General features: G+C 66.9%; 45 protein-coding genes, 5 tRNA genes and 2 pseudogenes. 27 read left to right on the top strand and 25 right to left on the bottom strand.

All coding sequences use genetic code 11. The features are described 5' to 3' along the window. Positions 1 to 156, bottom strand: a pseudogene (locus tag ASD34_RS27425) (ABC transporter permease); the annotation flags it as partial. Between the two features lie 145 nt (positions 157 to 301). On the opposite strand from ASD34_RS27425, the gene ASD34_RS04645 reads away from it, so the two are divergent. Next, positions 302 to 604: a YfhL family 4Fe-4S dicluster ferredoxin gene (locus tag ASD34_RS04645; protein ID WP_056573415.1), complete on the top strand. Its 303-nt coding sequence runs from the start codon at positions 302 to 304 to the stop codon at positions 602 to 604. Positions 605 to 613: 9 nt separating this feature from the next. On the opposite strand, the gene ASD34_RS27420 is transcribed toward ASD34_RS04645, so the two are convergent. The 8 genes from ASD34_RS27420 to ASD34_RS04605 all read right to left on the bottom strand — a co-directional run bounded on the left by ASD34_RS27420 (position 614) and on the right by ASD34_RS04605 (position 7,148). Next, a complete protein-coding gene (locus ASD34_RS27420; protein WP_157609627.1) occupies positions 614 to 1,111 on the bottom strand; it encodes a hypothetical protein in 498 nt (165 codons plus the stop codon). 37 nt (positions 1,112 to 1,148) lie between these two features. Next, a complete protein-coding gene (gene pth, locus ASD34_RS04635; protein ID WP_056573407.1) occupies positions 1,149 to 1,784 on the bottom strand; it encodes an aminoacyl-tRNA hydrolase in 636 nt (211 codons plus the stop codon). Between the two features lie 81 nt (positions 1,785 to 1,865). Further along, positions 1,866 to 2,519: a 50S ribosomal protein L25/general stress protein Ctc gene (locus ASD34_RS04630; protein ID WP_056573405.1), complete on the bottom strand. Its 654-nt coding sequence runs from the start codon at positions 2,517 to 2,519 to the stop codon at positions 1,866 to 1,868. 86 nt (positions 2,520 to 2,605) lie between these two features. After that, on the bottom strand, positions 2,606 to 3,580 hold the full coding sequence (locus ASD34_RS04625) for a ribose-phosphate pyrophosphokinase (RefSeq protein WP_056573402.1): 975 nt from the start codon (positions 3,578 to 3,580) through the stop codon (positions 2,606 to 2,608). A gap of 142 nt (positions 3,581 to 3,722) precedes the next feature. Continuing rightward, positions 3,723 to 3,799, bottom strand: a tRNA-Gln gene (locus ASD34_RS04620). 71 nt (positions 3,800 to 3,870) lie between these two features. Then, entirely contained in the window at positions 3,871 to 4,752 is an 882-nt protein-coding gene (gene ispE / locus ASD34_RS04615; RefSeq protein WP_056573398.1) for a 4-(cytidine 5'-diphospho)-2-C-methyl-D-erythritol kinase, read from the bottom strand. Next, positions 4,749 to 5,291 carry a lipoprotein insertase outer membrane protein LolB gene (locus tag ASD34_RS04610; RefSeq protein ID WP_056573395.1) on the bottom strand — a complete coding sequence of 181 codons (543 nt, stop codon included), beginning with the start codon at positions 5,289 to 5,291 and terminating at the stop codon, positions 4,749 to 4,751. Before ASD34_RS04610 ends, ispE begins: the two co-directional genes overlap by 4 nt. Beyond that, on the bottom strand, positions 5,292 to 7,148 hold the full coding sequence (locus ASD34_RS04605) for a tetratricopeptide repeat protein (RefSeq protein ID WP_056573392.1): 1,857 nt from the start codon (positions 7,146 to 7,148) through the stop codon (positions 5,292 to 5,294). 71 nt (positions 7,149 to 7,219) lie between these two features. On the opposite strand from ASD34_RS04605, the gene mutM reads away from it, so the two are divergent. The 3 genes from mutM to mutY all read left to right on the top strand — a co-directional run bounded on the left by mutM (position 7,220) and on the right by mutY (position 11,187). Next, entirely contained in the window at positions 7,220 to 8,035 is an 816-nt protein-coding gene (gene mutM / locus ASD34_RS04600; protein ID WP_056573389.1) for a bifunctional DNA-formamidopyrimidine glycosylase/DNA-(apurinic or apyrimidinic site) lyase, read from the top strand. Between the two features lie 103 nt (positions 8,036 to 8,138). Next, positions 8,139 to 10,112 (top strand): dynamin family protein, encoded by a 1,974-nt coding sequence (locus tag ASD34_RS04595; RefSeq protein ID WP_056573385.1) that lies wholly within the window; start codon positions 8,139 to 8,141, stop codon positions 10,110 to 10,112. 40 nt (positions 10,113 to 10,152) lie between these two features. Next, entirely contained in the window at positions 10,153 to 11,187 is a 1,035-nt protein-coding gene (gene mutY / locus ASD34_RS04590) for an A/G-specific adenine glycosylase (RefSeq protein WP_200937523.1), read from the top strand. Between the two features lie 15 nt (positions 11,188 to 11,202). Here the strand turns inward: mutY and rapZ are convergent, their stop codons facing one another. Genes rapZ through ASD34_RS04575 form a run of 3 tightly spaced genes read right to left on the bottom strand, consistent with a single transcriptional unit; the run spans position 11,203 to position 14,702 of the window. Further along, the gene (gene rapZ, locus ASD34_RS04585; protein ID WP_056573382.1) at positions 11,203 to 12,075 is read right to left on the bottom strand and encodes an RNase adapter RapZ; all 873 of its coding nucleotides are present in this window, start codon (positions 12,073 to 12,075) and stop codon (positions 11,203 to 11,205) included. A 2-nt stretch (positions 12,076 to 12,077) separates the two neighbouring features. Next, positions 12,078 to 13,760 carry a DNA repair protein RecN gene (gene recN, locus ASD34_RS04580; protein ID WP_056573380.1) on the bottom strand — a complete coding sequence of 561 codons (1,683 nt, stop codon included), beginning with the start codon at positions 13,758 to 13,760 and terminating at the stop codon, positions 12,078 to 12,080. Positions 13,761 to 13,796: 36 nt separating this feature from the next. After that, positions 13,797 to 14,702, bottom strand: coding sequence for an NAD kinase (locus ASD34_RS04575; protein ID WP_056573377.1), 906 nt, complete (start codon positions 14,700 to 14,702; stop codon positions 13,797 to 13,799). Between the two features lie 31 nt (positions 14,703 to 14,733). Here ASD34_RS04575 and hrcA point away from each other — a divergent pair, with 31 nt between their 5' ends. Together hrcA and ASD34_RS04565 are read left to right on the top strand one after the other, a co-directional pair. Further along, positions 14,734 to 15,741 (top strand): heat-inducible transcriptional repressor HrcA, encoded by a 1,008-nt coding sequence (hrcA, locus tag ASD34_RS04570; RefSeq protein WP_056573374.1) that lies wholly within the window; start codon positions 14,734 to 14,736, stop codon positions 15,739 to 15,741. A 35-nt stretch (positions 15,742 to 15,776) separates the two neighbouring features. Then, a tRNA-Ile gene (locus tag ASD34_RS04565) sits at positions 15,777 to 15,853 on the top strand. 70 nt (positions 15,854 to 15,923) lie between these two features. Here ASD34_RS04565 and ASD34_RS04560 read toward each other — a convergent pair. After that, positions 15,924 to 16,835 (bottom strand): LysR family transcriptional regulator, encoded by a 912-nt coding sequence (locus tag ASD34_RS04560; RefSeq protein WP_056573370.1) that lies wholly within the window; start codon positions 16,833 to 16,835, stop codon positions 15,924 to 15,926. Positions 16,836 to 16,924: 89 nt separating this feature from the next. Here ASD34_RS04560 and ASD34_RS04555 point away from each other — a divergent pair, with 89 nt between their 5' ends. The 4 genes from ASD34_RS04555 (at position 16,925) to ASD34_RS27415 (ending at position 19,959) form a co-directional block, all read left to right on the top strand. Further along, positions 16,925 to 18,325: an acyclic terpene utilization AtuA family protein gene (locus ASD34_RS04555; RefSeq protein WP_056573367.1), complete on the top strand. Its 1,401-nt coding sequence runs from the start codon at positions 16,925 to 16,927 to the stop codon at positions 18,323 to 18,325. After that, positions 18,322 to 18,687 (top strand): hypothetical protein, encoded by a 366-nt coding sequence (locus ASD34_RS04550; RefSeq protein WP_056573364.1) that lies wholly within the window; start codon positions 18,322 to 18,324, stop codon positions 18,685 to 18,687. The genes ASD34_RS04555 and ASD34_RS04550 overlap by 4 nt, the downstream gene beginning before the upstream one ends. A gap of 47 nt (positions 18,688 to 18,734) precedes the next feature. Continuing rightward, positions 18,735 to 19,700 (top strand): Bug family tripartite tricarboxylate transporter substrate binding protein, encoded by a 966-nt coding sequence (locus ASD34_RS04545; RefSeq protein WP_056573361.1) that lies wholly within the window; start codon positions 18,735 to 18,737, stop codon positions 19,698 to 19,700. Positions 19,701 to 19,788: 88 nt separating this feature from the next. Further along, positions 19,789 to 19,959, top strand: coding sequence for a hypothetical protein (locus tag ASD34_RS27415; RefSeq protein ID WP_157609626.1), 171 nt, complete (start codon positions 19,789 to 19,791; stop codon positions 19,957 to 19,959). Positions 19,960 to 20,099: 140 nt separating this feature from the next. Here the strand turns inward: ASD34_RS27415 and ASD34_RS04540 are convergent, their stop codons facing one another. Next, entirely contained in the window at positions 20,100 to 20,921 is an 822-nt protein-coding gene (locus ASD34_RS04540) for a hypothetical protein (protein WP_056573357.1), read from the bottom strand. Further along, positions 20,918 to 21,322, bottom strand: coding sequence for a carboxymuconolactone decarboxylase family protein (locus ASD34_RS04535; RefSeq protein WP_235509974.1), 405 nt, complete (start codon positions 21,320 to 21,322; stop codon positions 20,918 to 20,920). Before ASD34_RS04535 ends, ASD34_RS04540 begins: the two co-directional genes overlap by 4 nt. A 62-nt stretch (positions 21,323 to 21,384) precedes the next feature. Here ASD34_RS04535 and ASD34_RS04530 point away from each other — a divergent pair, with 62 nt between their 5' ends. The 3 genes from ASD34_RS04530 to ASD34_RS04520 all read left to right on the top strand — a co-directional run bounded on the left by ASD34_RS04530 (position 21,385) and on the right by ASD34_RS04520 (position 23,497). Next, a complete protein-coding gene (locus ASD34_RS04530; protein ID WP_056573351.1) occupies positions 21,385 to 22,311 on the top strand; it encodes a LysR family transcriptional regulator in 927 nt (308 codons plus the stop codon). A 67-nt stretch (positions 22,312 to 22,378) separates the two neighbouring features. Continuing rightward, on the top strand, positions 22,379 to 23,251 hold the full coding sequence (locus tag ASD34_RS04525) for a hypothetical protein (RefSeq protein ID WP_157609625.1): 873 nt from the start codon (positions 22,379 to 22,381) through the stop codon (positions 23,249 to 23,251). Positions 23,252 to 23,420: 169 nt separating this feature from the next. Next, positions 23,421 to 23,497, top strand: a tRNA-Arg gene (locus ASD34_RS04520). Between the two features lie 183 nt (positions 23,498 to 23,680). On the opposite strand, the gene ASD34_RS04515 is transcribed toward ASD34_RS04520, so the two are convergent. After that, entirely contained in the window at positions 23,681 to 24,088 is a 408-nt protein-coding gene (locus ASD34_RS04515) for an HU family DNA-binding protein (RefSeq protein WP_056573344.1), read from the bottom strand. Between the two features lie 216 nt (positions 24,089 to 24,304). On the opposite strand from ASD34_RS04515, the gene ASD34_RS04510 reads away from it, so the two are divergent. Beyond that, positions 24,305 to 24,381, top strand: a tRNA-Arg gene (locus ASD34_RS04510). A 70-nt stretch (positions 24,382 to 24,451) separates the two neighbouring features. Here ASD34_RS04510 and ASD34_RS04505 read toward each other — a convergent pair. Further along, positions 24,452 to 25,012, bottom strand: coding sequence for a thermonuclease family protein (locus ASD34_RS04505; RefSeq protein WP_235509973.1), 561 nt, complete (start codon positions 25,010 to 25,012; stop codon positions 24,452 to 24,454). Positions 25,013 to 25,110: 98 nt separating this feature from the next. Between ASD34_RS04505 and greB the strand changes: the two genes are divergently transcribed. After that, the gene (greB, locus tag ASD34_RS04500) at positions 25,111 to 25,692 is read left to right on the top strand and encodes a transcription elongation factor GreB (protein WP_056573341.1); all 582 of its coding nucleotides are present in this window, start codon (positions 25,111 to 25,113) and stop codon (positions 25,690 to 25,692) included. Positions 25,693 to 25,701: 9 nt separating this feature from the next. Here the strand turns inward: greB and ASD34_RS04495 are convergent, their stop codons facing one another. The 4 genes from ASD34_RS04495 to ASD34_RS04480 form a co-directional block, all read right to left on the bottom strand. Further along, positions 25,702 to 27,945 carry a RelA/SpoT family protein gene (locus ASD34_RS04495; protein WP_056573338.1) on the bottom strand — a complete coding sequence of 748 codons (2,244 nt, stop codon included), beginning with the start codon at positions 27,943 to 27,945 and terminating at the stop codon, positions 25,702 to 25,704. A gap of 93 nt (positions 27,946 to 28,038) precedes the next feature. After that, the gene (gene rpoZ, locus ASD34_RS04490) at positions 28,039 to 28,242 is read right to left on the bottom strand and encodes a DNA-directed RNA polymerase subunit omega (protein WP_013543330.1); all 204 of its coding nucleotides are present in this window, start codon (positions 28,240 to 28,242) and stop codon (positions 28,039 to 28,041) included. Between the two features lie 31 nt (positions 28,243 to 28,273). Beyond that, positions 28,274 to 28,894, bottom strand: coding sequence for a guanylate kinase (gmk, locus tag ASD34_RS04485; protein WP_056573336.1), 621 nt, complete (start codon positions 28,892 to 28,894; stop codon positions 28,274 to 28,276). Between the two features lie 17 nt (positions 28,895 to 28,911). Further along, positions 28,912 to 29,835, bottom strand: coding sequence for a YicC/YloC family endoribonuclease (locus ASD34_RS04480; RefSeq protein ID WP_056573333.1), 924 nt, complete (start codon positions 29,833 to 29,835; stop codon positions 28,912 to 28,914). Between the two features lie 91 nt (positions 29,836 to 29,926). Between ASD34_RS04480 and ASD34_RS04475 the strand changes: the two genes are divergently transcribed. From ASD34_RS04475 to ASD34_RS04420, 12 genes are all read left to right on the top strand, one after another. Further along, the gene (locus ASD34_RS04475) at positions 29,927 to 30,934 is read left to right on the top strand and encodes a serine/threonine protein kinase (protein ID WP_056573330.1); all 1,008 of its coding nucleotides are present in this window, start codon (positions 29,927 to 29,929) and stop codon (positions 30,932 to 30,934) included. A gap of 5 nt (positions 30,935 to 30,939) precedes the next feature. Next, a complete protein-coding gene (locus tag ASD34_RS04470) occupies positions 30,940 to 31,848 on the top strand; it encodes a PP2C family protein-serine/threonine phosphatase (protein ID WP_056573328.1) in 909 nt (302 codons plus the stop codon). 45 nt (positions 31,849 to 31,893) lie between these two features. After that, complete coding sequence (gene rph, locus ASD34_RS04465) at positions 31,894 to 32,625, top strand: ribonuclease PH (protein WP_056573325.1); 732 nt, start codon at positions 31,894 to 31,896, stop codon at positions 32,623 to 32,625. A gap of 67 nt (positions 32,626 to 32,692) precedes the next feature. After that, positions 32,693 to 33,292 (top strand): non-canonical purine NTP pyrophosphatase, encoded by a 600-nt coding sequence (locus ASD34_RS04460; RefSeq protein WP_056573323.1) that lies wholly within the window; start codon positions 32,693 to 32,695, stop codon positions 33,290 to 33,292. Between the two features lie 2 nt (positions 33,293 to 33,294). After that, a complete protein-coding gene (gene hemW, locus ASD34_RS04455; protein WP_056573320.1) occupies positions 33,295 to 34,557 on the top strand; it encodes a radical SAM family heme chaperone HemW in 1,263 nt (420 codons plus the stop codon). Positions 34,558 to 34,589: 32 nt separating this feature from the next. Then, positions 34,590 to 34,677: transfer RNA gene (locus ASD34_RS04450), tRNA-Ser, on the top strand. Between the two features lie 1,251 nt (positions 34,678 to 35,928). Then, the gene (locus tag ASD34_RS04445) at positions 35,929 to 36,504 is read left to right on the top strand and encodes a DUF11 domain-containing protein (RefSeq protein WP_082548502.1); all 576 of its coding nucleotides are present in this window, start codon (positions 35,929 to 35,931) and stop codon (positions 36,502 to 36,504) included. Positions 36,505 to 36,725: 221 nt separating this feature from the next. Continuing rightward, on the top strand, positions 36,726 to 39,566 hold the full coding sequence (locus tag ASD34_RS04440) for a beta strand repeat-containing protein (protein ID WP_235509972.1): 2,841 nt from the start codon (positions 36,726 to 36,728) through the stop codon (positions 39,564 to 39,566). A gap of 265 nt (positions 39,567 to 39,831) precedes the next feature. After that, entirely contained in the window at positions 39,832 to 47,031 is a 7,200-nt protein-coding gene (locus ASD34_RS04435) for a DUF11 domain-containing protein (protein ID WP_056573315.1), read from the top strand. Between the two features lie 26 nt (positions 47,032 to 47,057). Then, the gene (locus ASD34_RS04430) at positions 47,058 to 50,027 is read left to right on the top strand and encodes a DUF11 domain-containing protein (RefSeq protein WP_157609624.1); all 2,970 of its coding nucleotides are present in this window, start codon (positions 47,058 to 47,060) and stop codon (positions 50,025 to 50,027) included. Positions 50,028 to 50,107: 80 nt separating this feature from the next. After that, entirely contained in the window at positions 50,108 to 50,326 is a 219-nt protein-coding gene (locus ASD34_RS04425) for a hypothetical protein (protein WP_056573310.1), read from the top strand. A 120-nt stretch (positions 50,327 to 50,446) separates the two neighbouring features. Then, positions 50,447 to 51,121 (top strand): peptidoglycan DD-metalloendopeptidase family protein, encoded by a 675-nt coding sequence (locus ASD34_RS04420; RefSeq protein ID WP_235509975.1) that lies wholly within the window; start codon positions 50,447 to 50,449, stop codon positions 51,119 to 51,121. A gap of 38 nt (positions 51,122 to 51,159) precedes the next feature. Here ASD34_RS04420 and ASD34_RS04415 read toward each other — a convergent pair whose 3' ends face one another. The 4 genes and pseudogenes from ASD34_RS04415 to ASD34_RS27410 all read right to left on the bottom strand — a co-directional run. Continuing rightward, a complete protein-coding gene (locus ASD34_RS04415) occupies positions 51,160 to 52,356 on the bottom strand; it encodes a PrsW family intramembrane metalloprotease (protein ID WP_056573304.1) in 1,197 nt (398 codons plus the stop codon). Next, on the bottom strand, positions 52,353 to 52,913 hold the full coding sequence (locus tag ASD34_RS04410; RefSeq protein ID WP_056573301.1) for a hypothetical protein: 561 nt from the start codon (positions 52,911 to 52,913) through the stop codon (positions 52,353 to 52,355). The genes ASD34_RS04415 and ASD34_RS04410 overlap by 4 nt, the downstream gene beginning before the upstream one ends. Positions 52,914 to 52,972: 59 nt before the next feature. After that, complete coding sequence (locus ASD34_RS04405) at positions 52,973 to 54,211, bottom strand: porin (protein WP_056573298.1); 1,239 nt, start codon at positions 54,209 to 54,211, stop codon at positions 52,973 to 52,975. 38 nt (positions 54,212 to 54,249) lie between these two features. Then, positions 54,250 to 54,381 (bottom strand): annotated as a pseudogene (locus ASD34_RS27410) (quinone oxidoreductase); the annotation flags it as partial.

The following is a 54,381-nucleotide window of genomic DNA, read 5'->3' as shown; positions in this document are numbered from 1 at the left end:
GGCCAGGGCGGCCACGGCATCGGGCGAGGCGTCCGGGCCCATGAGCATCTGCGCGGCATTGCCGGGCAGGATCTCCAGGACCAGGAAAACAATGACCGAGGCGCCGATCAGGGTGCCGAGGAGCGTGGCGATGCGCTTGAATAGAAACAGACTCATGGGGCGGGCCGCAGCATAACTGACTGCTGCAACAACCGTGCCTCGGCTGTGAACTTTGTGGCTCCTCGCCGGACCGCCCTGACGCCGGCGGGGGCTCCGCGCGGCGCGCGGCGGGTGTTCGCCCCGCTGCGCCGATAATCGGGGGATGGCGCTCATGATCACCGACGAATGCATCAACTGCGATGTCTGCGAGCCCGAGTGCCCGAACGATGCGATCTACATGGGCGCCGAGTTCTACGAGATCGACCCACACAAGTGCACCGAGTGCGTCGGCCATTTCGACGAGCCGCAGTGCGTGCAGATCTGCCCGGTGGCCTGCATCCCGGTGAACCCGGACCATGTGGAAACCCGCGAGACGCTGCTGCAGAAGTACGTGCGCCTCACGGCAGACAAGGCGGCTGCGCCTGCTTCGGATGCCGCCTCGCCGTCGTCAGCCGGCGCTGTCTGAGCCGGGCGGTTACTTCTTCTTTTTCTTCTTTCCGGCCTCCTTTGGGACCTCGTCGCCAGCCGATGGGCTGTTGAAGCGTGCGCTCGTCGGGCGGGGCTCGGCCGCCTGCTTGCGCTGGCGAGCCTGAGCGGCCTGTTCGGCGCGCGTGAGCGGCTGCGCGTCGGAGGCGAAGCGCCCCGCATCGAAGGTCGTGGGACCGCGCCGGTCGAGTGCCTCCCGCTCCAGCAACTGGCGGCTGCGCGTCAGCCGGCCAGCGCTGCGTTCGTTGCGGCGCGTGGCGTCTTCCGACGCCTGGCGGTCCGCATCGCTTCGTCCGTCCTCCACCTTCACGGTCCGTCCACCCTCGCACGGCTGATCGGAGTAGGTGTTGCCGCATCGCCAAGTCTGGGCGGAAGCGTGCAGGGAGGCCGCGGACAGCGCAATGGCAAAAACAGCCAGCACCCGATTTGCTGCCGCTTTGCTTGCGGCTTCGTCGGTCTTCTTTTTCTTCGTCGTTCTTCTTCTCATTTTTGGGTTCTCTCCCTCCCTGCACTCCCGTGGCCGGCTAGGTGGCGGCAGGCGTCGTGCCTCCGTCGCCGGGCTCCCGCCTCGGCGGCTTGGGCCGCGGCGGTTTGCTCGTGTGAATCATCAGCGTGGCTTTTTCCATTTCGCCGGCCACCAGTGCAGGGGCGGCATGCAAGGTGCGCACGATGGCGTCTTCAATGGCTTCGCGCTGTTCCTTGAGCGGCTTCTTGAGCACCCAGTTGACGACCTCCGACTTCACGCCGGGATGGCCGATGCCCAGCCGCAGGCGCCAGTAGTCGCCAGTGCCGAGCTGGGCGTGGATGTCGCGTAGCCCGTTGTGGCCGGCATGGCTGCCGCCGAACTTGAGCTTGGCCTGGCCGGGCACCACGTCGAGTTCGTCATGCACCACGAGGATTTCCTCGGGCGCGATCTTGAAGAAGCGCGCCAGCGCGGCCACCGACTTGCCCGACAGGTTCATGAAGGTCTGCGGTTCCAGCAGCCAGATGCTCTGACCGCCGATGTTCGCGCGTGCCGCGAGGCCGTGGTAGCCGCGCTCGGGCACGAGGTTGAGCTTCCAGTCGCGCGCGAGCGCGTCGATCCACCAGAAGCCGGCGTTGTGGCGCGTGGCTTCGTACTCGGGGCCCGGATTTCCGAGGCCGACAAACAGCTTGATCATGGCGGGAATTATCTCGCCGCCCGACAAAGCAAAAGGCCCGCACGAGGCGGGCCTTCTGTTCGCGGACGGAAAGAAAGAGGATTACTTCTTCTTGGCCGTCTTGGCGGCGGGCTTGCCAGCGGCGGCAGCGCCTTCGGCAGCAGCGCCTTCGGCAGCGGGTGCCGGCTCTTCCGAGACCAGCGGCGGCACGGCCGACACGATGACGGGGTTGGTCTTGCCGTGGCTCACGAACTTCACGCCCTTGGGCAGCTTGATGTCGTTGACGTGCAGCGTGGCGTTCTTCTTCAGGCCCGAGAGGTCGATCTCGATGAATTCAGGCAGATCGCTCGGCAGGCAGTTGATTTCCAGTTCGGTCATCACGTGGTTCACGAGGTTGTGATCCAGCTTGACGGCGTCGGACTCTTCTTCGCCCTTGAAGTGAAGCGGCACCTTCATGTTCATGCGGGTCTTCGCATCGACGCGTTGGAAGTCGATGTGTTGCACCAGCTGGCGGAACGGGTGGTATTGCACGTCGCGCAGCAGCACCTTGGTGACGGCACCGCCGAGGTCCATTTCGAGGACTGACGAGTGGAAGGCTTCCTTCTTCAGGGCGTGCCACAGCGCGTTGTGATCGACTTCGATCAGTTGCGGCTGGGTGTCACCACCGTAGACGATGCCCGGGGTCTTGCCCGTGATGCGGAGACGGCGGCTCGCACCCGTGCCCTGCTTTGCGCGCTCATAAGCGACGAATTTCATAACTAGCTCCTGTGAGAGTCCACCGCGACCAGTGCGACTCCGGTTCAAAAAGGCCTCCGAAGGAGGCCCGCTTTATCGCTCTCAGGTCAGAACAGGTTGTCCTGGTCCGAGAACAAACTCATCACCGACTCGCCCTTGGCAATGCGCTGGATCGTTTCGGCGATCAGCGGTGCCACGGAGAGCTGGCGGATCTTTCCGCACGCGACGGCCGCGTCGGAAAGAGGGATGGTGTTGGTCACGACCACTTCGTCGAGGGCTGCGCCCTTGGAGAGGCGTTCGATGGCCGGGCCCGAGAAGATCGGGTGCGTGCAGTAGGCGTACACGCTCTTGGCGCCACGCTCCTTCAGCACTTCGGCCGCTTTGACCAGCGTGCCGGCCGTGTCGATCATGTCGTCCATGATCACGCAGTTGCGGCCGTCGATCTCGCCGATGACGTTCATGACTTCGCTGACATTGGCCTTCGGGCGGCGCTTGTCGATGATGGCGAGGTCGCAGTTCAATTGCTTGGCCAGCGCACGGGCGCGGACCACACCGCCGACGTCGGGCGAGACCACGATCAGGTCTTCGTAGTTCTTCTGGCGCAGGTCGCCCAGCAGCACTGGCGAGGCGTAGATGTTGTCGACCGGAATGTCGAAGAAGCCCTGGATCTGGTCGGCGTGCAGGTCCATGGTGAGCACGCGCTCGACGCCCACGGTTTCCAGCAGGTTGGCGACCACCTTGGCCGAGATCGGCACGCGGCTCGAGCGCGGGCGGCGGTCCTGGCGGGCGTAGCCGAAGTAGGGGATGACGGCGCTGATCCGCTCGGCCGAAGCGCGCTTGAGCGCATCGACCATGATCAGCAGTTCCATCAGGTTTTCGTTGGTCGGTGCGCAGGTCGACTGCACCACGAACACGTCGCGTGCACGCACGTTCTGATTGATCTCGACGGTGACTTCACCGTCAGAGAAGCGACCGACGCGTGCAGCGCCCAGCGAAGTGCCGAGGTTTTGCGCGATTTCTGCAGCAAGGCCGGGATTGGCGTTGCCGGTGAAAACCAAGAAGTCAGGTTGATTGGCCTGCATGAGCGCGTCCGGGCAGTGCAAAGGGCTTGCGGGAAAGCCGCCAAAGGTTTCGAGTCGTGGCGGCCCGTGTGGGCTGCCGATTATTGCAGCCGGTGGACTGCAAAAGAAGCACTGCGGCCACCAGGCCGCAGTTTGAGAGATTTGGCAGGGGAGAAAGGATTCGAACCTTTGCATGCTGGAATCAAAATCCAGTGCCTTAACCAACTTGGCGACTCCCCTACACAGGTTGATGGTTTGCACCATCCACCGATATATGTCGCATCGAACCGCAGAGCGTTCCGATTATCTCTTCAGGCTGCCCATCCCCAGAGTGGATGAACCGCCAGATTGTCGCATTGACGAACCTGCCATCCCCGGGGGGCTTCAAGCAGCTCCGCTTGTTGCGGCGATTGCGGCATTTTTGCGAACACCGAACTTCCGGAGCCGGTCATCCGGGCTTTCAATCCTTGCAGTCCGAGCCATTCGATGGCGTCGGTGACTGCGGGGCAAAGCCGTTGGGCAACCGGCTGCAGGTCGTTGTGACCGAAGTCGTAAACCCCGTCGCCGAGGTTTGTGGCTTCTGGCTGTTCGCTATCTGCAGCAAAGCCTGAGATTATAGCAACAGGAGTTGCCCGTTCCAGGTCATCCGCAGAAAAAATTAGTCGGGTATCGAGTCCCTCGGTTGGCTTGGCCACCGCGAAGCGTGCCGGCGGCAAGTTGACGGGGGTGATTTCTTCGCCGACGCCCTCAACCCAGGCGTTGCGCCCGCCGAGGAAAAAGGGCACATCGGCGCCCAGCTTCAATCCGATCTGCGCCAGGCGCGACAGCGGCAGGTTCAGGTTCCAGAGGCGGTTGAGCGCGAGCAGGCAGGTGGCTGCGTCCGACGAGCCGCCGCCCATGCCCGCCTGCGCCGGCACGTGCTTGGCAATGCCGATGTGCGCGCCCTGACCGGGAGCCGCATGTGCTTGCAGGGCGCGGGCAGCGCGCAGCACGAGGTCGTCGGCCGGCAGCGGCGTGGTGAGGTCTTCGCGGCTGAGCTGGCCGTCGTGGCGCAACTCGACATGCAGCGTGTCGCACCAGTCGATCAGCATGAAGACCGACTGCAGCAGGTGGTAGCCGTCGTCGCGGCGCCCGGTGATGTGCAGGAACAGGTTCAGCTTGGCCGGCGCGGGAAGGTCGTAGATCGCCTTCATGCGCGTTCGAACACGATGCGCAGGTCCGCCCGGGGCGCAGGAGATTCGCGCGTGGCTTGCAGTTTGCCGGTCGACACCTGACCCAGGTCGGCGCGCCAGCCGGGCACGGGGTCGGCGCGGCCGTCGAGCCAGCCGAACAGCGCCCCGACCGGAATGGCGGCGCCCGTGGCGGCCTCGATCAGCGCGTCGACGGAGTCGTAGCGGCGCGTGTCGCTGCCGTTCTTCAGCAGGGCTTCACCCGGCGCCCAGTGCAATTGGGCGAGCGTGCTGCCGATAGGCGTGGTCAGCGTCAGGTCGCCGGCTTCGGCCGAGCCGCGCAACTCGAACAGGGCGGCAAAGGTCTGGACCGGTTCGCTGTCGATGCGCAGCGACATGCGACCGCTCCAACTGGCCGGACGCCCGACAGTGGCGGAGCCGCCCGAGAGCTGGGCGCAGCCCGTGAGCCACAGCAGCAGTGCCCCGCCGCCCGCGCCGAGCACTGCGCGGCGGGTGGCGGCGTCATCGCCCCGGGCGGGAATCGTTGGTGTGATCGATGCCATTCAGGGTTTGACGCGTAGGCGCTTGAGGGTTTCCTGCAGCGTCTCGTTCTCGGGCTCCGTCAGCAGCGCTTCTTTCCAGATCGCGATGGCGCGATCTTTCTGGCCCACCGACCACAGGACTTCGCCGAAGTGCGCGCCGATTTCGGCGTCCGCCCGCGATTTGTAGGCGGCTTCGAAGATGCGGATCGCCTCGGCCGTGTTGCCAAGCCGGAACTCGACCCAGCCCAGGCTGTCGGCAATGAACGGGTCTTCGGGCGCGAGCTGGACCGCCTTCTGAATGAGCGTGCGGGCCTCGTCGAGCCGGATCTTGCGATCGGCAAAGGAGTAGCCCAGCGCGTTGTACGCGTTCTGGCTCTCGGGCTTGAGCGTCATGAGGCGGCGCAGCAGCCGCTCCATGTCGTCCAGGCGGTTGAGCTTCTCGGCCATCATGGCCTGGTCGTAGACGAGGTCGCCGTCGTTCGGCGCTGCGGCCGCGGCCTGGGCCAGCAGGTCATAGGCGGCCTGGTATTGCTTGGCTTCGCGCAGCAGCTGGGTTTCGGCGAGCAGTTTCTGCTTGCGTTCCTCCGCCGTGCGCTCGGGCAGCGCGCGCAGCAGCTCGCGGGCCTGGGGCAGCTTGCCCTGCTTGGCGAGCAGGCTGGCGCGGCGGCCTTGAATGGCGCTCTGGTTGTCGGAACTGTCGATGCGCGAGACCCAGCGGTCGGCGGCCTGGAAATCCTTGCGGCGCTCGGCCAGCTGCGACAGCACGAGATACGCCTGCGTCAGCCCGCGCTTGCGGTCGGCGACGTCACCGGCGTCCTGGCTCTGGCCCGGGGCGGTCATCAGGTCGACGTAGCGCTTGAGCGAGCTTTCGGCCGCCGCTTCCTGGCGGGCCTGCATCTGCAGGCTGCCCAGCAGCAGCCAGGGCTCCGCCAGTTCAGGGCGCGCCGTGGTCAGGGTCTGGAGCTGGGCGGTGGCGTCGCTGAAGCGGCGGTTCTCGACCAGCGTGCGTGCATAGGCAACGCGCAGGTCGGGCGAGGCCTTGGGGTTGTTGGCAAGGTAGCGCGTGACGATCGGCTCGGCCAGCGGCTGGCCCGGGTCGATGAGGTCGAGCGCCAGTGCCGAGGGCGCCTCGGACGCCGGATCGATCGCCTGCCCCTGGCGTGCGGCGTCCAGCGCTCCCGAGGGGTCGCCGGCGTTCAGGCGCAGGCGGCCGACGGTGGCCCAGGCCAGTCCGCCCGTCGTCGGGCTCTTGAGCTCGTCGACCAGCGCCTGCTCGACCACCGAGGCGGCGAGCTTCTTGTCGGTGGCGCGGCCGTAGGTGCGCGCGATCACCGCCATGAGCAGGGGGCGTTCGATCTGCGAGGTGGCTGCCACTTCGGCACGCAGCGGCTCGACGGTTTCGCTGATGCGGTTCAGCGCGATCAGTATCTGCAGCTCGATGCGCCGGGCATCGCGTGAATTGGGCAGCGCTTCCTGCCAGGCGCGCGCCGCGGAGATGGCGGCGTCGCCGGAGCGCGACTGCAGCGCGATTTCGACCGCACGCTGGAACAATTTGCCGTCGCGCAGGCGCCGGGCGGCGTCGAGCACCAGCGAATAGCCGGAGCCGGGGTCGCCGGACCGGGCCGTGATCTCGCCCATGAGGATTTCGTAGAACAGGTCCGCCGTCAGCGCCGACGGTTGTGCGGCCTCGGCGGCCGACTTGGCGGTCGTGGAGGCGGCCCGGGTTCGCACTGGCGGCTTCGGCGGCGCCGTGCGCTCGATGGCGGGAGCCGGGTTGCCGGCGGCGGTGGGTTCAAGAGACTGGGCCTGCGTTGCGTAGGCAAGCAGCACGAAAGACGCGGCCGCCGCAAGGCGGTGACGGCGGGGCGATGGGTTCATCTGACCATAATAATCCAGCCATTTGCACGAGCGCCGCATGGGGCTTCGTCGCTGCCGGAGTTTTACTTTTCATGCCTGAACTACCCGAAGTCGAAGTCACCCGGCGCGGCTTTGCCGAGCGCATCGCCGGCGCGCGCATCGAGTCCGTGCGCATCGGCAAGCCGCTGCGCTGGGCGCTGATGGTGCTGCCGCAGGCGCTGGTCGGGCGCCGCGTGCGCGAGGTGCGCCGCCGCGGAAAATACCTGCTGATCGACTTGGACCGCGGGCTGTTGCTGCTGCACCTGGGCATGTCGGGCAGCCTGCGTTTCGACATCCACCTGCCGGAGCCCGGCGTGCACGACCACTTCGACCTCGTCACCGAACTCGGGACCCTGCGGCTCAACGACCCGCGTCGCTTCGGCGCCGTGGTCTACGTGGACGACGAAGAGGCGCCCTGGGCCCTCAAGCTGCTCGGTGGATTGGGCATGGAGCCGCTGGGAGATGCCTTCGACCTCGATGCCTTTCATGCCGGGTTGAAGAAGCGCCGCACGGCCATCAAGCAGGTGCTGCTCGCGGGCGACGTGGTGGTGGGCGTGGGTAACATCTACGCATCGGAGGCGCTGTTCATGGCTGGCATCCGGCCGACCCTGTCGGCGGCGCGCATCAGCCGGCCGCGCGCGGCCAAGCTGCATGCGGCGGTGCGCGACATCCTGGCGCGGGCGGTGGAGAAGGGCGGCAGCACCCTGCGCGACTTCTCGAACGTGGATGGGCAAAGCGGCTACTTCCAGCTCGAAGCGACCGTCTACGGCCGCGCGGGCGAGCCGTGCCGGGTGTGCGGCACGCCGATCCGGCTGTTGAAACAGGGGCAGCGCTCTACTTATTACTGCCCCCATTGCCAGAAATCCTAGGGAAGGTGGGCCCCGTGGCGGCTGCTTCGGGGCAAACTCCTGCCGGTACCCCGTTCGCCATGCGGCGATGTTATATTTGTAAATTCTTACTTACATCTTCCCCTTGAGCCGCTCTTTCAACCAACAGCTCGATCAGCACGGCGCCTGGCGGAGCAACTTCGCCCGCCGCCTTCAGTGGCTGTCCCGTTGGCTGACCGACAACGAGCTGCTCGACCAGGCCGTGGCCGAACGGCTGCGCGCCCTCGAAGACCAGATCCGCACCAGCAAGGTCATGGTGGCCTTCGTGGCCGAGTTCTCGCGCGGCAAGTCGGAGCTGATCAATGCGATCTTCTTTGCCGGGTACGGGCGGCGGATCATGCCGGCCAGCGCCGGGCGCACCACGATGTGCCCAACCGAGCTGGGCTACGACGCCGCCCTGGCGCCCAAGCTGCGCCTGCTGCCGATCGAAACCCGCCTGGAACCCCACTCGCTCGCCCACTGGCGCGCGCGGCCCACACGCTGGACCGAGCTGCCCATCGAGGTGGGCGACGCCGAGCAACTGGCTCAGGCCATGGGCAAGGTGGCCGAAGTCCGCTGGGTGAGCAAGGACGAGGCCCGCGCGCTCGGTTTCTGGAACCCCGAGACGCCCGACGACAACCCGGTGCAGGACGCCGAAGGCCGCGTCGAGATTCCGCGCTGGCGCCACGCGGTGCTGAACATGCCGCACCCGCTGCTCGAGCAGGGCCTCGTGATCCTCGACACGCCCGGCCTGAACGCGATCGGTGCCGAGCCCGAACTCACCGTGAGCCTGATACCCCAGGCGCATGCCGTGGTCTTCATCCTGGGCGCCGAAACGGGTGTGACCCGCTCCGACCTGTCGATCTGGCGCGAGCACCTGATCACCGGCGACGACAGCCACGACACGCGCTTCGTGGTGCTCAACAAGATCGACACGCTGTGGGACACGCTGAGCACCCCGGTGCAGATTGCGCAGCAGATCGAGCGCCAGCGCGAAGGCGCGGCTCGGTTGCTCGAAGTGCCGCTGGCGCAGGTGCTGCCGGTGTCCGCGCAGAAGGGCCTGCAGGCCAAGATCGGCCACGACGCGGCGCTGCTCGAAGCCAGCCGTCTGCCGGCACTCGAAGCGCTGCTTGGCGAAGGCGTGCTCGGCAAGCGCGAGACCATGCTGCGGCTGGCGGTCGATGCCGGCATGACCGCGCTGCGCACCGAGGCCGAACGCCTGCTGAAGGTGCGCCAGCGCGACCTGTCGGAGCAGGCGCTCGAACTGCAGGGCCTGCGTGGCAAGAACGTGTCGGTGATCCGCCACATGCGTGCGCGCATCGACCAGGAACATGCTGAATTCGAGGGCAGCAACACCCGCATCCTGGCGCTGCGCTCGGTGCAGGGCAAGCTGCTGCGCGAGGTGTACGCGGTGCTCGGGCGCACGGCGCTCAAGGCCGACATGGTCAAGCTGGCCGCGGCGCTCAAGCGCCCCGGCGTCAAGTTCAACGTGCGCAAGGTGTACGGCGAAACCTTCGATGCGCTGCGCAACAACCTGCGCGAAGTGCAGGCGACGACGGCCGAGATCCAGTCGATGCTGCACGCCACCTTCCGCCAGCTCAACGCCGAGCAGGGCTTCACGCTGCAGGCGCCGGCCGAGCCCGACCTGAGCGGCTTCGAGCAGGAGCTGGGCCAGATCGAGCGCAGCCACATCCACTACCTGGGCGTAGGCAACCTGATCAAGCTCGCGCAGGCCGACTTCTGCGACAAGCTGGTGCGCGCACTGGCCAGCCGGCTGCGGCTCGTCAACGAAGCCGCCATGACCGAGGTCGAGCGCTGGAGCAAGGGCGCGAGCGCGCAGATCGATGCGCAGCTCAAGGAGCGCCGTCGCAATTTCAGCAAGCGCATCGAGGCGATCGAGCGCATCCAGAACGCCGCGGGCAGCCTCGACGACCGGCTGGCCGAGATCGCCGCGCAAGAAAGCCACCTGGCCGCGCTGCAGGAGCGGCTGCACGAGTTCACCTCGCTGATCGCGCAGCACGGCAGCCAGCCGCCTGTTGCGGCCGCCGCCATCGCGGGCGAGCAACTGCGTGCGGCCTGAGCGCACCGCCGCGCGGGCGGCCGTCTCCCCACCTCTGTCGCTGCCCCCCGATTTCTCCGCACAGGTCGTGCGCTGGCAGCGCAGCCACGGTCGCAGTGAGTTGCCGTGGCAGAACACGCGCGATCCGTACCGCGTCTGGCTCTCGGAGGTGATGCTCCAGCAGACGCAGGTCACGACGGTGCTCGGCTACTTCGCGCGCTTTCTCGAGCGCTTCCCCGACGTGGCGGCGCTGGCCGCCGGCACCGAGGACGAGGTGTTCGGCCTGTGGAGCGGGCTGGGCTACTACAGCCGCGCGCGCAACATGCACCGCTGCGCGCAGGAGGTGGTCGCGCGCTTCGGCGGCGCCTTCCCGCACACCGCCGCCGAACTCGTGACCCTGCCCGGCATCGGTCGTTCGACGGCTGCGGCCATCGCGGCCTTCTGTTTCGGCGAGCGCGTGGCCATCCTCGACGGCAACGTGAAGCGCGTGCTGACGCGCGTGCTCGGTTTCGACGGCGACATGTCGTCGGCCGCGCAGGAGCGCGCGCTGTGGGACCTCGCCACGCAGCTGCTGCCGCCGGACGGCCAGCGCGAGGCGGTGGCGCACTACACGCAGGGCCTGATGGACCTGGGCGCCACGGTCTGCCTGCCGCGCAAGCCCAGCTGCATGATCTGCCCGGTGAACGCCAGCTGCGTGGGACTGCGCCAGGGCGCGCCCGAGCGCTACCCGGTGAAGACGCGCAAGCTTAAGCGCAGCGCCCAGTCGCTGTGGGTGCTCCTGGCGCGCGACGCGCAAGGGCGCGTGTGGCTGGAGAAGCGGCCCGCCAAGGGCATCTGGGCGGGGCTGCATTGCTTGCCAGTCTTCGACAGCCACGACAATCTGCTCGCAGCCCTGCCGTCGGGCGCCGCGCATGACACGCAGGAGCTGCCGCCCTTCGTGCACGTGCTGACCCACAAGGACCTGCACCTGCACCCCGTGTTGCTCCAGGGCGTCCAGCCGCAAGGCGAGGGCGCGCGCTGGGTCGAGGCGCAGGAATGGAGCCGGCTGGGGCTGCCCGCGCCGATGCGCAAGCTGCTGGAAACTTCCGGGGCCTGAAGGCCTTCGTCGCCGTCAGGCGTCGAGTTCGCGGTGGCGCTTGAGCGCGCCCCACCGGGCACCGAAGGCGCGTGCCAGCTGCTCGACCAGGAACACCGACCGGTGCTGTCCGCCCGTGCAGCCGATGGCCACCGTCACGTAGCTGCGGTGGTCGCGTGCCAGCGCATCGAGCCAGTGCGTCAGGAACTGCTCGATGTCGTCGAACATGCGCGCCACGTCGTCGTGCTCGCGCAGCCATTCGATCACCGGCTCGTCGCGACCCGTCAGCGCGCGCAGCGTCGGCACGTAGTGCGGGTTGGGCAGCATGCGCACGTCGAACACGTAGTCGGCATCGAGCGGTACGCCGCGCTTGAAGGCGAAGGACTCGAACACCAGCGTCAGCGCGTTCTGCGGCGCCGAGATCAGCCCCTTGATGTAGCTCTGCAGCTGGGCGGGGCGGATGAGGCTGGTGTCGATCACGTCGGCGCCGTCGCGCAGGTCGGCCAGCAGCTCGCGTTCGAGTTCGATGGCCTGCACCAGCACGCGGTGCTGCTCGGGCACGTCGGTGCGGCTTTCCTGGCGCGAGAGCGGATGGCGCCGGCGCGTTTCCGAATAACGGCGCAGCAGCGCGTCGGTGGTCGCGTCGAGGAACAGCGAACGCAGCGAGACGCCGTCGGCGCGCAGCGCTTCGAGCTGCTGCGGAACGATCGGCAGCGACACGCCGCTGCGCACGTCCATCGCGATCGCCACGCGCGTGGCCTGCTGCTCGTGTTGCAGCGCGATGAAGGCGGTGAGCAGTTCGGGCGGCAGGTTGTCGACGCAGTAGTAGCCGGCGTCTTCCAGCGCGTGCAGCGCCACCGACTTGCCGGAACCCGACATGCCGGTGATGAGGACGAGGTCGAGGTTCATGTTCATGGGGCGGTCGCCGGCGTCTTGTGGCCGAGCATTTCGCGCGCGTGGGCCAGCGAGGTGGCCGACACCTTTTCGCCGCCCAGCATGCGGGCGATTTCGCGCGGCCGGTCGTCGGCCGCCAGGCGCGACACGCCGCTTTCGGTGCGCGGGCCGTCCGCGCCGGCCGCCGTCGTCTGGCGCTTGGCGACCACGAGGTGGTGGTCGGCGCAGGCCGCCACTTGCGGAAGATGGGTCACTGCGAGCACCTGACGGTCGCGGCCGAGCTGCTTCATGAGGCGGCCCACGGTCTCGGCGACCGCGCCGCCGACGCCTGCATCGACCTCGTCGAAGATCAACGTCTGCGCGGCGCCCAGTTCGCTGGTCGTCACGGCGATGGCCAGGGCGATGCGCGAGAGCTCACCGCCCGAGGCCACCTTGCCGATGGCGCGCGGCGTGCTGCCGGCGTGGCCGGCCACCAGGAACGAGATTTCTTCAAGGCCGGCGCGGCCAGGTTGTGCGAGCGGCTGCAGTTCGACGTCGAAACGCCCGCCCTGCATGCCCAGGCCCTGCATCGCCTGCGTGACCGCCTGGGCCAGGCGCGGCGCCGCCTGCTTGCGGATCTTGCCGAGGGCCTTGGCTTCCTTCATGTAGGCCTGTTGCGTGTTCTGCTCGGCGCGCTCCAGGCCTTCGAGGTCGCTTTGTGCGTCGAGTGCCTGCAGCTCCGCCTGCCAGCCGGCCAGCAGCGCGGGCAGCTCGGCCGGCGTGCGCTTGTAGCGGCGCGCGAGCGACATCCACAGGCCCATGCGCTCGTCGAGTTCGGCGAGGGTCTTGGGATCGGTGTCGGTGTCGCGCAGGTAGCCGTGCAGCGAGTGGGCCGCGTCCGAGGCCTGCGCCACGCAGGAAGCCAGCACCTCGCCCAGCGTGCGGAATTCGGGCTCGATGTGTTCGCAGTTCTGCAGCAGCGTCGCGGCGCGTGTGAGGGCGGCGAGGGCGCCGTTGTCGTCGTCTTCGAGCGCCTGGCTCGCGCCTTGGGCGGCGTCGATGAGCGCCTGCGCGTTCGAGATGCGCGAATGGTGGGCCGAGAGTTCGTCCCACTCGTCGGCGCCCGGCGCGAGCTTGGCGACTTCGGAAATCTGCCATTGCAGGCGCTCGCGCTCGCGTTGCAGCGAGTCTTGCGCGGAGCGTGCGTGCTCGAGCGCCGAGAGCGCCTGCCGCCAGCTCTGCCAGGCGGCGTCGAGCGCGTCGGTGCGCGCGCCCGCGTAGGCGTCGAGCAGGCCGCGCACGGCCTCGGGGCGGGTCAGGCTTTGCCAGGCGTGCTGGCCGTGGATGTCGAGCAGGCGGTCGCCCAGGTCGCGCAGCTGCGTGGCGGTGGCGGGGCTGCCGTTGATCCAGCCGCGGCTGCGTCCCTGCAGGTCGACCGTGCGGCGCAGCAGCAGGCCGTCGCCAGCCTCGAAGCCGCCTTCGTCGAGCCAGCCGGCCAAGGCCGGGTCGGCGTCGAACTCGGCGCTCACGTCGAGCCGCTCGGCGCCTTCGCGCACGGCGCCGGCGTCGGCGCGGTTGCCCAGCGCCAGCTGCAGCGCGTCGATCAGGATGGACTTGCCGGCGCCGGTTTCTCCGGTCAGCACCGTGAAGCCGGCGGACAGGTCAAGTTCAAGGGATCGCACGATCACGAAGTCGCGCAGTGCGATGCGTCTCAAAGCCATCTCAGTTCGTCCTCAAGCTGGGGCGTGGTCCTGCATTCAGGAGCCTCCCTCGTTCCAATGGAGTTTTTTCCGCAGTGTGTCGAAGTAGCTCCAGCCGCGCGGGTGCAGGAAGCGCACCCGGAAGTCGGAGCGGCGCACCACCACGCGATCGCCGATGGCGAGCGAGGCGAGCGACTGCATGTCGAAATTGGCGCTGGCGTCGCGACCGCTCACCAGCTCGATCACGATCTCGTCGGCGTCGGGCAGCAGCACGGGGCGGTTCGAGAGCGTGTGCGGCGCGATCGGCACCATCACCCAGCCCGGCACCGCCGGATGCAGCAGCGGCCCGCCGGCCGACAGCGCATAGGCGGTCGAGCCCGTGGGCGACGCGATGATCAGCCCGTCGGCGCGCTGGTTGGCCACGAAATGACGGCCCACCGACACGCGCATCTCGACCATGCCCGAGGTGGCGCCGCGGTTGACCACCACGTCGTTCATTGCGAGCGCGTCGAACACCACGGCCTCGTCGCGGATCACCTGCGCGTGCATCAGGCTGCGGTGGTCTTCCTCGTATTCGCCGGCCAGCATCGGGATCAGCGTGGCCTGGTAGTTGTCCAGCGGGATGTCGGTGATGAAGCCCAGCCGCCCGCGGTTGATGCCGATCAGCGGGATGCCGTAGCACGCGAGCTGCCGGCCGATGCCGAGCATGGTGCCGTCGCCGCCGACCACGAGGCCAAGGTCGCAGCGCTGGCCGATTTCTTCGACCGACAGCGCCTGGTAGCGCGGGTGCGGCGGGGCGTCGGTGTCCTCACAGGACGAACGCTCCACGAACACCGTGCAACCCTGCGATTCGAGGAAGGCGCCGATGCCCTCCATCACGCCGTCGCGCGCATCGGCCTGCGCCCGGGCGCCGGAAGCCTGGTATTTGCCGATCAGGGCGACGTGACGAAAGCGAGAGGTCATAGCTCACAAATTACAACACTAAAATCTTGCAATGCTGGACGACCGTGCCAAGTTGCTGTTGAAGACGCTGGTCGAGCGTTACATCGCCGATGGGCAACCCGTCGGCTCGCGCACGCTCTCGCGTTCGGCGGGACTGGATCTCTCGCCCGCGACCATCCGCAACGTCATGTCCGACCTCGAGGCGCTGGGGCTCATTGCAAGCCCCCACACCTCGGCCGGACGCGTGCCGACCACGCGCGGCTATCGGCTTTTCGTTGACACCATGCTGACCGCGCAGCGCGAGCAGATGAGCGCCCCCAGCTTGGCGGCCGATCAGCCGCAGAAGGTGATCGCCAATGCCGCCCATCTGCTGTCGAACCTGTCGCAGTTCGTCGGTGTCGTGATGGCGCCCCGGCGCGCTTCGGTGTTCAAGCAGATCGAATTTTTGCGCCTGTCGGAGCGGCGCCTGCTGGTGATCATCGTGTCGCCCGATGGCGATGTACAGAACCGCGTGATCTTTCCGGAGTCCGACTATTCGCAGTCGCAGTTGGTCGAGGCCTCGAACTACATCAACGCGCATTTCGCGGGCCTGACGATCGAGCAGGTGCGCGACCGGCTGCAGTCCGAAGTCGAGAAGCTGCGCGGCGAGATTGCGGCGCTGATGCAGGCGGCCGTGAAGGTCAGCTCCGAGGTGCTCACCGACGCCCAGGCCGACGACGTCGTGATTTCCGGCGAGCGCAACCTGCTGTCGGTGACCGATTTTTCCAGCGACATGGGGCAGCTGCGGCGCGCCTTCGACCTTTTCGAGGAGAAGGCGCAGCTGATGCGGCTGCTCGATGTGTCGAGCAAGGCCGAGGGCGTGCGCATCTTCATCGGCGGCGAAAGCCAGGTCGTGCCGTTCGAGGAGCTGTCCATCGTCAGCGCCAACTACGAGGTCGACGGCCAGGTGGTGGGCACGCTGGGCGTGATCGGCCCGACCCGCATGCCGTACGACCGCATGATCCAGATCGTCGACATCACCTCGCGCCTGGTGAGCAACGCGCTGAGCTACCGCAAGTAGCCGGCCGCGCGCGGCGCATAGAATCGTGCCCGCGTGGGCCGTTAGCTCAGTTGGTTAGAGCAGCGGACTCATAATCCGTTGGTCGATGGTTCAAGCCCATCACGGCCTACCACCAGAAAATGCCGTCACGGCGAGAGAGCTTGCTATCTATTGGATAGCAAGCTCTTTTTGTTTCTGCGGACTCAATCCAGCTGCAGCGACCCCAGCCGTGCGACCACCAAATCGTGCAGCGTCTGTGCCGCCACTGACAGGCTGCCTTCGCGCCGCTGCACCAGGTACAGCGTGCGCGTGAGCGCGGGCAGCGGCAGTGGCCGCGTCACCAGCGTCTCGCGCTGGAAGTGAAAGAGCGTGAGCGCCGGCACCACGCTGATGCCCAGCCCGGCCTCCACCAGCCCCATCACGGTAGCCAGGTGCTCCACCTCGAACACCGCGTTGAGCCGCAGCGGGTGCAGCGCCGCGTCGAGCGCCTGCCGCACGCTGCTGTTGCGCGCCATCTGGATGAAGGGCCATGGGGCGATCTTCTTCACCGTGAGGCGCGGCTCGCGTGCGAGCGGGTGGTCGGCGCGGCACACGAGATGAAAGCGATCGGTGCAGAGCTTGCGTGCCAGCAGGTCACTATCGGCCGTCGCGCCCGACGCCGCGAGCGCGAAGTCGGCCTGGCCGCTGCGTACCAGGGCAATGCAGGCGTCCGACAGCGCATCGTCCAGGTCGATGCGGATGCCGGGCCAGGCCTGCATGAATTCCGCGAACACCGTGGGCAGCCAGCCTGCCGCGAGCGAGGGCAGGGCAGCGATGCGCACGCGCCCCTTGCGGCGCTCCACGTGGTCGGCCAGGTCGCCCATCGCGCTGCCCATGTCGTCGAGCAGGCGGCGCGCCGCGCTCTCAAAGAGCCGGCCCTCGGGCGTGAGTTGCACGCTGCGCGTGTCGCGGTCGAAGAGACGCGTGCCGACGGCGTCTTCAAGGGCGCGGATCAGCGCGCTGAACGCGGGCTGAGACAGGTGGCTGGTCTGCGCCGCGCGCGTGAAGTTGCGGTGCTCGGCCAGAGCCAGAAAGGCGCGCAACTGCCGCGTGGAGAGGTCGGGCGTCTTTCTCATGTTGCGGGGCTTCTTATTTGAAATGCAGATCAATCGATCCGTAATTTCGATTTTACGGATTGCGGCTGCCTGCCTACATTCCGCATTCAATGACTGCTCCCTCACTGCCTCCTTTGCTGATCGGCTGCGCGGCTGGTTTCTCCGGCGACCGCACCGATGCGGCAGGGCCGGTGGTCGATACGCTGATCGCGCGGCTCGCCAACGGGCCCACGGGGCAGCGCGCCTTCCTGATCTTCGAGACGCTGGCCGAACGTACGCTGGCGCTCGCGCAGCTGCGCCGCCGCGACAACCCCCATGCCGGCTACGAGCCGCTGCTCGATGCGATGCTGCGGCCGGTGCTGGCGCGTTGCCTCGCGCATGGCATCCGCATCGTGAGCAACTTCGGCGCGGCCAATCCGCGTGCGGCAGCGCGGCACATCGCCCGCATGGCGCGCGAGTTGGGCTCCGATGCGCCGCGCATCGCGGTGGTGGAAGGCGATGACCTTTCCGACGCCGCGCATCGCGCGCTGCTCAAGGACGCGCTTGGCCCGCAGGTCGAGGGTTTGCGCGTCGTCAGTGCCAACGCCTACATCGGGGCCGAGCCCATCGCCGCCGCGCTCGATGCGGGCGCGCAGGTCGTCGTGTGCGGCCGCGTCGCCGACCCGTCGCTCGCAGTGGGCCCAGCCATGGCGCACTTCGGATGGCGCGCCGACGACTGGCACCGCCTTGGCCGCGCGACGATGGCAGGCCATCTGCTCGAATGCGGCGCGCAGGTGTGCGGCGGCTACTTCGCCGATCCCGGCTACAAGGACGTGCCGGGGCTCGAAGCGGTGGGCTTTCCGATCGCCGAGATCGACGCCGACGGCCACTGCACCATCGGCAAGGCTGACCACACCGGCGGACTCGTGAGCGAAGCCACGGTGAAGGAGCAACTGCTCTACGAAGTACACGACCCTGGCGCCTACTTGACACCCGACGTGGTCGCGGATATCGCCGAAGCCGAGGTGCGTGCCTTGCCCGGCAAGGACCGAGTCGAGCTCTCCGGCGTGCGCGGTCATGTGCGGCCGAGCCATTACAAGGTCAATGTCTGCCACGAAGGCGGCTGGCTGGCCGAGGGCGAAATCTCGTACGCGGGCCCGCGCGCCGAAGCCCGCGCCCGGCTCGCAGCGGAGGTGTTGCGCAAGCGGCTCGACGGTCTCGCGCTGCGCGTGGACCTCATCGGCGCGCTGAGCATCCTCGGCGACGATGCCGGCCGCGCACTCGCCAGCATGCCGGAAATACCCGACACCGGCCTGCGCGACGTGCGCCTGCGCGTCGCCGCCACGCACGAAGACCGCGCACAGGCCGAGCGCCTGGCGTGCGAAGTGACGGCGCTCTACACCTGCGGCCCCGCGGGCGGTGGCGGCGTGCGCACCGCGCTCACGCCACGGCTCAACACGCTCTCGTGCCTGCTGCCGCGCGAATCGGTGCCGGTGCGCTTCGAACTGCTCGATGCGAAGGCGCTGGCATGAACACGACAGACGACATGATCGAAGTCCCGCTCTACCGCGCAGCCCACGGCCGCACTGGCGACAAGGGCGACCGCTCCAACATCAGCGTGATCGCATGGTGCGCCGAGTTCTATCCGCTGCTCCTCGAACAGCTCACGCCCGAGCGCGTGGCCGCGCAGTTCCGCCATCGCGCGCCCTCGCAGGTGCAGCGCTTCGTGCTGCCCAGGCTGCACGCGATGAACTTCGTGCTCGATGCGGTGCTCGACGGCGGCGTGAACGATGCGCTGAACCTTGATGCGCATGGCAAGGCGCTCTCGTTCCTGCTGCTCGACATGCCGGTCCAAATACCGCGTGCGCTCGAGCCGCTGCTGGCCGGGCCGTAGCCGCGGCGTTCCCCTTTTTCCTTACTCATCCATCCGGAGACAAAACAATGAAACGATTTCCCCTTGCTGTACTGACCGCTGCACTCGCGGCGGCCCCGCTGCTCGGCCACGCACAGGCCTTTCCCGAGAAGTCCATCACCTTCGTCGTGCCGTTCGCGGCCGGCACCGCCACCGACCAGATCGCGCGCGCGCTCGGCAACGCCATCACCGCCGAGACCAAGCAGCCCGTCGTCATCGACAACAAGGCCGGCGCGAGCGGCTTCATCGCCTCTCAGAACGTGGCCAAGGCCCCGGCCGACGGCTACACCGTGCTCATCACCACCAACACCACGCATGCGGCCAACGAGCACCTGTTCAAGAAGCTGCCTTACGACCCGGTGAAAGACTTCGCCCCCGTCGCCGCGCTCGGCAAGGGCGGCCAGATCATGGTGGTGAACCTGTCGTTCCCTGCGAAGACGGTGTCCGAGTTCGTCGCGCTTGCGAAGAAGGAACCGGGCAAGTACAGCTTCGGCAGCGGCAGTTCGTCCAGCCGCATGGCGGGCGAGCTGCTGCAGCAGATGGCCGACATCAAGCTTCTGCATGTGCCCTACAAGAGCAACACGCTGGCCGTGACCGACCTGCTCGGTGGCCAGATTCACATGATGATCACCGACACCGCCACGGGCCTGCCGCAGGTCAAGGGCGGCAAGCTGCGCGCGCTGGGCATGTCGAGCGCGAGCCGCTCGCCGCTCGCGCCCGACGTGCCCACGATTTCCGAAGCTGGCGTGAAGGGCTACGAGATGGGCTATTGGTTCGCGGCCTACGCGCCCGCGAAGACGCCGCCCGCCGTCGTCAAGCGCTTGAACGAACTGCTTGTGAAGGCGGCGAAGAGCGAGTCGGCCAAGACCGCGTTCTACGAACCGACCGGCACCGAGGTGTTCACCTCGTCGCCTGAAGAACTGGCCAAGTTCCAGGTCGGCGAATCGCAGAAGTGGGGCCGCATCGTGAAGGCCGCGGGCATCGAAGCGGAATGACGCAGGCGCCGTAGCGCAGATCGGCGCCGCGCAAAATGACACGCACCAGCTCATTCCCGCGAGTGGGTGGAAGTTCGCCAGGTGCGGTGTGAGCGCGCGGTTCCCCGGCACTCCCGACGAGACCAACGTGTGGCTGAAGGACAAATGGCGCCCGCCCTCCATGTACGAGCTGGTCGACATCGCGAAGGCCCCGAAGGCGATGGGCCTGGGCCTCGCGGCGCTGCGTCGCCTGGTGCGAGTGCCGGCGCGCCCTAGGTGACCCGCGCAGCCAACGACCTCATGGCCAGGTGTTTCATGCTGCGCGTCGATGCCGATGCAGCGATTTCCAATGCCATGGCCAAGCCCGTTCTGCCCTGGCGGGAACGTCAGCTTTCCCAAGCGCCAAGTCGATGCGCAGCGTCATGGTCGACGGATCTGGAAGGTGGCGTTTGCGCCCCAGGTCGCCACCGTCAGGCTGCCATCCGGTGCGCTGGCCAGACCCACCGGGCTGCTCAGTCCGTCGGCGATGACCTCGCGAACGCCGTTCCGGTCGATGCGGCTGACGGTGGTGCCGCCGTAGTCGACCACATAGGCGGCGTCCGCGCCTGCTGCAACGATGCCTGGGCCGGGGCTGCGCAGGTCGGTGTTGATTGCCCTGGCCTTCAGTCCGCCCGACACCAGGGAAACTCCGCCGGCGATATTGCTGACCAGCAGATCGCCATTGGGAAGTTCGACGGCACCGACCGGTGTCTGCAGACCATCCGCCGCAACGTCGATCGCTCCGTCCGGGCGCACCGCAAGAATCTGGTGGGTCCTGCGATTCGCGATCAGCAAGCGGCCGCGGGCATCGAAAGACAACCCCGCGGGGGTCGCAAGCCCTCGCACGAAAACGGCCTGGTCGCCGCGGGGCGTGAAGCGCCACACCAGGTCTTCGTTGTAGGAGGCGACATAGACATCGCCCTTGGACGAGATGGCCAACCCCGAGGGGCCGCTGAGCCCGCTGGCGAAGACCGTGCGCTCGCCGGTGGGCGCAAAGCGCATCACGTTGCCGGCGGACCAGTTCGCAACGTAAAGGTTGCCGCTCGCGTCGTAGGCCATGCCGACCGGTGAGCCGAGGCCTTCGTGGTTGGCCGTGCGGTCCAGCGTCCACGTGCCGGCCGGTCGCGGTTGAGCCAGGGCGGGCTGGCCCCGCAAGATCGCCATGAGAAGAACCAGGCATGTGGCGCGGAAGAACGGCTTCATGCCGGCACCTCCTCGGAGAAGACATCCTTGGCCGCAAACAGGCCGTTGAGCGCCGCGGGAAAGCCGGCATAGACGGCCATCTGCATGATGACTTCGACGATCTCTTGCCGGGTGCAACCCACGTTGCGGGCGCCGTGGATGTGCACCTTGAGTTGCGGCAAGGCGTTGCCCATGGCGGTGAGTGCCGCCACCACGGACAGTTCGCGCGCCTTGAGGTCGAGCCCCGGTCTCGAATAGATGTCGCCGAACGGAAACTCGATGAGCAGGCGCGCGAAGTCGGGGGCGATGTCCTTGAGGCTGTCGATGACGTTCTCGCCCGCCTGGCCATCGACTTCCTTGAGCTTGGCCCAGCCGCGCGCATACCGTTCATCGGCCATCGGATTGCTTTCGTGTGTGTTCATGGATGCAATTTACGAAGGCGACGCACGCGCATCCAATACCTTTTATGTGATACCTTTTTGGTATGAATGGAGCGATCGACCTGCGGCAGTTCCGGTACTTCCTCGCAGTCAGCGAGGAGCTGCACGTCGGGCGCGCGGCTGCCCGCCTGCACATCTCCCAGCCCCCGTTGAGCCGGCAGATTCGTCAGCTGGAAGAACAGCTCGGCGTGTCGCTGTTCGTGCGCACCAAGGTCGGCATGACGCTGACGCGGGCCGGCGCCGCCCTGGTGCCGGAAGTGCGCTTGACGCTGGCGCAGGCGGACAAGGCGGTGGCGGCCGCGAGGGCCGCGAGCGGTGCCAAGGGCGGCCAGTTCGTCGTGGGCTACACGACCGTCTTCGACCGAAGCGCCATTCCCGATGTGTTCGAGCCCTTGCAGAAGCGCTTTCCGGACTGGCGAATCGTCAGCAAGGGCAAGCACTCGATCAACCTCGTGCGCGACATCAAGAATGGAGCGATGGACGTGGCCTTCATCGGCTTGCACACGGAGGCACGCGGGCTTGAGGTGCGGACACTGCGCGAGGAGCCCGTCATCGCAGCGCTGCCGGCGAGCCATCCGCTGGCGCGCAAACGCGGGCTGGGCTTCGACGACCTGCGCGGCGAATCAATCTTCCGGTTCGAGCGCCGGCTGAATCCCGGCTTCTACGACCATTGCCAGGCGTTCTTCGAGCGGATCGGCTTCCAGCCCCGAACGGTTCCAGAACCCGACGACCACCACATCCTGCTGGGGCTCATTGCGGAGGGACGGGGCATCGCGTTCATCTCCGCGTCGCTGCAGAACGTCAAGCGCAAGGGCGTCGTCTTCCGGCCGCTCAAGGCAGAAGCACGCGGCCTGACCAGCGGCATCGCGGTCGCTTATGCCAAAGACAACCCGTCGCCCCTGCTGGCCCGGTTTCTCGAATTCGTCGGCGTCGAGGCGCAACGCAAGGCAAAGTCCAGGTCCGCCCGTTGACGCCAGGGCGTCGTCAACTGCCCGACCAAGATGCCCCGGCCGCAACATCCCACATCGAAGGGGGCGCATGTCACATCCCGTTTACCTGTCCAGTTCTTCCTTGCCCCGGATGCCGGAAGGCAGCCGCGACGAATGGCGCGGTTTCTTCGGCCCTGGTGCCGAGCTGGAAGCCAACGCGTTCTTTCCGTTGTTCTGGCGGGCGCTCTTCAGCGCAGGCGACATCCGGCATGCGCGCTTCATCGACGCGTACGACATCAGCGATGAAGCCTCGACGATCGATCGCGAGGAATGCCTGGCGGACTTCGGCGCCGAGGCGACGTTCCCCTACCTTGTCGTCGACAAGGCCACGGCGGTTGCGCGGCTGACGGAGCGGCGCGAAGCCGTCATCGGTGCCGTCGGCGAACGCTTTCGTCCGATCTACGAATCCTTTGAAGCGCTGATTGCGCAGCACTTCGCAGACCACATCCTGCTGCGCACCGCCGGCCTGCCGGACGCCGGCGATGCCGAGGCATGGCTGCGCGCCGACCTCGACGACATCGACCATCTGCAGGACAGCAAGGCACTCGCAAGCCTCACGGCGGATCTGGCAAGGCACGACACGGATCCGATCTGGACATTGGCCGGCCTCGCTTCATCGAGCGATGGCGTCTGGCCCCCGGCGAAGCTGCGAGAGCGTTTCCCCGACCCGCGGCAGAGGAAGGCCCGCAAACCCCTTTCAACGCAGCAGGCCGGAGCACAGGGTCGCGGATTCGCAAACCCCCAACTGAACGTTGCCGGGAACTGGCTCGATCCCGCATTGGAATGGCTGGGCGCTTTCGTGGCCGCGGGTGTGGCCTTGGGTGCTTATTACCTCACCAGCGCTGCCTGGCTGGCCGTGCTGGCTTTTTTGTGCACGGCAGTGGCATTGGGCTTCGGGATCGCGAAATTGCGCGATAGGTGACCTGACGCTGGGCTCGCGTTGGGTGACGAGGTTCATCGGTGGGCGCATCGTCCGCCGAAGCCGCCCGGGCGACCCGAGCCGGTCCGAGACCGTCGCATCGCGAGGCCGCGAAGCTTTTTTGAAAGGCTCGCCGAAACAGCGCTTTCGACGGGGTAGAATGCAAGGCTGCGCGGCTGTAGCTCAGTTGGATAGAGTACTTGGCTACGAACCAAGGGGTCGTGGGTTCAATTCCTGCCAGCCGCACCATCTCTCGAATAGCCTGGAAGGGTTTCTCTTCCAGGCTATTTTCGTTTGAGGCCCTCGCAAAGGTTTCGCCGCTCGCATTCGCTGCGCGGCAGGCGTCCATAAAAAAGCCGCCCGAAGGCGGCTTCCTGACGTCGATACGGACAGCCGTCAGGCCAGGCCTGTGCAGTTGTCGTCGCGCCGGACTTACTTCTTCTTGGCAGCGGCCTTCTTGGCGGGAGCCTTGGCGACGACGGCCTTGGTGACAGCAGCCTTCTTGGGAGCAGCCTTCTTGGCAGCGGGTGCAGCGGCGGCCTTCTCGGCCTTGCGCTTGGCGGCCTTGGGGTCGATGGCGGCCTTGAAGGCGGCGCCAGCGACGAACTTCGGCACCTTGGTGGCTGCGATCTTGATCTTGGTGCCGGCCTGGGGGTTGAAGCCCGAGCGTGCGGCGCGTGCGACTTGCTTGAAAGTACCGAAGCCGACCAGTTGGACCGAGTCGCCCTTCTTCACGGCAGCGACGACGCTGCTGGTGATCGTTTCGAGGACGCGTGCGGCCTCGGCCTTGCTCAGGTTGTGGGTGGTGGCGATCTTCTCGACCAGTTCGATGCGGTTCATTCAGTATTCCTTGGATGGTATGGCGCCGTGTTGCCTACGGCGGCCCAGGCTTATTCCGGGCGGGGCGGAGTGTACCGGGTCGGACGGGCCTCTTTGGCGCGAGGCGGCCCCGATGCACTGCAACAGGCCACATTGAGGACCACTGTCGTTCGCATTTTCAGCTTTCAATCACAAAGGTTGGGACGGGCGAAAAAACACGCTATAATCGAAAGCTGTGCGGCTGTAGCTCAGTTGGATAGAGTACTTGGCTACGAACCAAGGGGTCGTGGGTTCAATTCCTGCCAGCCGCACCACTCTTCAAGGGTTAGCTCGTTTTTCGAGCTAACCCTTTTTCTTTGGCCGCTCATTGCACCGTGCCCCGCATCAAGGACGCGCGGGTCGCGCGTTTTTCCAGAGGCCGGCTCGCTTGGCCCTGGCTTCTTCCTCCGCGAATTCATACTGCCCGCGCTCCTGCGGCGACAGGCGCTGCGCCTGCGCGGGCTGCCAGCGTGCCAATCCGACAGTGAGCAGTGCCAAGCCTGCGTCGAGCGTCCTCGGGCCATTGGGGGCTGAATCCGGCGTCACCATCACGCGGCAGACGCGTTCGCGGGCGTGAGATGCAAAATCGTCGCAGTCGACGTCCGCCGGCTTCAAGCGGACCATGTCGTGCATCTTCTGCCGAGCCTGCTCTGCGAAGGGTTGCCCAGGTTTTGGCGCCTCGATGCCCTGCAGGCGCAGGCGGCGCCACGCACTGGCGTTGGTTGCGTCGCCGCAGCGGGCGGTCGCGGTGTCGCCGCTGTGGATGCTCACGATGAAGCAGGTCTGTGTTCTGGCTTGGGTGCTGAAGGGAAGGGCGCTCAGCGTGCCGGCCAGGGCCGCGAGAACGCCAAAATGAAGTCTCGCCGAGACGCAGCAGCGGCGTGAGAAGTGTCTGGTGGCGATCACGGGGGCTCCTGTCTCCTGGGCATTGCGGTTGCGGCAAACTTGCCCGCTTGGAGGGCGCGGCAAGGGCGCCCAGTATTTCCGATTTGAAGGGCTCTGCATTGAACAAGGCATTCACCAAGGAGTCGGACGCCGATGCGGACGACGATGAGGACGGCGCAGGCGGTGCCGCGCCCCCGCTGCCGGCCGGCAGCAAGAACTACATCACGCCCGAGGGCTACGCACGGCTGCGCGACGAACTGCTGCAGCTGATGGACGAGGAGCGTCCGAAGGTCGTCGAGGCCGTGCACTGGGCTGCGAAGAACGGCGATCGCTCCGAGAACGGCGACTACCTCTACGGCAAGAAGCGCCTGCGCGAGATCGACCGGCGCATCCGCTTCCTCGGCAAGCGGCTCGAGATCGCGGAGATCACCGACCCGTCGGTGCACCATGGCAGCGACCAGGTCTTCTTCGGCGCCACGGTCCGCTATGCCGACGAGACCGGCGAGGAGCGCAGCGTCACGATCCTCGGCATTGACGAAGCCGAGAGTGCCAAGTCGGAGGTCAGCTGGATTTCCCCGATCGCGCGTGCGTTGCTGAAAGCGCGCGAGGGCGACGTGGTGAAACTCATCACGCCTGGCGGGGCGCACGAGGTGGAGATTCTGTCGGTGAGCTACCCGGCGCCGCGCACGCCGGCGAACTGACGAAGAAGGTCAGGGCGCCGGAATCGTCCGCGCCGCGGTCAGCACCGACGCGGTCCGGCGCGCGGCGCGCAGCACGGCATCGAGGTGCGTGCGGTCGCGCACCGCGATCACGAAGCGCAGGTCGGTTGAATCCTGCGGCGTCTCGTCGGCCATTTCCACGTGCGTGATGTCGGCCTCGGCATCGGCCAGGGTGGCCGCCACGCGGGCCAGCACGCCCTTGTCGTTGCGCACGGTGATGACCACGCCGGTCTCGAAGGCGCGTGTGGGCTCGTCGGCCCATTCGACCGCGAAGAAGCGTTCGCTGTCCTTGTTGCGCAGGCGCTGGCCCACGCCGCAGTCGTCGGTGTGCACCACCAGCCCCTCGCCGTGCCCGAGGTAGCCGACGATCTGGTCGCCGGGAATGGGTCGGCAGCACTGCGCAAAGCGCACGGAGGAGTTCTCGCTGCCGTCGAGCGTCACCGCGCCTTGCGACACGGCCTCGTGCGACGTGAAGCGCTCGCGGCTCAGGAGGAGGGCGTCGGGGCGCTCGCCGATCTCGGCCAGCAGCGCCATGAGCCGCTTGGCGACGATGCTGGCGATGCGCTTGCCCAGGCCGATGTCGGTGAGCAGCTCGGCGCGGGTGCGGTTGCCGGTGAAGCGCAGCAGCTTCTCCCACAGCGCCTGGTGTTCGTCGTCTTCCTCGGGCAGCTTGCCCAGGCCTTCGGCGCGCAGCGCCTGCGCCAGCAATTTCTCACCCAGGCCTTCGGATTCGGCATGCGCCAGCGTCTTCAGGTAGTGGCGGATCTTGGAGCGCGCCCGGCCGGTGCGCACGAAACCCAGCCACGCAGGGTTGGGTGTCGACACTGGGGCAGTGATCACTTCGACCACGTCGCCGTTCTTCAGTTCTGTGCGCAGTGGCACCTGGTCGCCGTTGATGCGCGCGGCCGAGGTGTGATCGCCGATGTTGCTATGGATGGCGTACGCGAAGTCGACCACCGTGGCGCCACGCGGCAGCGCCATGATCTGGCTCTTGGGTGTGAAGACGTAGACGGCATCCGGGAACAGGTCGACCTTGACGTGGTCCCAGAACTCGGCGGCGTCGCGTGTCTCGTCCTGGATGTCGAGCAGCGACTGCAGCCACTTGGTGCCCAGCCGGTCGTTGCTCGCAGCGTTGGGTTCGGCGGCCTTGTAGAGCCAGTGCGCTGCGACGCCCGATTCGGCCACGACGTGCATGGCTTCGGTGCGCAGCTGGAACTCCACGCTCACGCCGGCAGGGCCCACCAGCGTGGTGTGCAGCGACTGGTAGCCGTTGAGCTTGGCGATCGCGATGTGGTCCTTGAACTTGCCCGGCAGCGGCTTGTACATCTGGTGCAGGATGCCCAGGCCGGTGTAGCAGGCGATCACGTTCGGCACGATGAGCCGGAAGCCGTAGATGTCGGTGACCTGCGCGAAGCTCAGGTGTTTTTCTTCCATCTTGCGGTAGATGGAATAGAGCGTTTTCTCGCGGCCCGCGATGCGCAGCGTCATGCCGGCGGCGGAGAAGGCCGTCTCGACCTCTTTCTGCACCTTCTGGATCAGGTCGCGTCGCCGCCCGCGGGCCTTCGCGACGGCCTTGGCCAGCGTGGTGTAGCGCCAGGGCTTGAGGTGGCGAAATGACAGGTCCTGCAGCTCGCGGTAGGTCTGGTTCAGGCCCAGCCGGTGCGCGATGGGCGCGTAGATCTCGAGCGTTTCGCGTGAGATGCGGGCCCACTTTTCGCGCGGCGCGTCGGCCAGCGTGCGCATGTTGTGCGTGCGGTCGGCCAGCTTGACCAGGATGACGCGCACGTCGCGCGCCATGGCCAGCAGCATCTTGCGGAACGACTCGGCCTGGTTTTCTTCGCGCGTGTTGAACTGCAGCTTGTCGAGCTTGGTGAGTCCGTCGACCAGCTCGGCAACCGGGGCGCCGAAGCGCTCGATGAGCTCCGGCTTGGTGACGCCGCAGTCTTCGATGGCGTCGTGCAGCAGCGCGGCCATGAGCGCCTGCGCGTCGAGCTTCCACTCGGCGCACTGCGCCGCCACGGCGATGGGATGGGTGATGTACGGCTCGCCGCTGTTGCGCAGCTGCCCGAGGTGGGCTTCGTCCGCGAAGCGGTAGGCGCGGCGAACCAACTCGGTGTCTTCGGCGCTCAGGTAATCGAGGCGAGCCGTCAACGCGGCAAAACTCGCGGCGGCCGCGTTCAGCGCCGCCGGACTCGGTTTCGGCGTAGGGGACGGGGGTTTGGCGACCGCGCTCATGGCTATCACTTTAGCGTGACCGCTCTGTGGACGCGTCCAGACGTAAAAAAAGCACCGCAATGCGGTGCCTTTTCGTTGCAGGGCTGCGTCAGATCAGCCCGGCACTTTCTTGAGCATCTCGATGCCGATCTTGCCTTCGGCGATTTCGCGCAGGGCAGTGACGGCGGGCTTGTTCTTGCTCTCGATCTTGGGCGCGTGGCCTTGGCTCAGCATGCGCGCGCGGTAGGTCGCGGCGAGAACGAGCTGGAAGCGGTTCGGAATCTGAACGAGACAATCTTCGACGGTGATGCGGGCCATGATGAATTCTTTCGGTCGGTGAGCGGGGATTTCAAGGGATGTTCAGTGCGGCGAACGTATCGGCACGGGCTCTGCGCTGTGCGGAATACCGCAGCCGCTGCGCGTGGACGATCGCCTTGAGATCGAAAAGCGCGCGCTCAAATAACTCGTTGATTATAACGAAATCGAATTTTCCGGCCTGGGCCATCTCTTCGGCCGCGTTCTTCAGGCGCAGTTCGATCACCGCCGCGCTGTCCTCGCCGCGGCGCTCGAGACGGGAGCGCAGCTCTTCCCAGCTGGGCGGGAGGATGAAGATCATGACCGCGTTGGCAAAGGTCTTGCGGATCTGCAGCGCGCCCTGAAAGTCGATTTCGAGGATCACGTCGGTGCCCAGGGCCACCCGCTCCTCGACCGCCTTCTTCGACGTGCCGTAGCGGTGGCCGTGCACGTGGGCCCATTCGACGAAGCCGTCGGCCGCGATGAGGGCGTCGAACTCGGTCGGGGAAGCGAAAAAGTACTCCCGGCCGTGCTTTTCCTGCCCGCGCGGGGGGCGCGTGGTGTGGGACACCGAGGGTTGAACGGCCGAGTCGAGCTCCATGAGCGCCTTGACCAGGCTCGATTTGCCGGCGCCGCTGGGCGCGGCGACCACGAAGATATTGCCGGGGTAGTCCATGGGGGGGCTCGTCGTCGTCATTCGATGTTCTGCACCTGCTCGCGCATCTGTTCGATGAGGACCTTCATGTCCACGCCGATGCGCGTGAGTTCCAGGGCGGCCGACTTGGAGCCCAGGGTGTTGGCTTCGCGGTGCAGTTCCTGGATCAGGAAATCCAGCCGCTTGCCGATGTCGCCGCCCTTCTTGAGCAGCCGCTCGATCTCGTCGAGGTGCGAATTCAGCCGCGTGAGCTCTTCCGCCACGTCGATGCGGATCGCGAAGGCTGTGGCTTCGGTCAGGGCGCGGTCCTGGGCGGCTTCGGGCAGCGTGCCGCCCGTACCGGCGGTCAGACCCATGGCCTCCTGCCAGCGCTCCAGGAAACGGTTGCGCTGCTGTTCGACCAACTGCGGAACGAGCGGGCCCGCCTGCTGCACCAGCGTGCGCAATTGCGCCAGATGGGCTTCGAGCATCTTGGCGAGCCTGGCGCCTTCGCGCTGGCGGGCCGACATCAGCGCCTCGAGCGCCTTGCCTGCCACGTCGAGCAGGTCGGGGCCCCAGTCGCCGCGCGTGGCGCCGTCGCCCCCGGCCAGCCGCAGCACGTCGGCCACGCTGAGCTCACGCGCGCCGGGCAGCCAGGCGCGGATGCCGTCCTGCACGCCGTTCAGTCGCTGAAGCAGCTTGACGGAGGGCTCGACCACGCCCGCCTGGGACGTGTTCTCGATGGCCGCGCGCACCTCGACCTTGCCGCGCTTGAGCTTGGCCGTGAGCAGCTCGCGCAGCGCGGTCTCATGCTGGCGCAGCTCCTCGGGGAGCTTGAAGGTGAGGTCGAGAAAGCGGCTGTTGACCGAGCGGATTTCGACCCCGAGCCGGCCCGCGGCGGAGGGCCGTGCATCGGCTTCGGAGTGGCTGCCTGCGGGGCCGTTCTGGCCGCTGGCATAGCCGGTCATGCTGTAAACTGGCATTGCGCCTCACTGTGGTTTTGCTTGCTGGCACCGAGGCGTCGGTACAGCGTTCGCTTGCCGCACCATCGCCTTCGGGCGAAACTCCCGGATTATGTCAAAGGTCAAGCCTACGCCCCTGTTGCCCGATACGGTCATCGGCGGATATCGCGTCGTTCGCCGGCTTTCCGCGGGTGGTTTCGGCGTGGTCTACCTCGCCATCGACCCAAATGGCCAGCAGGTGGCCGTCAAGGAATACCTGCCTTCGTCGCTCGCGACGCGGGGCCCCGGCGAACTCGCGCCGCAGGTGCCGCCCGAGAAGCTGTCGCTGTACCGCCTGGGGCTCAAGAGCTTCTTCGAAGAAGGCCGCTCGCTCGCGCAAATCTCACATGCGTCGGTGGTCAGCGTGCTCAATTTCTTTCGCGAGAACGAAACCGTCTACATGGTCATGAACTACCTGGAGGGCGCGACCCTGCAGGATTTCGTGGTCACGGCGCGCGACCTGAAGCGGCAGAAGGTGTTCCGCGAGTCGACCATCCGTTCGCTGTTCGACGAAATCCTGCGCGGCCTGCGCATCGTCCACCAGTACAAGATGCTGCACCTGGACATCAAGCCCGCCAACATCTTCGTCACCGACGACGACCGCGCCGTGCTGATCGATTTCGGCGCCGCGCGCGAAGTGCTCAGCAAGGAGGGCATCTTCATCCGCCCTATGTACACGCCCGGCTTCGCCGCCCCCGAGATGTACCGGCGCGACTCGTCGATGGGCCCCTGGACCGACATCTACGCCATCGGCGCCTGCATCTACGCCTGCATGCAGGGCTATCCGCCCAACGACGCGCCCCGGCGCATCGAGAAAGACCGCCTGAGCCTGTCGCTCTCGCGCCTGCGCGGCGTGTACTCCGACAACCTCATCGAGGTGGTCGAGTGGTGCATGTCGCTCGACCCGCTCTCGCGCCCGCAGTCGGTGTTTGCGCTGCAGAAAGAACTCAGCCGCGAAGGCGAGCGCCGCTACACCAAGCTCACGGTCGGCGAAAAGGTGCGCCTGTCGATCGACAACATCCGCTCCTTCGACAAGAAGAGCCTGCCCCGGGCCGCCGCGCCCACCACCCGTCCGGCCTGATCGACATGAAGTTCTCCGTGTTCCAGGTCAGTCGCAAGGGCGGCCGCGTCAAGAACGAAGACCGCATGGGCTACTGCTACACGCGGGAGTCGGGCCTGTTCGTGCTCGCCGACGGCATGGGCGGCCACCCCGAAGGCGAAGTGGCTGCGCAACTGGCGCTGCAGACCATCGCCGCGCTGTATCAGCGCGAGGCCCGCCCGACCGTGAAGGACGTGAAGGCCTTCCTTGCCGAATCGGCCATGTCGGCCCACCAGCAGATCATGCGGTATGCGAGCCACAAGGCGATGCTCGACACGCCCCGCACCACCGTCGTCGCGGCCGTGCTGCAGAACGCCACCGCCACCTGGCTGCACTGCGGCGACTCGCGCCTGTACGTCGTGCGCGACGGCCGCCTGCTGACCCGCACCCGCGATCACTCGCATGCCGAGCGCCCCAAGCCCCACGGCGCCTCCGACGCGCCCGTCAACCGCAACCTGCTGCTGACCTGCCTCGGTTCACCGACCACGCCGCTGTTCGACGTGTCGGCGCCGCTGCCGCTGCAGCGCGGCGACCGCCTCATGCTGTGCTCCGACGGTGTCTGGGGCGTGCTCGACGACGCCGTCATCGTGCACACCCTGTCGTCGGGCAAGCCCGTGTCCGACGCCGCACCCGACCTCGCCGAAATGGCACTGCGCAAGGGCGGCGCCCACAGCGACAACGTGACGCTCATCGCGCTCGAGTGGGAAATGCCCGAGACGCCCGGCGACGACCGCGGCGTGTCCACCGAAACCATCGACGACGGCGTGTTCGCCTCGACCATCCAGGCCGGCATGCCGTCCGACAGCGAGATCGACGACCTCGACGAAGACGCCATCGAGCGCTCCATCGCCGAGATCAACGAAGCCATCCGCCGCTCCGCTGCACGCAAAACCTGAGCGCGCAGTCTTCCTTTTCTTCTTTCGGTTTCTCTCTTTCAAAAAATGACTGCTTTCACACGAAGCGGCGGCCGCGCCGCCGACGAGCTGCGCCCCGTGCGCATCACCCGCGGTTTCACCATCCATGCCGAAGGCTCCGTGCTCATCGAGTTCGGCCAGACCCGCGTGCTGTGCACCGCCTCGGTCGAAGAAAAAGTGCCGCCGCACAAGAAGGGCAGCGGCGAAGGCTGGGTGACCGCCGAGTACGGCATGCTGCCGCGCGCCACCCACACCCGCAGCAGCCGCGAAGCCGCCAAGGGCAAGCAGACCGGCCGCACGCAGGAAATCCAGCGCCTCATCGGCCGCTCCATGCGGGCCGTGTTCGACCTCGCCGTGCTCGGCGAACGCACCATCCACCTCGACTGCGACGTGCTGCAGGCCGACGGCGGCACGCGCACCGCGGCCATCACGGGCGCCTTCGTGGCTGCACAGGACGCCGTCGACAAGCTGTTGGCCTCCGGCGCGATCAAGACCTCGCCCATCAAGGGCCACGTGGCCGCCATCTCGGTGGGCATCGTCGGCGGCACGCCGCTGCTCGACCTCGAGTACACCGAAGACTCGGCCTGCGACACCGACATGAACGTCGTCATGACCGGCGCCGGCCACTTCGTCGAAGTGCAGGGCACGGCCGAAGGCGTGGCCTTCACGCGCGACGAGATGAACCTCCTGCTCGGCCTGGCCGAAAAGGGCATCGGCGAACTCGTGAGCCTGCAGCAGCAGGCCCTGCTTTCGAACTGAACGACGACTACAACCAACGAGCCACTGGCGCCCGTGCATCGGGCATCACAGCCATCTTTGACTTTCCATGAAACTGGTTCTGGCTTCCAACAACGCGGGCAAGCTCGCCGAACTCCAGCAGCTGTTTGCCGAGCTGTCCGTCACCCTCGTGCCGCAGTCGGCACTGGGCGTGGGGGAGGCTGAAGAACCCTTCCGCACCTTCGTCGAGAACGCGCTCACCAAGGCGCGCCACGCCAGCGCCGCCACCGGCCTGCCGGCCATTGCCGACGACGCCGGCCTGTGCGTCGACGCCTTCGGCGGCCTGCCGGGTGTCGACACCGCCTACTACGCCACGCAGTTCGGCTACACCAAGGGCGACGCCAACAACGTAAAGGCGCTGCTCGAACAGCTCGACGGCGTGGTCAACCGCCGCGCCGCGCTCGTGAGCACGCTCGTCGCGCTGCGCCGCCACGACGACCCCGAGCCGCTCATTGCCGTCGGCCGCGTGGTCGGCGAGATCGCGCCTGCGCCCATTGGTGACAACGGCTTCGGCTTCGACCCCGTCATGTACCTGCCGACCTTCGGCAAGACCTTCGCCCAGCTGCAGCCCGACGTGAAGAACGCCCACAGCCACCGCGGCCGCGCCGCGCAGGCCATGCTCGCCCTGATGCGCGAGCGCTGGTTCTGACAATGGCCACCGTCTTCCCGATCCAGCCCGCCCAACCCGGCGGGGCCCCCCAGGCCAATGACGTGCTGCACTGGATGCGCCCCGGCCCGCTGCAGCTCGCCGCGCTGCCGCCGCTGTCGCTGTACATCCACTTGCCGTGGTGCCTGCGCAAATGTCCTTATTGCGACTTCAACTCGCACGAGTGGCGCGCCACGAGCGAGGCCGACATCGACGGCCTTCCCGAAGCCGCCTACATCGATGCGCTGATCGCCGATCTCGACGCCGCGTTGCCGTTGATCTGGGGTCGCACCGTCCACACCATCTTCATCGGCGGCGGCACGCCCAGCCTGTTCTCGCCGCAGGCCATCGACCGGCTGCTCGGCGACGTGCGCGCGCGCGTCAAGCTCGCGCCCGAGTGCGAGATCACGCTCGAGGCCAATCCCGGCACCTTCGAGCGCAACCGCTTCCGCGCCTACCGCGCGGCCGGCGTCACGCGCTTGTCGGTGGGCGTGCAGAGCTTCAACGACGAGCACCTGACAGCGCTGGGCCGCGTGCACGACCGCGCCCAGGCCATCGCCGCCGTCGAAGAAGCCGCGAGCGCCTTCGATACCTTCAATCTCGACCTGATGTACGCCCTGCCGGGACAGACCATGGAAGGCCTCGACGCCGACCTAACCCAGGCCTTGGCTCTGGCGCCGCCGCACATCTCGATCTACCACCTCACCATCGAGCCCAACACCTGGTTCGCCAAGTTCCCGCCCACGCTGCCCGAGGACGACATCGCCTACGCCATGCTCGACCGCATCACCGAGCGCACGGGCGCGAGCGGCATGTCGCGCTACGAGGTCTCAGCCTACGCGCGCGACGGGCACCGATGCGCGCACAACCTCAACTACTGGCAGTTCGGCGACTACCTCGGCATTGGCGCGGGTGCGCACAGCAAGCTGAGCTTCGCGCACCGCATCGTGCGGCAGGTGCGTTATCGCGAACCGCGCCTGTACATGGAGAACGCGCGCGCCGGTGCAGCCGTGTCGCAGAGCGACGAAGTGGCACTGGCCGACCTGCCGTTCGAGTTCATGCTCAACGCGCTGCGGCTGAAGCAGGGCTTCACGCTGCCCCAGTTCAGCGAGCGCACCGGCCTGGCGATGACGTCGATCCAGCGCGGTCTGGAAGAGGCCGAGCGCAAGGGGCTCGTCGCACGCGACCTGTTCCGCGTGTGGCCCACCGAGCGCGGACTCGACTTCCTGAGCGACCTGCAGACGCTGTTCCTGCCCGATGACGAGTAAGGCCGCGCCGTCAGCTTAAAATCGACGGTTCCGGAGAGTTGGGTGAGTGGTTTAAACCAGCAGTCTTGAAAACTGCCGACGTGAAAGCGTCCGTGAGTTCGAATCTCACACTCTCCGCCAGAATCAATCTCTGGCAGTTTTTGAAAGTCCCGCGCAGTCCCTGCGACGGGACTTTTTCATTGGGGAACGTGCTGATCTTCGGCATCACGATATCCGGGTTCACATGATCGATGGCCGCATGCCGCTGTTCCAGCATCTCCAGTGCCTCGGTGGCGTTGGCCGCGCGTGTCGCGGCATGTCCCATTTCGCGCAGCAAGCCCACTCCGAACTGGCCGACCCTCGTCGTTGTCCTCGACCAGCAGGATGGTGAGCCCCTGCTTCGCGCCCAGAAGCGTTTCGATCATCTGCCCCATGGCGCCCACGTGTGTGCCGACGTCGAGCACCTCCGGCCGCAGCGACTGCGCGTCAGAATTAGCGGACCTTGGCATCAACTGAAAGATTTTGACGAGGGGCCTGCATTGCGCCAGGCCAGGCGCTGTGGTTTGTGTCGAAGGCGCCGAGGGTGGCTCAGCCAGAGGCGTGGCATCCAGCGCGGTCCTTTCCAGAACGAGATAGAGCGCGAGTGCCTACGTCAGCGGCAAAAGCCAGTAGAGCGCACGGTAAGCGAGCACCGCGTCCATCAGTTCGCCCTGCTTCACCGTGCCCGACAGGGATCGGCGTGATCACCCCGACGATGGACGCAGCCAGCAACACGCTCAAGGTGCTCGGGTAGTCCATCTGCCGGCGCAGCAGTTGGCCGCCCGCCAGCAGCCCGTAGCCCAGGTGGCCATGCTGAGCCCGACGATCTGAGCGACGGTGGCTTCATCGGGGCCCGCCCGCGCATACGGCCGAACGCATCGCAATGCTGACCAGCGAACCCAGATTGAAGTTGAACGTATAGCTCCTGACGGCGATGGCCCAAGCGCGCTGGTACGACACCCACAACGAGATGACTTGCGGCGACTGCATTGCTGAGCGGCGCCGGGGCCGCGGTGGCCAGACCACACTGTTGCGCCCATCCCGCCTCACGGTTTCCCTAGCCGGCCGCCCTGAGAACGAGGCGTGAATGGCACAGCTGTAAATTGTCAATAGTTGTTTTAATTCGCCAATATTAAGGGGTAAATTTTTTAAGTCGCGTGACTTTCTTCGTTGTTGTTCGCTATTTTTGTTTCCTGTATTTGGCGCTCTATTTTAATATTTTGATTATGCTTTCATCGTCATTATTTGGTTGAAGGTTTTCTGCAAGGAGAATTCAACTTAATGATTAATTGATTGCAATTGAAAAGAATATTGAAATCAATTCTTTTCAATTTAATTTAATCCTTGTTGAATATGAGCAAAAAATCTCTCAATGGCTATCTGCGCGGGGCATTCTTTTTCTGCGCCAGCCTCGGCTTTCTCAACGTCGCGTTCGCGCAACCTGCCGCCACTGCCAAGGTGGTGGAACCCTCCAAAAATGTCGCCGCCAAGGAGGTCGCAGTGCTGCTCACACAGCATAAGGTGGTGGGCCATCCTGGCGAAGAACGACTGCAGGACGCCGCGACGATCAAACCGGGCGACCTCATCGAATACCGGGCCACTTACACCAACAACACAGGCAAATCGGTCGCGGGGCTGACAGCAACACTGCCCATTCCGGAGGGTCTGGAATACACCCCCCGTAGCGCCAAGCCCGGCGCTGGCTTGGCACAGGCTGCAACCAAGGACGGCGTATTCGGCAACGAGCCGCTGGAGCGCAAGTTGCCCGGCGGGAAGACCGAACCCGTGCCGTACAGCGAGTACCGGACGTTTCGCTGGAGCCTTGGGAGCCTGCCCGCCAACGGCAGCACCGCCGTGACCGTGCGGGCCAAGGTCGAAATGGTTGCACAGCCGGCTCCTGCGGAGCCGGCTGCATCGCGCAGCCGCTAACGCGCAATTCGAGATCGGCGTCCTGCCGATCAGCCTTGCTCTGAGGGGAGTGGGCTTTCGAGTGCGGGTCGGTCACGGCGTTCGCCAGAAGGCGAAGGCCGTCGCCTGACTCTTTCCATGTATCCGTACATCAACAATCGAGGAGAAATCACGTGAGTTCAATCTTGCCAACCAGGCGTGTCGGCGGCTTCAGGCCGCCTGTGCCCCTGGCGGGTGCCGCAGTGCTGTCGCTGGGCTTCCTGTTTGGAAGCTCCGGTGCACTTGCAGCGGCCCCCCCTGCCAACACCGTCATCGGTAACCAGGCGTCCGCCAGCTATTCAGACGCTGCCGGAACCGTCCAGGTCGCCACTTCCAATCTGGTACAGACCACGGTGCTCCAGGTCGGTTCGTTCACGCTTGACGGCGTCGACCGGGTCACGACGACCGTCGTCAACACCAAATCCGGTGCCGCCGGCTCAACGGTCTACGCACCTCACGTGCTGACCAACACCGGCAATGGCGCCGACACCTTCAGCATCACGGTCGACGCGCAATCGGACAAGTTCTCGCGGGTCGAAGTCTTTGCCGATGCCGACGGCAACGGTTTGCCCGACAGCACGGCATCGCTGTGCTCGGCGACCGGTACAAACGTCTGCACGGTGACTCCGGTGCAGAGCGTGCCGGGCAACAACGGTACGTTCCGCTTCGTCGTGGCATACACGATCCCCGGTTCGGCTTCCGGCGTCGGCGATTTCGACAAGGCGACGATCACCGCCACCCCGGGCACATCGAGTCTGTACATCGCGCCGAACACCACGGCGGCCGACGAAGACGTGGTCAAGCTGGCCACCGATGCGGTGTTCAACGTCACCAAGTCCATCGGTGCACCGGCGGTTGCTGCACCGGGCAACGGTGCCTGGCCGGCCGCACCGGCCAGCGGCCCTCGGTCTTCCACTGCCTGTACTGCCACGAACTGGACCGCCGGTCTCGCATCGAACGCGAACTGCCAGTACACGGTCTACACCTTCACGTTCAACAACACGGGTGGCGCACCTGGCAAGTTCGCACTGTCCGACGTGTTGCCGGCAGGGTTGACCTATGTCACGGGCTCCGCGGTGTGGAGCGGTGCGTCGGGTACGGCGCTGGGCGACGGCGCTGGCGGTGATCCGTCGGGCATCGATTTCCAGGTGAGTGGCGGCACGGTGAATGCCGTGGTGAGTTCGCTGAGCCCCAACGTCACGCAAACGCTGAGCTTCGTGGTGCTGGTGAACGCCAACGCCGTCGTCGGTTCGTCGAACACCACCAACACGGCGCGCTACGACGCCGCGAACGCACCGGTGGGTGTCACCGCGGCAGCGATTGGCACCACGCTCGGCTCGAGCACCAACCCAGCCGCCTACACGGTGTTGGCACGCTTCGGGGTCGTGGTCGGTTCCAACCCGTCCACGTCCGCAACGGCGCTCGACGCCACCCCCGGCACGCCCAACCCCGCAGGGCAAGACCTGACCACGAGGTTGCTGGCCGTCGCGGGCGGGAGCGTCAGGTTCCCGCAGACCGTGTTCAACACCGGGATGGCTTCCGATAGCGTGAACCTGTCGATCGCGTCCAGCACTTTCCCGGCAGGCACGAGCTTCCAGTTCTTCGCGGCCGACAGTGGCGCCCCGCTCATGGACACGAACGGTGACGGCGTGCCCGACACCGGTCCGATTCCGGCTGGCGGGAGCATGAACATCGTGACGCAGGTGCAACTGCCGGCCTCCGTGCCTGCGAACACGGCCTACACCGCCGACCTGCTGGGCCGCTCCGTGAACGACAACACGAAGATCGATGCCACGCGGGACCGCCTCGACCGCGTGATCGAAACGCTCGTCGACCTGACCAACACCCTGGCAGGTACCGGTACGGGCAGTGTGGCCAATGGTGACCTTGGCGCGGGTCCCAGCCCGTTGCCCACGCAGACCCGTGACACAAGTGCCGGTACCGGCACCGTCTTCGCGCTGTTCGTGAAGAACAACGACCTGGGCGACGCGACCTACAACCTTGCCGCCAGCCAGACGACCGGTTTCCCCGGTACCTTGCCGACGGGGTGGACTGTCAAGTTCGTGGCGGCCGGTGGCACCTGTGCATCGTCGGCCATCCCGAACGTCACGGTGGCAGCCGGGGCGCAAAGCGAGATCGCGGCCTGCGTCACGCCGCCTTCTTCGCAAGCTGCCGTGTCTGGGGTGAAGATCTACTTCAAGGTGCAATCCACTGCCGTGGCTTCGACCGGCGGGATCGCTTCCGACGTCAAGACCGACGCCGTGACGGTGACCTCGACGGCGGTTCAGCTGGGCGCTTCGCTCACGCCGAACAACAACGGCCAGGTCGCACCGGGCGGCACCGTGGTCTACGCACACACGCTGACCAACATCGGCACCCAGACCTGTGGCGCCTACACGCTCACGGCGACCGTGCCGGCGGCGGATGGCGCGCAAGGCTGGACCACTTCGATCTACCTCGACGTCAACGGCGACGGCCAGATCGATGCCGGCGACACGCCGGTAACCGGGCCGCTGGCAAGCCTGCCGGTCGGTGCGGCGCAGAAGCTGCTGGTGCGCGTATTTGCACCGGGTGGTGCGAGTGCGGGCGTCAGCAGCAACACGACGGTGACGGCCACCTTCACGGACCCGGCCTCCAGCTGCGGTACGTCGTCGGCCACCGACATCAGCGCCGTGATCTCCGGTCAGATCCGCGTCGTCAAGACGCAAGCGGCCGACCTGAACTGTGACGCAGTGGCCGATGGCACGGGTGCCTTCGCCGCAACGCCGCTGCAACTGAAGCCCGGCCAGTGCATCGTCTACAAGGTTGTTGCCACCAATGAAGGCGTCATGCCGGTGACCAACATCGCCATCAACGATGCGCTGCCGGCCTTCACCGCGCTGAACGCGACGCAGCCCGCATCGCAGTGCGTGGCAACCGGCGTGGGCGGTACCGCGCTGGCCTTTGCGTCGAGCGCCACTGCCGTCAGCTGTGGCAGCACGGCCAACACCGTGGCCCCGGGTGGCGCGGCCACGTTGACCTTCGCCGTACAGATCAATCCCTGATCCGGCCCAGAGTCGCCGGCGGCCGTAAAGGCCGTCGGCCGTTTTCCGCGAGGCCCGGGGCATCCCCGGCGCTTCGCCTGTTTCCCCTGCTGCTTTTGCGCTCATGGCTGCATGCGGCCAAGCCTGGCCGCCCTTCAAGGCGGCAGAGGAAAGAGTTTTTCGAGTGTTTGACGTGTCTCTCCACCGGGAGGCATGACGGAAGGTTGACGGCGTGCCATTTTTTCTTTTTCTTTCGCGTGTCCGGGCGTACCGATGGTGTGTCGGCATGTCGGCCGCACGCACCGCGATGGCGGTGCTCGGCCTTGTTTTCGTCATGGCGTTCGCACACGCCGCGCCACCGCCTGGCGGAACCATGATCCGCGGCGTTGCGAAGGGAACTTATGTGCCCGCCGGCCTGGTGCACACCGAGACTGCCAACTCCAACGTCGTGACGGCCACCGTCCTGTCCGTGGAATCGTTGTTGCTCACACAAGACCAGCGTGTGATCCGACCGCCGGGAACCGTCGCCACGCTGGGCCATCTGCTCACCAACACCGGGAACGTGGCATCGAGCTACGCGCTGAGCTTCGTCAATGACGGTGCGGGCTGTCCGGCCGACGGACTCGATCTGTCGGCGCTGCGCGTGGCGCGCGACAGCAACCACAACGGCACGGTCGACGCCAGCGACCCGGTGCTGCTGCCTGGTGCTGGCGGCACGCTCGCCCTGCAGCCTGGCGAGACGGCAGAGCTGTTGGCACAGGGCACCATTCCTGCCGCGGCTGGCGGCAGCGCCTGCTTGGTGCTCGCGGCGACCACGGCCCAGCAAGGCATCAGCGCGAGCAATCGCGACATCGTCGAGGTTGGTAGCGTTGCCGTGCTTGCCCTCGTCAAGTCCGCCAGCCATGAGGGCGCGGTCGTTCCCGGCACCACGCGCATCGACTTTCGCCTCACTGGCACCAACACCGGCGCGCGTGATGCACAGCCGGCCGGCACGGCCGCGCCCACCGGATCGCAGGTCATGGTCAACGGCAGCCCCCGTCGCCTGCTGCTGCTGCGCGATCTCGTGCCCGTTGGCACCCGCTACATTGCCGGCAGTCTGCAAAGCACGGCCCCCGGGGCGCAGCGCCTGTTCCGCATGCCCGGCGACCCCGACTTCAGCTACCGCACCGCCGAAGACAGCGGGGCCGTCGAGGTCGCCATCGGCATGCCCATCCCGCTCGCACGCAATGCCTCCATGGCGATGCAGTTCGCGGTGCAGGTGAAGGCCGATCACACGAGCGACATCCGAAACACCGCCCACAGCCAGTACGACGACGGCGTGGCCCCGGCGATGTCGTCTTCCAACACGGTGGTCATCGCGCCCGGCCCGAACCGGGGACCTGCTCGCATCGGTGTCGCCAAGGCGGCCTCCGCCGCACGCATCAACCGCGGGCCCAACGGCCAGCCGGATGGCACGGCCACCGTCACGTTCGATGTCAATGTGCGCAACTACGGGACGGCGGCGCTGTACGGCGTGCAGGTTTCCGACGTTCTCGAAGGCCCGGGGGCTGCGCAGTTCGGTGTTCGAACCACGGCCACAGTGCCGGGTCCTGGCCAGTACACCATCGTGCCTGGCACCTTGGCAGTGGTCGATGTGCAGAGCGGCCGCACGAGTGGGGGGAGTGGCACGGCGGTTGCCGTGAACCCCGCGTTCAACGGCACCTCGACCGTGTCAGACCTGCTCGCTCCCGGTGCGGTGCTGCCCGAGGCAGGGCAGTTCTCCCTCCGCTTCGACGTGCGCTTTCACACCGCGGGCCATGCGGACACATTGCTCAGCGCCGTGCGTGCGCAGGCGGCCACCGTGATGGGGGGCGCGCCGGTCGCTTTCGATGACTCCGTCAACGGCAGCAACCCCGACGCCGATGGCGACGGCAATCCCGGCAACGACACCTCCCCGACGCCCGTGTCCCTGGCGCTGCCCGTGCTTTCGCTCATGAAGAGTGCCTCGCTGCCGCGCCGTGTGGCGCCGGACGTGTACGAACTCGACTATCGATTCAAGATCGACAACACGGGCACAGCGCCGGCGCCGAACGTGCGATTGATCGACAACCTGAATTGCACCTTCGACATGGACAAGCCCGAGGGCCTCGTCGCCGCCTGGGAGCTCACCGGCCCACCCAAGGCGCGCCGCGGAATCCTCCAGGTGGCGCCGGGCTTCACGGGTCGCGCCGCCTGCGACCGCGAAGCCGCTGCCAGCACCAATCCGCTCAAGCTGCCGACCCAGGCCGTGCTAGGCCTCACCGATGGCCGTCGTGCGCTGGCGCCTGGCCAAAGTGAAGAGATCGAGTTCACCGTGCGCGTGACCCGCAAACCGACCGGCAGCGGCGCTCGCGTGCCCTTCACCAACAAGGCCTGGGCGGCTGCCTTCGAGCAGAACGCCGGCAATGCCGCATCGGGCGGTCTGATCGCAGCGAGCAGCAGCAGCGTGTCGTCGATGCTGGCAGACCCGCAGGGCATCGTCTACAACGCCGTCACGCGCCAGCCCGTCGCTGGCGCCGTGGTCACCTTCACCCGCCAGTCGTGCGCCGACGGCCCCGTCAAACCCATCGTCCTGGCCGAGGTGTTCGCTGGCGACAGCGGAAACTACCGCGTGAATGCCGACGGCAGCCTGTCGATGACCACCGGCGCCGACGGGGGCTATCAGTTCTACTTCCTTTCCCCGCCCGTGGCCGGCCTCTGCACCTATGCGATGCACGTCACGCCGCCGGCAAGCAGCGCCTACGCATGGCCTTCGCAACTCATCCCGGCCACGCCCGGCACCTTCGCCCGCTGCGCTGCGATCGTTCCCCAGGCAGCGGCGCCGCAAGGTGCCGAGCCGACCACGCACCACTTCGCGCTCCAGGCCGGTGTCGATGCGTCGGGAGCGGCCTGCGACGTCGTGCACAACCACATCCCGCTTGATCCCGGCAACGTGCTCGGGCTCGTGCTGCGCAAGGAGGGCAGCAAGCGACAGGTCGAGTTCGGTGATTTCCTCGACTACGCACTCGTCGTGACCAACAAGACGGGCTTCCCAGTCACCGGCATCAGCCTCGCCGACCAGTTGCCGCCGGGTTTTGCCTACGTGGCCGGCAGCGCACGGCTCAATGGCGCGGGCACCGCCGATCCCGTGGGGGGGGCCGGCCCCCGGCTCGTCTTCAACGAACCCGGCGTCGCACTGGGCGTCGACCGGTCGATCGCAGTGCGCTACCGCGTGCGCGTCGGTGTCGGTGCGCCCACCAACGGCGATGCCATCAATCGCGCGCGCGCCAGTTCCGGTCCCATGTCGTCGAACCTTGCCCAATGGCCCGTGCGCGTGACCGGCGGTGTGTTCTCCGACGATGCATTCCTCTTCGGCAAGGTCTACATGGATTGCCGCCGCGACGGCCGCCAGCAGGGCGTGGACGAGATCGGCGTGCCCGGCGTGCGCCTGTACATGGAAGACGGCACGCACGTCGTCACCGACGTCGAAGGCAAATGGAGCCTGTACGGCCTCAAGCCCGTCACGCACGTGCTGCGCGTCGATTCGACGACATTGCCACCGGGCGCGCGGCTCGAGGTGCTGGACAACCGCAATGCCGGGCACCCCGACAGCCGCTTTGTCGACCTCAAGAAAGGCGAATTCCACAAGGCCAACTTCGCCGTCGCCAATTGCGACACGCCGAGCGTGATGAATGACGTCATCGCACGACGTGCAGCCATTGCCGCCGTGCCCGACACCGAGGCCGAAGCCCAGGTGCGCATGCGCCTGGACCCCGAAGGCCGCATCGTGCCTGTCGGCGACCTGCGCTCGCTGCCCGCCAGCGGCGAGGTGCGTGGCGGCGGCAGCACCGGCACCCTCACGACCACTTCGGCGCCGTTGATCGCGATGCCTGCGGTGTCGACCACCCTCGGCAGCTTCGTCGGCGCGGCTTCGGGCGGCCAGGGCGGCACGCTGGGCGCGATGGCAGGGAACGATGCGGCGAGTGCCGCGCCCGCCGCCGCAGCCCCGGTGGGCAGTCTTTTCGCCGGCATGCAGCTGTCGCGCGGTGTTCCGCTGTCGGTGGCTGCACCGCTGCTGCCGCAGCCTGCCCCCGGCCCCATCGACCTCGAAGCCTTGCTGCCTCGCATCGAGAGCAATGCCCTCGGCTTCATCGATCTGCGAGACGGCGACACCGTGCCTTCCACATCACTCAATGTGCGCGTCAAGGGCGAGGCCGGCCTGGAACTGCGCCTGAGCGTCAACGGCCAGGCCATCGATGCACGCCGCGTCGGCAAGAAGACCGAGCAGGCCAGCCGCCAGATCGGTGCCTGGGAGTACATCGGCGTCACGCTGCAGCCCGGCACCAACCGCCTGACGCTCGAAGCCGTCGATCCCTTCGGCAATGCGCGTGGCACCGCACAACAGATCAGCGTCATCGCGCCTGACAGGCTCGGCGCCATCCACATCGACCTGCCCGCTTCGGCGCAGGCCGACCAGCGCACGCCCGTCGTCGTGAAGGTGCGGCTGACCGACGCCGCCGGTGTGCCGGTGACCGCACGCACGCAACTCACGCTCGAGACCGACCGCGGTCGCTGGCTCGACGAAGACCTGAATCCCTCCGAGCCCGGCACCCAGGTCTTCGTGGACGGCGCGAACGGTGGCGTGGCGGAGTTCCGCCTGTTGCCACCCGGTGAGCCCGGCGACGCCCGCTTGCGCGTGACGGCCGCGAGCTTCGTGAAGGAGGCGCGTCTTGCATTGCTTCCCGAGCTGCGCCCCATGATCGGCGTGGGCATCGTCGAAGGCGTGCTCGACCTCACGAAGCGCGGCAGCGTGCCGCTGGGCGCCATGCCCGCGGGCGCAGCCTTCGAGGCCGAGCTCTCCGGGCTGGCCGACGAGGGCGGCAACAACCGCCGCGCGGCCGCCCGTGCAGCGTTCTTCTTCAAGGGGGCCGTCAAGGGCGAGTACCTGCTCACGGCGGCCTACGACTCCGACAAGACCCGCAAGGACCGCCTCTTTCGCGACATCCGTCCCGACGAGTTCTACCCTGTGTACGGCGACTCTTCCGTGAAGGGCTTCGACGCCCAGAGCACGCAGAAGCTCTACGTGCGCATCGACAAGAACCGCTCCTACCTGCTGTACGGCGACTTCACCACCGCCAGCAGCACCGAGGTGCGCAGCCTGAGCCAGGTCAGCCGCTCGCTCACCGGCCTGAAGCATGTGTACGACGACGGCGAGGTGCGCGCCACCACGTATGCTTCGCGCACCGCGCAGACGCAGCAGATCGAGGAATTCCGCGCGGTCGGCACCTCGGGTCCGTACTACCTGGGCGCGAACGGCGGCGAGTTCGTCGACAACAGCGAGCAGGTCGAAATCGTCGTGCGCGACCGCAATCAGCCCGACGTGGTGCTGCAGCGCTCGACGGTGACGCGTTTCGTCGACTACACCATCGAGCCGCTCACGCGCCGCCTCCTGTTCACGCGCGCCATCGCGTCGGTCGATCCGAATCTGAATCCCCAGTCCATCCGCGTGACCTACGAGGTCGATGCAGGAGGACCGAAGTTCACCGTCGCCGGCGCCGACGTGCAGCTCAAGGTGGCCAAGAACCTGCAGGTCGGCGTGGTGGCATCCATCGACGAAAACCCCGAAAACCGGCGCAAGCTCGGAGCCCTCACCGCCGTGGCGCGCCTGGGCGACCACACCTCCGTCGCCGGCGAATGGGTCCACACCGAGTCCGACCAGAACGGCAAGGGCAGTGGCGCCCGCGTCGAGTTGCGTCACCAGGGTGAAGACCTGGTGGTGGCCGCGCTCGCAACCCGGACCAGCACCGGTTTCGACAATCCCGGCGCGAGCTTTTCGGCGGGGCGCACCGAAGCCTCGGCACGCGCGGAATACCGGCTCGACGCCACCACGGCATTGCGCAGCGAACTGCTCTACGGCGAAGACGCGCTGCGCGACGGCAGCCGACGCGGCATCACCGCGAGCGTGCAGAAAAAGTTCGGCGAGCAACTGGTGGGCGAGGTCGGCCTGCGGCACGGGCACAACGGCGCGGGCCTGGGCAGTGGTTCGGGCTTCGACTACGGACAGATCTCCACCTACAGCGGCAACCTCGGCAGCGGCGTGGCCGCCAACAACGTCACCGCGCTCGGTGCGGCGGCCAACGCCGGCACCCAGGCCAACTCCAACGACGAAGACCTGACCACCGTGCGCGCACGCCTCTCGGCGCAGGTGCCGGGCGTGCCACAGGCACAGGTGTTCGTCGAAGGCGAGCAGGACATCCGCAAGTCCGACCGCCACGTGCTCGCCGTGGGAGGCAACTACGCCCTCACCGACAAGACGCGCCTGTACGGCCGCTACGAGCTGGTGTCCAGCCTCTATGGACCGTACGAACTGAGTGCGGGGCAGTCGAACAACGTCGGCATCCTCGGCATCGAGAGCGCCTACGCAGACGGCGGGCGCGTGTACAGCGAGTACCGCCTGGCCGACAGCCTGGACGGGCGCGCCGCGCAGGCGGCGACGGGCATACGCCACGCTTTGCGCATCAGCGATCAGTGGCGTCTGACAGGGGGCATCGAGCACACGCGTCAACTGGGCGGCTACCGCAACAGTGCCAACAACGGCACCGGCCTCTCAGGTGAGCTGGGCGAGTCGACCGCCATCACCGCGGGCGCGGAGTACCTCGGCGAGCGCATCAAGGCCAGCGGCGTGCTCGAAGGCCGCCGCGGCGACGATGCGAACACGCGCTTGTTCAGTGCGGGCTTCGGCTACAAGCTCGATCCGTCGTGGAGCCTCCTGGCGCGCAGCGTGATGAGCGCCAGCGAAGGGCAGGGCGGTAACGCAGGCAACGCGCACCATCTGGCACGCCACCAGATCGGCCTGGCCTACCGCCCCGTGGACACCGACACCTGGAACGCACTGATGCGCTACGAACGTCGCTCGGAGCGCGTGGTGGGGACCGGCAGTTCCACCGGCGCACTCGACGGGGCGAGCGTCTTCGGTTCGGGCTACGGCGGCGGTGGCCTGCCCGGCAGCACCAGTGCAGACATCGTCTCGGCCCATCTGAACTACAACCCGCAGCCCGGCACCGTGATCAACGGCCGCTACGCCGCCAAGTGGTCGCGCGCCGACGACGGGGTGCTCAAGAGCACCTATTGGGCGCAGTTGCTCCAGGCGCGCTACACGCAAGACCTCAACAACGACTGGGACCTGGGCGTGCAGGTCGGGCTGCTGCGTGGAAAAGGCGGTGGCCTGCAGAAGACCTTGGGTGTGGAGCTGGGCTACCAACTCATGAAAGACCTGTGGGTTTCGGCGGGCTACAACTTCGTGGGCCTGTCAGACCGTGAACTCACAGCGAACGAATACACGAGCAAGGGGGCCTACATCCGACTGCGATTCAAGTTCGATGAATCGACGCTGGGGATGGGGGCGGCGAGGGCGGCGGCGCGACTGGATGGCGGAGCCGGCGGGCAGAACGAGGAAGCTGCGGCGCCGAGTGGCAGGGAAAAGAACTGACCTGGGTGATCAACGGGAGAAGAAAAGTGGAATTCAAAGAAACCAGGACCGATCGATTCCAGTGTGCGCAACGATTGCAGGGCTGGAGACTGCTGTGGATGTGGTGTCTGGACGCGATGCGTCGTGCCGTGCGATCAGCCGTTCCTCCTCTGGTGAGCGTACTGTCAATCTTTGCAGGGGTGGCCTATGCCACCGAAATCTGCACGAGCAATGGGGCGACCTACCCCCAGGGGGGGGTGTATGTAAGTACTGCGAGTCCGGGTTGCGGCAATCTGCTGCCGTATGACTCGCTGCAACCAGATGGACTTTGGCTCTTTAGTTCCTGCCGTTTCGATTTCTCGGCGCCCGTCAGCAATGTGTTCTTGAAGGTAAGGGCTCTGGATTGCGCGCCGGGCAATTGCGAAAAGGTGTCTGTTCTAGTCAACGGAAGCCACCATGCATTCAAGGCCGCCGATGTCATCGGACCCGACCCGACCGCCTGGACCGAGACTATTTACCCGATTTTCGTTGACGCAGAGGGCGACCTTGCCGCCTTGTTTCCACCAAGCGGTCGCGGCGGTGCTTCAGCACGAGCTGCAATCGATGCAGCGAGCGTGTCTTCTGTCGAGACGGTTCGACTTGTTCCTGAAGCGGCGGGCTTGGGGACCAACGGAGTCGTTCTCCAGGTCTGTTTCTCGGCACCGGAGCCGTCGCTGAGGCTGACGAAGACGGCGAGCGCCAGCCAATTCACTGTCGGCAAGCAAAGCAGTTACACCTTGAAGTTGGACAGCAATACCGCTGGCGTAGCGACGGTCGCAGAGACCGTCATCCGAGACGTCTTTCCCGACAGCCTTTCCATTGGGGTCCTGCCTGCCGGCTGCACTCGCGCGGGCCAAGCCGTGACTTGCAAGGCACCCTACGGCACGAGTTCCGCCTCGTTCGTGATTCCAGTGACACCATTGGCAGCGGCCCTTCCGAGCGTGACCAACACCGCGACAGCATCCGGCGGCGGCGATCCTGCTTGTACCGCGAGCGGCGCGTGCGCGAGCACCGTGACGACGCCCGTGGCGCCACCGCTCACCATCACCTCGACCAAGACCGCCAGCACCAACCCGCTGGTCGCTGCCATCAGCGGGCAGTTCTACACGGTCGAAGTCACCGTGGCGAACGAGCCGACTACCGCGCCGCTGCTCATCGCGGACACGCTGCCAGTTGGCCTCACGCTGGCAGGTGCACCGAGCCTTGTCGCGGGGAGCACGACAGGCATGCTGACCGGTTGCCCGTCTGCAGGCGCCACCACCACCGGCTGCCGTGTCGAGCCGGGCGTTGCACCGGGTACGTTCTCGATCCGCATTCCCGTCAACGTTCCCACATCGGCGATCGGTCCGGGCCGGGGGACCAATACCGCCAATCTCAGCGGCGGCGGTGACGCCGCCTGCACGACGGCATTGAACCAACGCTGCGATGCCACCACGCCCGTCACCAACGTGGTGGCAAACGTGCCCAGGGTGCGCATCTACAAGAACGTGCGCAGCAGCGTCACCGGGACGCATGTGTTCGAGTTCGCGCTGACGGGTCTGAGTGCGTCCCGCGAAGCCATCACTGTCGTCAATGGCGCGCTCGGCATAGGACTGGATTCCATCACCGGCACCGCCGGAGTCCCCGTGACCATCACGGAACGCGCCCTTGCGGGGTGGCCGAGCCGCCCGGTGAGCGCGAGCTGCACCGATGCGACTTCCGCGGCCTTCGGCACGCTCAAGGACAGCACGTTGACGATTCCGGGCACACGCATGGTGGCCGGTGCGAACATCCTCTGCACCTTCATCAACGACGCAGCCTTCGTCGTGAACGGCCGTGTCTTCAACGACAGCGGGGTCGGCTCCGGTGTGCCCAACGACGGGCTCGTCAATGGTGTGGAAGCAGGCATCGGCAGTGTGGCCATGCGCCTGACCGACTGCGTGACAACCTCGTTGGGATCCGCCGCGACCGATGGTCGCGGGCGCTACAGCCTGGACGTGCCGTTCGCGATGACGCCGGGCGCGAGGCTGTGCGTCGAAGAGCGCACGCCGGCCGGCTTCCTGTCCACGGGGGCTTCGGTGGGCACCGTGCAACTGCCTGCAGGCAGCCCCGTGAGCAGCGGCGGCAAGAGCTACACCTACACGCGCACCGATCCGGCGGATCGCATCGCCTTCACCTGGGACAACACCGCCCGCAGCGAACTCAACTTCGGCGACGTGGCATTCAATACCTTCTCGCCGGATGGCGCTCGCAGCGGGCCGCCGGGCAGCACCGCAACCTATGCGCACACCTTCGTGGCGCAAACCGGCGGCGCGGTGAGCTTCGAGATTGCCGGCCCCGTAGCTACGCCGGCGATATCGGGGTGGAGCGGCAAGGTCTTCGCCGACGCTGGTTGCACCGGCACGTTGCAGGGAGGGGCGCAGGTGCTCTACCCACCTTCTGTTCCGGTGACGGTCGCAGCGGGGCAGCGGGTGTGCGTGGTGATGCAGGAGTTCATTCCCGCCAATGCCCAGAATGGCAACAGCAGCAACAGCCCGGTGCGGGCGAACTTCACGTTCACGAATGCCGCACCAAGCCTGAGTGCCAGCTACACGGTGCATGACATCACGACGGTGTCGTCCAGTGCGCTGGAGCTGAAGAAGGAGGTGCGCAATGTCACGCAGTCGGGTGCCTTCGGCCTCAGCAACCAGGCCAAGTCCGGTGAGACATTGGAGTACCGGATCACCTACACGAACAACGGCATCACGCCGATCGGCGATCTGACGGTGAGCGACACAACGCCGGCCTACACGGCCTTTGTCGGTGCAGCCGCGGGGGCGACGCCCGCGGCCCTGACCGCCTGTGCGAAGACCACCCCGGCCAATCCACGGCCGGCGCCGTTGGTGAGGTGCGAGCAGGTGCAGCCGGCCGGTGGCAGCGGGTGGCTGAACTGGAAGTTCAGCGGATCGCTTCCCCCGGGGGCAACAGGTGAGGTGTTGTTCCAGGTGAAGGTCGAATGAGATGCGTCCGGTCCTGTGCCGTCGAAGCCATCGTCACGGGCATTCGATGCCGCGAGGTCGAGGCATGAGAGGCCGGTGCCATGCTTGACATCAACGCCCAGGTCATTCGCGTCCACACCGACTTGGTGCCGCTCAAGTCAAGGTTCGAATTCTGGCCGGACACTTTCAGCCCCATCGTCGGCTCGATCGACAGCGCGCAGCGCCAGGATTTTCATCAGCGCTTCGAAAAGATCAGCTGCGGCGGGCCGTGCACCGGCCTGTTCCCGAAGCCGCAATGTCCGCGCAACAACTGCTGGTAGCCTTGCCGGGTATTCAGGCGCGGTCCCGGACACCCGGGGGCGCGCGATCCGCAAGACTCAGAAAGGACTTCGCGCGTGGTTGTGACAGGCGGCAGATGGGGCGCATGCCTCTCGTTGGCAGTGGCATTGATGGTGGGCGCATGCTCCACGACGCCCGGTGCGCCGGTGGCGGGCCCCGGTGAATACGTCGTGCAACCGGGCGACACGCTGTACCGCATCGCGCAGCGTGCGGGCCGGACGACGGCCGAGATCGCGCGCTGGAACCAGATCAAGGATCCCGACCAGCTCGAAGCCGGGCAGGTGCTGCGGGTGGTGCCGCCGGGCGCTGCCACGGCGGCCGCAACACCCCCGCCGCGCAGCAGCGGCGCGGACAAGGCCAGGCCCGCGCCCGCACCTCGCGAACGCGATCCCGTGGTGCCGCCCGCGTCGCGGCGCAGTGACTGGGGCTGGCCCTCGCAAGGCGCGGTCATCGCGGGCTTCAACGGCAACAGCAACAAGGGCCTCGACATTGGCGGCAGCCCCGGCGAGCCCGTGCACGCGATCGGTGCCGGCTCGGTGGCCGCGACCGAAACGATGCGCGGCTACGGCAGCGTCATCATGGTCGACCACGGCGGCTCCTACATGTCGATCTACACCAACGTGGGCACCGTGGGCGTGAAGCAGGGCCAGCGCGTTCAGCGTGGACAGAAGATCGCCGAGATCGGCTCGGCACAGGGCGGCCGCGCCAAGCTGCACTTCGAGATCCGCTACCGCGGCAAGGCGGTCGATCCGCGGCTGTACCTGCCGGCGAAGTAGGCGAAGGGCTCGCCGGCTTCCGTCGGCGTGCCTCGTCCTCAGCCCTGCGGCCGCGTGAGCAGGTCGAGCTCGGCTCGCAGGCGCCGCACGGCGACTTCATGGCGTCGCGTCTGCGGCCCGCGCCCGTGCGTGCCGGCTTTCAGGATGAGCCGCAGCTGCTCGCGCTGCAGCTGCGCCTTCAGGCGGCGGGCGCGCTGGCCGAATTCCTTGCCCAGGTCGCGGCGCACGCGGTAGCGCAGCAGCGGCGCGCCCAGGCGCACCCATTCGTCGTCACGGATCAGCTCGCGTTCCGGCACGAAGTACGCGGCCAGCGCGTGCAGGTACGTGCCGTTCTCGCGCGCGGCGGCGCGCCAGACGAAGGCGGCGGCGATCACCACCGGAATGCCCTTGACGATCAGCAGCAGCGCGATGCCGACGAAGCCGTCCTCGAAGCGGTCTTCGAGCAGCGGCGAGTTCCAGATGAAGTGCATGGCCCAGGCCAGCACGAAGTAGAAGAGCGCGCAGCCGATGCGCGCCGCCATCGAACGCTGCGGGTTCAGCAGGAACCACGCGACGCCGTACGAGGCGATGGTGGTGTAGGCCGCATGGCTCCACAGGCCGCTCAGCAGCCCGCGCATCAGCAGGTGGTAGAGCACGGGGTACACCTGGTTCTCGAGCGGGAAGTTCACCGCGCTGTTGACGGTGTAGCTCAGGTTCTCGATCACCTGGAAGCCCAGCCCGGCCATGGCGCCGACGATCAGCACCGACAGGTAGGTTTCGAACTGGTTGCGTGCGATCAGCACCAGCAGGATCACGCCCGCGAGCTTCAAAAATTCCTCGGTGATCGGCCCCGCGATGGCTGGCCCCCAGACCGCGACGAACTCCGGCGACACGAGCTTGGCGCACAGGCTCTGGATGGCGATGTTGGCTGGCGCCGCGAAGTACACCGCGCCCAGCCCGCCCCACGCAAAGGCGAGCATGTAGGCCTCGGGCGGGTGCTGCTCCAGCAGGTCGAGCGTGCGGAAGAACAGAACGAATGCCGCCGTGTAGCCGCCCCACACCAGCAGCCCCAGCAGCGCCGTGACGGGCACCACGCGAAAGCCCAGCGAGAACATCGACACCGTGTAGAACAGGCCGTTGAGGATCAGCGCCGCGAGCAGCCAGAACGCGGCGCGCTGCGGCTGGAAGAACGAGTCGGTGCCGATCGGCCAGTCGGCGTCTTCCTGCGTCGCGATGGCGTCGGTGGGGGTGCTCACAGCGGTGCCTCCAGGTCCATCGAGTCGAGCATCTTGCGGGCGTCGGCCAGTGCTTCGTTGAAGCCGTCGGGGGGGCCGTACACGTCGATCTGCACCAGCGAGCGGCGCTGCGTGTCGACCACCTGCCAGAAGCGGCCGGCGAGCTTGGCGCCGTAGTAGGCGAAGGTCTTGCCCTGCAGGCCCCATCCGGTGACGAAGTCGGACGCGTCGCCTTCGATGGTCAGCCCCTGGCCGCGCTCCATGAGCCGCTGCTGGCGCACCATCGGGCCGTCGGGGCCGCCGATCCACAGGCGCGTGGTCACGAGGAACTTGTGCCCGCCCTTGAAGAGCATGAGCGACTGGCCGGCCTTCGAGCGCGACACGTCCATCTGCCAGCCCGGTGCGGGCTCGAAGCGCGCGTGGCCGACCGACACGGTTTCGCCCGTGGGCAGCGGCCGGCTGCCGGGCGTGTGGTTGTTCCAGAAGGTGAGGCCGCCCACATACGCGGCAATGGCCAGGAGGATCGCGAGCGCGCCCGGCCAGGTGCGGTACGGGATGCGGCGGGACGGTTGAAGCATCCGTGGATCGTGCCACACCGAGGCGACGGCACAGGGGCGCCGCCGCTGTCGTCAACCGCTCAGAACGCCATGCGAATACCAACGTCGTAGCCCAGCGCGCGATGCGGCTGCATGCCGTTCGTGGTCGCGTAGGCAGGCTGCGGGAAGATCGCCGGCAGGCTCAGCACCAGCGGCGTCACGCCCATCACGGTCGGGTTGTTGCGGCCGTTGGCGATGTGGATGCGCGCCACCGAGGCGTACAGCGCCGTGCGCTTCGACAGGTTGTGCACGTAGCCCAGCGCCAGCTTGTTGACCGATGAATTGCCGTCCGGCAGGCCCAGTCCGTTGACGAAGCGCACGCGCCCATATGATGCGCGCACCACGCCCGCGCCCAGCGGCACGTTCACGCCAGCCATGAGGCCGTCGTAGCGGTCGCTCAGATGCAGCGCGCCGTTGGCGAACGGCGTGGCACTGTGGCGCACGTCCCGCACGCGCGACCATTCGCCGAACACCTTCACCACGCCGAAGTCGTACGAGGCACCGACGTTCAGGCTCTTGATCTTCTCGCTCTGCGCGGCGGCACTGGCCAGCGTGCTCTCGCCGTAGCCCAGCGCCACGTCGGCCGGGCCGCTGGCCCAGCCGATGCGCCCGCCCACGTAGCGCCCGCGTTTCGAAGGGCTGTCGGGCACGTTGCTGACTTTGGTGTTCTCGTGCAGCGCGTACTGCACCTGGCCGTAGAAGCCGCCCAGGTTCGGCGGCAGGAAGTAGCTGATGGCGTTGCTGGTGCGCAGGTAGCTGTCGGTGCCCGCCGAGAGCCCGCCGTTCAGCAGGCCGCCCGTGGCCAGTGCGCGCGCAGCTGCGATGTTGCTGTTGACCACGGCGATCAGGTTGGTGCCCACGCCGTTGACGCTGAAGGGGTCGAACACGGCGTCGTTCCAGAACGAGGCCGTGTAGTCGCGGCCCAGGCGCACTTCGCCGAAGGGGCCGCTGAGGCTCAGCGTGGAGCGGCGTCCGAAGTTGGTGATGCCGCCGCCGGTGTCGTTGCTCAGCGGCGCCTCCAGCCAGAAGCTCGCGGCCAGCCCGCCGCCCAGGTCCTCGGTACCGCGAAAGCCGATGCGGCTGGACGCATTGCCCGACGGCGACAGCACGGTCTGGCTCTGGCGCAGCTCGGCCGGACGCAGTGGGTTGTACGAACTGCTCGTGGTGCGATAGTGGCTGACGCCCGCGTCGACCACGCCGAACAGCGTGAGCGACGACTGGGCGAGGGCGGGGCCGGCGGCCAGGATGGCGGCTGCGGCGATGAGGGTTTTCTTCTTCATGGTCTTGTCTCCTGCTCGTTGTGTTTATTCGTGGGGGCTCAGGGCACGAGCACGGTGGCGCCGGTGGTCTTGCGGCCTTCGAGCGCGCGGTGCGCCTCGGTCGCATCGGCCAGCGCGAAGCGCTGCTGCGGCTCGCTCACGATGCGCCCGGCCAGCACATGGCCGAACAG

The organism is Variovorax sp. Root473 (assembly GCF_001426505.1).
In the GTDB taxonomy this organism is placed as follows: domain Bacteria; phylum Pseudomonadota; class Gammaproteobacteria; order Burkholderiales; family Burkholderiaceae_C; genus Variovorax.
The sequence above is the reverse complement of the archived record's forward strand: the minus strand, read 5'-3'. Positions and strand labels throughout refer to the sequence as shown.

Coding starts and splice junctions, on each gene's coding strand:
- ASD34_RS04550 (WP_056573364.1), top strand. CDS start 18,322: ATGAACACGACAGACGACATGATCGAAGTCCCGCTCTACCGCGCAGCC.
- rpoZ (WP_013543330.1), bottom strand. CDS start 28,242: ATGGCCCGCATCACCGTCGAAGATTGTCTCGTTCAGATTCCGAACCGC.
- ASD34_RS04525 (WP_157609625.1), top strand. CDS start 22,379: ATGTCACATCCCGTTTACCTGTCCAGTTCTTCCTTGCCCCGGATGCCG.
- ASD34_RS04410 (WP_056573301.1), bottom strand. CDS start 52,913: ATGCTTCAACCGTCCCGCCGCATCCCGTACCGCACCTGGCCGGGCGCG.
- ASD34_RS04555 (WP_056573367.1), top strand. CDS start 16,925: ATGACTGCTCCCTCACTGCCTCCTTTGCTGATCGGCTGCGCGGCTGGT.
- ASD34_RS04530 (WP_056573351.1), top strand. CDS start 21,385: ATGAATGGAGCGATCGACCTGCGGCAGTTCCGGTACTTCCTCGCAGTC.
- ASD34_RS04545 (WP_056573361.1), top strand. CDS start 18,735: ATGAAACGATTTCCCCTTGCTGTACTGACCGCTGCACTCGCGGCGGCC.
- ASD34_RS04515 (WP_056573344.1), bottom strand. CDS start 24,088: ATGAACCGCATCGAACTGGTCGAGAAGATCGCCACCACCCACAACCTG.
- mutM (WP_056573389.1), top strand. CDS start 7,220: ATGCCTGAACTACCCGAAGTCGAAGTCACCCGGCGCGGCTTTGCCGAG.
- hrcA (WP_056573374.1), top strand. CDS start 14,734: ATGCTGGACGACCGTGCCAAGTTGCTGTTGAAGACGCTGGTCGAGCGT.
- ASD34_RS04435 (WP_056573315.1), top strand. CDS start 39,832: ATGTCGGCCGCACGCACCGCGATGGCGGTGCTCGGCCTTGTTTTCGTC.
- recN (WP_056573380.1), bottom strand. CDS start 13,760: ATGGCTTTGAGACGCATCGCACTGCGCGACTTCGTGATCGTGCGATCC.
- rph (WP_056573325.1), top strand. CDS start 31,894: ATGACTGCTTTCACACGAAGCGGCGGCCGCGCCGCCGACGAGCTGCGC.
- ASD34_RS04480 (WP_056573333.1), bottom strand. CDS start 29,835: ATGCCAGTTTACAGCATGACCGGCTATGCCAGCGGCCAGAACGGCCCC.
- pth (WP_056573407.1), bottom strand. CDS start 1,784: ATGATCAAGCTGTTTGTCGGCCTCGGAAATCCGGGCCCCGAGTACGAA.
- ASD34_RS04540 (WP_056573357.1), bottom strand. CDS start 20,921: ATGAAGCCGTTCTTCCGCGCCACATGCCTGGTTCTTCTCATGGCGATC.
- ASD34_RS04405 (WP_056573298.1), bottom strand. CDS start 54,211: ATGAAGAAGAAAACCCTCATCGCCGCAGCCGCCATCCTGGCCGCCGGC.
- rapZ (WP_056573382.1), bottom strand. CDS start 12,075: ATGAACCTCGACCTCGTCCTCATCACCGGCATGTCGGGTTCCGGCAAG.
- ASD34_RS04610 (WP_056573395.1), bottom strand. CDS start 5,291: ATGGCATCGATCACACCAACGATTCCCGCCCGGGGCGATGACGCCGCC.
- ASD34_RS04575 (WP_056573377.1), bottom strand. CDS start 14,702: ATGACCTCTCGCTTTCGTCACGTCGCCCTGATCGGCAAATACCAGGCT.
- ASD34_RS04625 (WP_056573402.1), bottom strand. CDS start 3,580: ATGCAGGCCAATCAACCTGACTTCTTGGTTTTCACCGGCAACGCCAAT.
- ASD34_RS04630 (WP_056573405.1), bottom strand. CDS start 2,519: ATGAAATTCGTCGCTTATGAGCGCGCAAAGCAGGGCACGGGTGCGAGC.
- ASD34_RS04445 (WP_082548502.1), top strand. CDS start 35,929: ATGAGCAAAAAATCTCTCAATGGCTATCTGCGCGGGGCATTCTTTTTC.
- ispE (WP_056573398.1), bottom strand. CDS start 4,752: ATGAAGGCGATCTACGACCTTCCCGCGCCGGCCAAGCTGAACCTGTTC.
- ASD34_RS04470 (WP_056573328.1), top strand. CDS start 30,940: ATGAAGTTCTCCGTGTTCCAGGTCAGTCGCAAGGGCGGCCGCGTCAAG.
- ASD34_RS04645 (WP_056573415.1), top strand. CDS start 302: ATGGCGCTCATGATCACCGACGAATGCATCAACTGCGATGTCTGCGAG.
- gmk (WP_056573336.1), bottom strand. CDS start 28,894: ATGGACTACCCCGGCAATATCTTCGTGGTCGCCGCGCCCAGCGGCGCC.
- ASD34_RS04535 (WP_235509974.1), bottom strand. CDS start 21,322: ATGAACACACACGAAAGCAATCCGATGGCCGATGAACGGTATGCGCGC.
- ASD34_RS04560 (WP_056573370.1), bottom strand. CDS start 16,835: ATGAGAAAGACGCCCGACCTCTCCACGCGGCAGTTGCGCGCCTTTCTG.
- ASD34_RS04475 (WP_056573330.1), top strand. CDS start 29,927: ATGTCAAAGGTCAAGCCTACGCCCCTGTTGCCCGATACGGTCATCGGC.
- ASD34_RS04460 (WP_056573323.1), top strand. CDS start 32,693: ATGAAACTGGTTCTGGCTTCCAACAACGCGGGCAAGCTCGCCGAACTC.
- ASD34_RS04605 (WP_056573392.1), bottom strand. CDS start 7,148: ATGAACCCATCGCCCCGCCGTCACCGCCTTGCGGCGGCCGCGTCTTTC.
- ASD34_RS04425 (WP_056573310.1), top strand. CDS start 50,108: ATGCTTGACATCAACGCCCAGGTCATTCGCGTCCACACCGACTTGGTG.
- ASD34_RS27420 (WP_157609627.1), bottom strand. CDS start 1,111: ATGAGAAGAAGAACGACGAAGAAAAAGAAGACCGACGAAGCCGCAAGC.
- ASD34_RS04495 (WP_056573338.1), bottom strand. CDS start 27,945: ATGAGCGCGGTCGCCAAACCCCCGTCCCCTACGCCGAAACCGAGTCCG.
- hemW (WP_056573320.1), top strand. CDS start 33,295: ATGGCCACCGTCTTCCCGATCCAGCCCGCCCAACCCGGCGGGGCCCCC.